We start from the raw sequence: 43,535 nt of genomic DNA on the forward strand, positions 1-43,535 counted from the left end.
CCCCCCCCCCCCCCCCCCCCCCCCTCCGGACAACAGAGGCCGAGCCTTAGATTTCGGCCCCTTCAAGCAGTTCCGTCACGAGGGCCGCGATCGGCGAGCGCTCGGAGCGGGTCAGGGTGATGTGGCCGAAGAGCGGGTGCCCCTTGAGGGTCTCGACGACGGCGGCAACGCCGTCGTGCCGGCCGACTCGGAGGTTGTCCCGCTGGGCGACGTCGTGGGTCAGGACGATCTTGGAGTTCTGGCCGATACGGCTCATGACCGTGAGGAGCACGTTCTTTTCGAGCGACTGTGCCTCGTCCACGATCACGAAGGCGTCATGGAGCGAACGTCCGCGGATGTGGGTCAGCGGCATGACTTCCAGCATGCCCCGGTCCATGACTTCTTCCACGACTTCCTGGCTGACGAGTGCACCGAGAGTGTCGAAGACCGCCTGCGCCCAGGGGTTCATCTTCTCCGCCTCGGAACCGGGAAGGTAGCCAAGTTCCTGTCCACCCACCGCATACAGGGGGCGGAAGACGATCACTTTGCGGTGCTCCCGGCGCTCCAGGACGGCCTCGAGTCCGGCGCACAGGGCCAGGGCCGACTTTCCCGTACCCGCGCGGCCTCCGATCGAGACGATTCCGACGCTGGGATCCATGAGCAGATCGATCGCAAGCCGTTGCTCCGCCGAGCGGCCGTGCAGTCCGAAGACATCGCGGTCCCCCTTGACCAGCCGCACTTGCTTGTCCGCGCCCACGCGTCCCAAGGCGGAGCCCCGGTTGGAAAGCAGCACCAGTCCCGTGTTGACGGGCAGCTCCGCCGCCGCCGGGATGAACACCGGTTCATGCCCGTACAGGGTGGTGATTTCGTCCTCGCTGGCTTCGATCTCGGCCATGCCGGTCCAGCCGGAGTCCTTGACGAGCTCATTGCGGTATTCGTCCGCGAACAGCCCCATCGCGGAGGCTTTGACGCGCATCGGAAGGTCCTTGGAGACGACCGTGACGTTGCGGCCTTCGTTGGCGAGGTTCTTGGCGACTGCCAGGATGCGGCTGTCGTTGTCCGGGCCACGGAATCCTGCCGGAAGCACTTCGGTGGACACATGGTTCATCTCAACGCGCAGCGTGCCGCCGTCGGTTCCGATCGGGATGGCTTGATTCAATCCGCCATGCTCGATGCGCAGGTCATCCAGGAGCCTGAGGGCCTTGCGGGCGAAGTAGCCCAACTCGGGATCGTGGCGTTTGCCCTCCAATTCGGTGATGACCACGATCGGGACAATGACTTCGTGCTCCGCGAAGCGCAACAGGGCGTGCGGATCGGAAAGCAAGACGGAAGTGTCAATCACATAGCTCCGGCCAGTCGGGGTCCCGGACTGTGCAGTCCGCCCGCTGTTGGCCCGCTTGGTGCGAGAGGTAGCTGAACTTTCCCCGTCTGAAACGACTACGGGCAGTTGCTCAGAAATAGCCACATCGACTCCAGCCCCGGGCGAACCCGGCTTATTCGTGAGGCGGCTCGGCCGGAAGGCCGGGCGCGGCCCCCCACGTAACTGGTGCGATGATTCGCTCCATCTACTGGCCTCCCCGATCAGCAGGCGGTTTGCCTACTGATGGGATTAACGTATTCCCGTGCGATTACATTTCCGGTTAGCCCAAACGGCGATTCGTGTAGACAACATGTGAACTTCCCGTGAACGGGAGCGCACCGGAAGTCACCGAGTCAGGAACCGAAGCGGCGTTGGCGGCCGGCGTAGTCCCGCAGGGCCCGCAGGAAATCAACCTTGCGGAACGCGGGCCAGAGTGCCTCGCAAAAGTAGAACTCGCTGTAGGCGCTTTGCCACATGAGGAAACCTGACAAACGCTGTTCACCTGACGTGCGGATCACCAGATCCGGGTCCGGCTGGCCTCGCGTGTAAAGGAAACGCGAGATGTCGTCCACTGAGAGCTCATCGGCCAGCTCGGTGATGTCGCGGCCGTGCGCGACGGCGTCGTGCAGCAGTTCCCGCACGGCGTCAACGATCTCGCGCCGTCCGCCGTACCCGACGGCCACGTTCACATGGAGCCGCTCGCGGATCGGCGTGCGGGCCGTGAGCTTGTTGAGCCTCTCGGCGAGGTAGTCCGGAAGGAGCTCCGGCGCGCCCATGGCGTGGACCGAGATATCGGCGTCGTCATCCAAGCGGTCGAGCGTGTTGGCGATGATTCCCATCAGCAGTTCGAGCTCTTCGCCGGAACGGTTCATGTTGTCCGTCGAGAGCATGTAGAGAGTGACGACTTTGACACCGAGTTCCTGGCACCAGCCGAGGAATTCGTGGATCTTGTCCGCGCCTGCCTGATGGCCTTCGCTGGTCGGAGCGTTGAACTGCCGCGCCCAGCGGCGGTTGCCATCCACCATGACGCCGATGTGCCGGGGAATCTTCTCCCGCTCGAGCGAACGGAGCAGTTTGCGCTCGTAGAAGCCGTAGAGGAAGCCGGGCCACTCCATCCGGACACTCACCTGACTTCCTATGAACAGCACGTTAAAAGCGAAACAAACGACGACGGCGGCCAGCCCGCTTGGCAGCCGGCCCCCAGCCAAACAACTATCGACACCTCCGGACCGCTGCCGTAGGCGCACCACCAAGGCTACCTTCCCAAGGCGGGCAGCCGGCACACCTGAACAGCGGAAAACGATCGCAAAGGGCGCTACTCGGCAGTAACTTATCCAGGCGCGGGTTACGCTTTAACGATGTCGGAGCTGCTCACAACCAAGCCAAGGTGGCGCGGCTGGATCCATGCTGTGGCCACGCCTTTCGCCGTCGCGGCAGGGATCGTCCTGGTGACATTGGCGCCAACGACGGATCGCAAAATCGCCTCCGCCATCTACGCCTTGACGGGTGTGCTGCTCTTCGGCGTGTCCGCGGTCTACCACCGCGGCAATTGGGAGCCGAAGACCAGGATGGTCCTCAAGCGCCTGGACCACACCAACATCATGCTGGTGATCGCGGGCAGCTACACACCCCTCGCGTGGTCGCTGCTGGAGCGTCCCAAGGCCGTCCTCCTGCTGTGGGTGATCTGGTCCGGAGCGCTGCTGGGAGTGCTTTTCCGGGTTCTCTGGACCGGCGCTCCACGCTGGCTCTACGTGCCCATCTACGTCGCGCTGGGCTGCGGGGCATTGTTCTACCTGCCGGAGTTCTTCACGGCGAACGTTCCAGCGGCGATCCTGATCTGCGTGGGCGGGGTCCTCTACATCGCGGGCGCGGTTTTCTACGGAATCAAGAGGCCCAACTTCAGTCCGTTGAACTTCGGCTTCCACGAGCTCTTCCACGCCCTCACCGTGCTGGCGTTCGCCGCGCACTTCGCCGCGATCATGATTGCCGTGGTGAGTTAATTGGCGATCCTGGGCTAGCCGGCGGCTTCCGCCATCGCGTCGAGGCGCTGCGCGAGTTCCTCGACCGATCCAAGCGGCAGGTCACACACCATCCCCCGGCATAGGTACACCAGCGGTGAGCCGTCCGCGGCAGCTGTACGGGCCTCGAGCAGCGGCACCTCAGGTTCCGCTGCCCGGGCCCCGGGCAGGGCGCCGTCGTCGGGCGCTTGTTGGCCGGCCACACGGAGCTGGACCGCAACCACCATCCCCGGGCTCGGCGAGGCCAACAGCGCGCGGTGGAGTTCCCGTTGTTTGGCGCCTGGTGGGCCGGATACTGCGGCCTCTACGGGACCAACCGCGGCTGCCTGGGCAGTCGCAAGCAGCCATCCCGCTACCCGTGGAGCCCGCCCGGCTATGGGCGGCAGGAGCGAGAGGATGTTGCTCGCCATGGCCCTGTGCTCGTGCGAACCGGAGTAGGCCGCGTAGCTCAGCAACACTCCGGCAAACGCAGCTGCCCCGCTGGGCGCCGCGTTGTCGAAGGGGTCCAGGCCCGCGTGCTGGCCCTGCGCGTTGAATACCTGGGCCGACTCCCCTACGGAGTCCGACAACCTGCCGTCCACCACGAATCGCGCGCAGGCTCCGCTGATCAGCTCCTCCGCGAACCGGTACCAGCGCTGCTGGCCAGTCACCGCGTAGAGGGCCAGGAAGCCTTCGGCGCAAAATGCGTAGTCTTCCAACAAGCCGCTGATGCCGCGCGCAACGCCGTCGTGCGAGACCCTCATCAGCACCCTCGCCCCGGGCTTTGAGGTGCCGGCGGCCGGACGCCAATGCACGCGCACCAGGTACTCGGCCACGCTTTCCGCGGCGGTCACCAGTTCAGGCCTGTCCAGGACAGCGCCGGCTTCGGCAAGCGCCGCGATGGCCAGGCCGTTCCAGCCCGCCACGACCTTGTCGTCCCGGGCCGGTTGGGGCCGCGCCGAGCGCGCGGCGCGCAAGGCGGGCCTGACTCGGTTCCACAACCGCGATTCCGCACCGGAGAGCTGGTGCCCGGGATGGAGCGGAGACCCGAGTTCCGAGACCGTCCCGGACGGCCCCACGTTCATGAGCCGGGCCACTGCGGCGCCGTCCCCGGGGCCAAGCACGGCTTCGAGGCTCGCAGGAGTCCACAGGTAGGACGCCCCTTCGTGATGCACTCCGTCCACCACGGTATCGGCGTCGAGCGAGGAAGCGAGTCCGTCCGGCGCCGCGGGATCACCCACGCCGAGCGAGCCGAGCATCCAGTCCGCCACCCGCGACGCCACACTTGCGGCCTCGCCGGCCGGCAAGACCCAGTCGCCCCGAAGCCGGACCCAGTGGACGTAGGCACGGAGGAGCTGGGCATTGTCGTAGAGCATCTTCTCGAAATGCGGCACGGCCCAATCCGCGGTCACGGAATACCGGGCGAAGCCGCCGTCGAGCTGGTCGCACAGTGCGGAACGGGCCATGGCGGCGAGCGTGCGGCCCGCCATGTCGCGGGCGGCGTCCGAGGTATCCGACGGTACGGCAGCGTGCCGGATCAGGAACTCAAGAACGGCCGACGGCGGGAACTTGGGAGCGCCGCCGAAGCCACCGCCGTCGGGGTCCTCCGAACGGGCGAGAAGACGCACGGCTTCCGATAACAGGCTTCTGTCCAGGCTTTCGGACGGCCTGTCGAGGAACACGGCTGAGGCGAGCTGGGCATCGGCCATGCCGACGGCGAGCCCTCGCGCGTTTTGCTCGACGGCGTCGCGGCGTTCCAGCCACGCCTCATGGACCGCTTCAAGCACCTGGCGGAAGGACGGTCTTCCGGGTTGTGGCTTCGGCGGGAAATAGGTGCCCGCATGGAAGGCCAAGCCGTCAGGCGTCAGGAACACGGACATCGGCCAGCCGCCCTCGCCGCTGATGGCCTGCGTGGCTGCCATGTAGATCGAGTCCACGTCGGGGCGTTCTTCGCGGTCCACCTTGATGGCCACGAAGTGGGCGTTCAGATACTCGGCGGTGTCCTGGTCTTCGAATGACTCGTGGGCCATGACGTGGCACCAGTGGCACGCGGCATAGCCGATGGAGAGAAAGACGGGAACATCGCGGGCCGCCGCGAATGCAAAGGCCTCGTCGCCGAACGGCCGCCAGTACACCGGATTGTCCGCATGCTGGCGGAGATAGGCGGACGGTTCCGAGCCGAGGGCGTTGGACGCCCCCGGCCATTCCCGGGTGATGCCCGGGTCAGCGGGCTCCGGAGCCGGCATCGCCGTCGGAGTCTTCTGCGCGCGGCTTGGCCGCAACAGCGCCGCCGGTCTCAGCGGTGCCGGTCTCAGCAGTGCCGGTCCCAGCGCCGGTCTCAGCAGTGCCGGTCCCAGTGCCGGTCACGGCGCCGCCAGTCCCGGAACCGTCCGCCTCAGCCGCGTCGGGACCCCCGACCAGGGCTTCTTCAACCTGGGCGCGGTAGCGGACCCGCCGGATCCGGCGGACCATGTCGACGATCAGGAAGGTCGTGAGCACCACGATGAAGGCAGTCAGGACGAATCCCCAGGTTCCCGGGGTCACCTGGTCTTCCGACAAGCCGGGGCGCAGCGACGGGGTCGGGGTAGGCGACGGGGTCGTGGCCAGGGCGATGAGAAAATGGTGCACGGTTCAAACCTTCTATGGGAGTTTCCAGCCGGGTGGCGACTTCTACGCTTGATAGAAATCGCCGGCGATCCTATCTTAGCCCTGCGAACAGGTCCTTTTCCGGCAGTTCGGCCGGGATCACGGAGTGGACCAGCGTGTAGTCCTCCCACGGCCAGGCCCTGCGCTGCATCTCCGGGGATACCGCGAAGAAGAAGCCGAGGGGGTCAATCTGCGTCCGATGCGCCCTGAGTGCGTCGTCACGGGCCTCAAAGTAGTCACCGCAATCCACTTGCGTGGTGGTCTGGTGCATAGGCCTCGGCGGAGTATGTCCTTCCGCGTCGGCTTCAAGCCAGGAGGCCAGGCGTTCGGCGTACGGCGATTGCAGGCCCGCCTCTTCGAGCGCGAAATGCAAGGCCCGGAAGCGGTCGGGGCTGAAGGCGCGGTCGTAGTACAGCTTGCTGGGCGCCCAGCTTTCGCCTGTCCCAGGGTAGCGTTCCGGGTCACCGGCTGCGTGGAAGGCTTCGACGGCAACCTTGTGGGCCATGATGTGGTCAGGATGCGGGTAGCCGCCGTTTTCGTCGTAGCTCACCATGACGTGCGGCTTGAAGTCGCGGACCAAGCGGACGAGCGGTGCCGAGGCCCGCTCAAGGGGCTGAAGCGCAAAGCAGCCGGCGGGCAGGGGTGGCAACGGATCGCCGTCGGGCAGTCCGGAATCCACGAAGCCCAACCAACGCTGCTTGATTCCGAGGACCGCGGCAGCTTGCTTCATTTCCAAACGGCGCGCGCCTGCCATGTCGCGCTTCGGGTGCGGGGCGGACTCCATGGCCGGGTTCTGGATGTCCCCGCGGGAACCGTCGGTGCAGGTAGCCACCATGACCTCCACGCCGGAAGCCGCATACATCGCCATGGTTGCCGCGCCCTTGCTTGACTCGTCGTCCGGGTGTGCGTGGACGGCGAGCAGCCGGAGCTGCGTGTCGGGGCTGGTGGATGTGCTCATCCGGTACGGTTCCTCTTTCCGGGTCATGCTGTTCTGGGTTTGCTGGTGGCTGTACTGATCAGATCTTTCTAACGCGTGCGACTCCGCTGTGGGCGAAGAGGCGCCGGAAGCCCACTAAACTGGGTGGGTGACTTCGGAAGACCCATCGGGCACGGCGCTGCCAGCAACTACCAGCCTAGCCAATCGCTACGGCAGCCAAAAGCGCGCCTTCGGAGGGAAAACCAAACGGAACATCGTCATCGCCGTCCTCCTCGTGGTCATCGGGCTCTTGTTTTGGGTCACTATGTCTTCCTCGCAATCGTCTGTGTCTTTCAAGGACATCGGTTACAGCGCCACTGATGCCACCCAGCTGTCGGTCGATTTCCAGGTCACAAAGAACCCGGATGCCACCGCAAAATGCGCGGTCAAGGCCATGGATTCCAAGTTCGCGGTGGTCGGCTGGAAAGTCGTTGAGATCGGCCCGAATGCCCCGAAGGCAGGGGCCGACGGTGGCCAGACAACCGCCCAAAGGGCCATCCTTCGCACGGAGTCCGAGGCCGTGTCCGCCGTCGTGGACAACTGCTGGATTGTCGACAGCAGCAAATAGCGACGGTGTGACCCGCGACTCAGTGAGCTTGGGTTTGTCCACAGGATTGACTACACTGGATCAATACCTTAACCCCGCTGAGTTGGTTGCTGAGTTCCACGAGTGGCCTGCACCGGCGGGGTCTTTGCTTGTCAGATCCATAAGGAGAAGTCCGTGTCGACCACCAACAGCGCGCCTGCAGCTTGGCTTACCCAGGACGCATTTGACCGCCTGAAGGCAGAGCTGGACCACCTTTCCGGCCCTGGCCGTGCGGAGATCGTACAGAAGATCGAAGCCGCCCGTCAGGAAGGCGACCTCAAGGAAAACGGTGGATACCATGCCGCCAAGGAAGAGCAGGGCAAGATCGAGGCCCGCATCCGCCAGCTGACCGTGCTCCTGCGCGACGCCCAGGTGGGCGAAGCTCCGGCCGATGATGGAATCGTCGAGCCCGGCATGCTCGTCGTCGCACGCATCGCCGGTGACGAAGAGACCTTCCTGCTCGGATCCCGTGAAATCGCCGGCGATTCCGATCTCAACGTCTTCAGCGAGAAGTCCCCGCTCGGCGTGGCGATCATGGGCCACAAGGAAGGCGACAAGATCAGCTACGTCGCCCCCAACGGCAAGGAAATTCCGGTGGAGATTGTTTCCGCCAAGCCGTTCGCCGGCTGATTGTTCCGCGAAACAACGACGCCGGCCCACCCCTTCCCGGGGCGGGCCGGCGTTTTGCTTTGCGTTCCCCCCAACTAGCTCGCAGTTGTTGTCGTTTTGAGGGCTCATAACGACAACAACTGCGAGTCAGTTGGGGTGGGCTACGGCGTCAGTGCACCACGATCGGGTGGAAGCCCTCGGCTCGAAGGGCTGCCAGGACCTGCTCGCTGTGTTCGTGGCCCTTGGTTTCCAGGTTGACGGTGATGGAGACGTCGCCCATGCTGATCGCGCCGCCCACCCGGGTGTGGTCCAGGCCGGTCACGTTGGCATCGTTTTCGGCGATGATGCGGGCAATGGTCGCCAAGGAACCGGGACGGTCATCCAGCATCATGCGCACGGTCATGTAGCGTCCCGCAGCCGAGAGGCCGCGCTGGATCACCTTGAGCATCAGCATGGGGTCGATGTTGCCGCCGGACAGGATGACGGCGGTGGTCCCCGGGTTCTCGATCTTGCCGTCCATGAGGGCTGCGACGCCGACAGCACCGGCCGGCTCGACCACCATCTTGGCGCGCTCGAGCAGGAAGATGAGGGCCCGGGCCAAAGAGTCTTCGCTCACCGTCACGACGTCGTCCACGAGTTCGCGGATGATGCTGAACGGCAGCTGGCCGGGGCGTCCGACGGCGATGCCGTCCGCCATGGTGGAAACCTTCTTGAGCGGCACCAAGGCGTCAGCGGCGAGCGACGGCGGGTAGGCGGCCGCGTTCTCGGCCTGCACGCCGATGATCCGGATCTCGCGTCCCAGCTCCCTGGCCCTCGCTTTGATCGCGACGGCGACTCCGGCCAGCAGGCCACCGCCACCGACGCCCATCAGGACCGTGTCGACGTTAGGGACCTGATCCAGGATTTCGAGCCCGACCGTGCCCTGGCCCGCCACGACGTCGACGTTGTCGAAGGGGTGGACGAAGACCGCGCCAGTTTCGTTCGCGTAGCGCTGCGCCTCGGCCAGGGCCTCATCCACGTTGTGTCCGTGCAGGACGACTTCGGCTCCGTGGCTGCGGGTTGCGGCAAGCTTCGGAAGCGCCACACCGAGCGGCATGTAGATGCGTGCCTTGATTCCGAGGCTTTTCGCCGCCACCGCAACGCCTTGCGCGTGGTTGCCTGCCGAAGCCGCCACCACGCCGCGCTTCTTTTCCTCGGGAGACAGGCGTGCCATCCGCACGTAGGCACCGCGGACCTTGAAGGAACCTGCCCGCTGGAGGTTCTCGCATTTGAAGAAGACCTCTCCGCCTACCATCGCTCCCAGCGCCCGCGAGGACTCGATGGGGGTCTTGGTAATAATGCCCTCGAGCAGCTCCTGCGCCTTAAGGACATCGTCCAGGGTGACGGGCAGGGTATCGAGGGTATTCACGGGTTAATCTCCTTTGTTGGTGTGCTGTGCGGCATCCTTGGCGAATGTCCGTTCCGCAGCCGCGTGCTGACCTGCGGCGCCTTCGCCGCTGTTGGACCGTGCGCCCGCGTTGGCGCCGGGACCGTGGATTTCCTTGATGGTGGGTTCCTCATCGGAGTCCGGTGGTGCAATCCCTGCGCCGGCGTACGCCGTCATCAGTCCTTCATCATGTTCCCACGTCCGCGCTGCAATATAGCGAACCGCCGTATTTGCTACGGCGAGGAGCGGGACTGCAAAGAGCGCTCCCGGGATTCCGGCCAGATAGGAACCGGCGGCGACCGACAAGATGACGGCGACCGGGTGAAGCGATACGGCCTTGCCCATGATGAGCGGCTGGAGGATATGGCTTTCAAGCTGCTGCACGAACAGGACGATGGCCAACATGACGAGCGCGTTGACGGGACCATTCGCCACCAAGGCCAGGAGCACCGCGATGGCTCCCGTCACGAGGGCACCGACCACCGGGATGAACGAGCCGATGAACACCAAGACACCGAGGGGCAGGGCGAGGGGAACCTGGATAATCGCTGCGCCGACGCCGATCCCCACCGCGTCCACGAACGCAACGAACATTTGGATGCGCACGTAGCTGACCATGGACGACCAACCGCGCCGGCCCGCGCCATAGGCCGCTGCGCGTGCGGTCCGGGGCAGGAGCCCGACGATGAACCGCCAGATCCTGGACCCCTCGAGGAGGAAAAAGATCAGGATGAAGAGGGCCAGGACCATGCCCGCGGCAAAATGCCCGGCGGTACTACCGAAGGACAGGGCACCGCTGAGGATGCTGCTGCTGTTGTTCTGCAGGGCCGAGGTGGCGCTCTGGATGTAGGTGTCGATCTGGTCCGCGGTCAGGTGCAGCGGGCCGTCAGCGAGCCAGGCCTGGACTTGCTGGATGCCCGTGAGCGCTTCCTGCCACAGCTCGCCGAATCCCACAGCGAGTTGCCGTCCCACCAACGCCAGGGCTCCCGCGATGACCACGAGGAACCCCACCACTGTGATGGCAACGGCCGCTCCTTGGGGCATCTTGAGCTTCCTGAGCCACCCCGTGACCGGGTAGAGCAAGCCTGCCAGGAGGGAGGCGACCATGAGCGGGATGATCAGGAAGCTGACCTTCCCCAACAGCCAAATAAGGGCTCCAACGACCACCAATATGAGGCCCACCCGCCATGCCCACGCGGCAGCAATCCGGACTCCGTACGGGATGTCCTGCGCAATGTGATGCTCCGACACCTGCCTGGGCGCGGCCGAAACGGGCTCACTCGATGGCGTGGCGTCCTGTGCTGGCGTCATTCACCCATAATTCCGCAGGGAGCTCCCGATAGGAAACCCATCTACAGCGCGCCCACGATTCCCCACCTCATAGTGAAGGTCTCCCCCGGTTCGAGCCACCGGAGGCCAGCGCCCGAGTTGAACGCGTTCGCCGGACCGGTCATGGGCTCAATCGCCACCGCTTTCGAGCGGCCCGGAAAAGTATCCGTGACGAAGATGTGGACGTAGGCGCAGTTTTCGTCCTGCTCCAAGGAGACGCTTCGGCCATCCGGCGCCGACAGCGTTTGGCGGGCGATGCCGCCGTCGAACCCCAAATCCGTGAACGCCACGTCGACATCCAGGCCACCCACACTCCGGCCGGCGCCAAAATCAAAATCACCGTCGACAGGCACCGAACTACGCGGGATCAGCCGCTCGTCGGCCACGAGTCGCGTACCGGCGTGGACAGTCAGGACCATCTCTTCCGGCGGAACGTCCCCTACACGCAAATACGGGTGCGCCCCGAGGACGAAGGGCGCGGGGGCCGCCGAATCATTGATGAAACTCTGGGAGACCCGAAGCGCCAGCCCGGCGTCGATCTCGTAGTGGACCTGATGCCGGGCCAGGAAGGGGTAGCCGTGCTGCGGGAAGATCACGGCTTCGAGGGTCACGGAGAATTCGTCTTCCGCCACGAGGGCGTAGGACGAGTTGCGCAGGAGCCCGTGGCTGGCGTTGTTGCGCGACACCTCCGTGATGTCCAGTTGCTGCTTTTTGCCGTCGAGGTACCAGATCCCGTCCTCGATCCGGTTGGCCCACGGGGCGAGGGTAATTCCGGTGGCACCGGGCGGAAGTTGCGCGTCGCCGTAGCTCTCGGTGAGCTGGACGCCGTCGCGGCTGAACAACCGCAAGCCCGCGGCGAGCTCGGTGACGACGGCGAGTGCGTCACCGCGGCGGATCTCGAATTGGCGTCCGCTGGCAAAGCGTCGGGATACGGTCTCTTCGCCCGGTGTCGAAGACGGCGTTGTGGGAGGCATGGCACCACCGTACTGCATCCCATGTGTTGCTTGGCTTCACCCTCAATGTTCTTTTTTGTTAGATATTTTGCCTTTTTGAGCACTCTGTGGCACCATAAATCCATGACTCGCCTTACCAGCACACGCCTCGCCGATGGCCGGGAGCTGATCTATTTCGACGACGCCGGCTCGCCGGAGCGCGATCCCGGCTCGCTGACGGATCACCGTGAGCTGCCGCAGCGCGCCGATCCGGGCGAGTTGCGCTACGACGCGCTGAGCGGCGAATGGGTCGCCGTGGCGGCACACCGCCAAAGCCGCACCCACCTGCCACCGGCAGACCAATGTCCCATCTGCCCCACCACCCCCGCGAACCCTTCCGAAATCCCGGCGCCGGACTACGACGTCGTGGTGTTCGAGAACCGCTTCCCCTCACTGGGGCCGGCGGTCGGCATGATCCCGGGCATGCCCGCTTGGGGAACCTCCGGCCCTGCATACGGCCGCTGCGAAGTTGTCTCATTCACGCCCAGCCACACCGGATCCTTTGCCGAGCTTGGCGAAACCAGGGCACGCACGGTCGTCGAAGCCTGGGCGCACAGGACTGAGGCGCTCAGCGCCCTTCCCGGAATCCAGCAGGTGTTCCCGTTCGAAAACCGGGGCGCTGACATCGGGGTAACCCTTCACCACCCGCACGGACAGATCTACGCCTACCCCTACGTCACGCCGCGGGCGGCCAGCCTTGGCGCCGCCGCCGGCCGGTACTTCGACGACTCCAAGGGCCGGGAATCGCTCACGTCCTCGATCCTCAAGGCCGAACGCCAGGACGGGAGCCGCATGGTGCTCGAAGCCGAGCACTTCAGCGCCTACGTGCCGTTCGCCGCCCGCTGGCCGCTGGAGGTGCATCTCGTCCCGCATCGGCAAGTTCCCGACCTCGCCGCTTTGAGCGGCGAAGAACGCGACGAACTAGCCCACGTCTACCTTGAATTGCTCAAGCGCATGGACGCCCTGTATCCGACTCCCACACCGTACATTTCCGCTTGGCACCAGGCACCCCTGGATCCCGCCTTGAGACCGTCCGGCCACCTGCACCTGCAACTCACCTCCCCACGCCGTGCCGCCGACAAGCTCAAGTACCTTGCCGGTTCCGAGGCCGCCATGGGAGCCTTCATCAACGACACCACGCCCGAATCGGTGGCCGAACGGCTGCGCGCCGTCGCCAGCGATTCCCAGCGCGCTATTCCGGAAGGGGCCCCAGCATGACCTCCACTCCCGACGCCCCCGCCGTGGGCGCCCTCTCCGGGCTTTTCGAGTCGACTTTCGGTTCAGCCCCCGACGGCGTGTGGCAGGCACCGGGACGCGTGAACCTGATCGGCGAGCACACCGATTACAACGAAGGTTTCGTGTTGCCTTTCGCCATCGACAAGACCGCGAAGGTTGCAGTCCGGATCCGCCATGACTCACGCGTCCGGCTGTTGTCGACCTTCGGCGGGCAAGGCCTCGTCGAAGCCGACGTCGACGCGTTGGTTCCCGAAGCGGCCAAAGGCTGGACGAAGTATCCGCTCGGCGTCGCCTGGGCCTTGCAACAGCGCGGCGTCCTTGTCCCGGGCTTCGACCTCCTCATGGATTCGGATGTCCCGCTGGGCGCGGGGCTGTCCTCCTCGCACGCCATCGAATGCGCCGTCATCTCCGCCCTCAACGAGCTAACGGGCGCGGGACTGGGCGCCGAAGACATGGTCCTCGCAACGCAGAGGGCCGAGAACGACTTCGTGGGCGCCCCTACCGGAATCATGGACCAGTCGGCGTCGCTTCGCGGGTCAAAGGGCCATGCGGTCTTCCTGGACTGCCGCGACCAGAGCGTGCAACTAGTCCCCTTCGACGCCCAGGAGGCCGGACTCGTTCTGCTGGTCATCGACACCAAGGTCTCCCATTCACATGCCGACGGCGGTTATGCCTCGCGTCGTGCTTCCTGCGAACTCGGGGCCCAGGTACTGGGGGTCCCGGCCCTGCGCGACGTAGGCATCGGCGACCTGGAGGAAGCCAGCGGCCTCCTGGACAGCACCACGTTCCGGCGGGTGCGGCACATCGTCACGGAGAACGACCGCGTGCTGCAGACCGTGGAGCGCCTCACCACGGAGGGCCCCGCCCACATCGGCAGGCTCCTCGATGCGAGCCATGCGTCCATGCGCGATGACTTCGAGATCTCCTGTCCGGAACTGGATCTCGCGGTGGAAACCTCCCGAGCCCACGGTGCCATCGGCGCCCGGATGACGGGCGGCGGCTTCGGCGGCTCGGCCATCGCCCTCACCCCGGTGGGCCACGAGCAGGAGGTGCGCGACGCCGTCGTACGCGCCTTCGCGGCGGCCGGTTTCACGACGCCGGACATCTTCACCGTGACCCCGGCCGCCGGGGCCACACGACTCGCCTGAGGTCCGTGCATCCGCCGCCTTTCGGCGGGCCGGCCCCGGCGTAAGCTGGGGGCATGACTGAGGCCGTCATCGTTTCCACCGCCAGAAGTCCTATTGGACGGGCCTTCAAAGGGTCACTCAAGGACGAACGTCCCGACGACCTCGCGGCGGCCATGGTGACTGCCGCGCTGGCGAAGATTCCGGCTTTCGATCCAGGGGCACTAGACGGCCGCGGGCTCGATGACCTCTACCTTGGCTGCGCCGAGCCCAGCGGCGAGGCCGGCTCGAACATGGCCAGGGTGGTGACCGTCCTGGCCGGCCTGGACACCGTCCCCGCGGCCACGATCAACCGCTTCTGCGCCTCGAGCCTGCAAACTCTGCGGATGGCCTTCCACGCCATCAGCTCCGGAGAAGGCCACGCCTTCGTCTCGGCGGGGGTCGAATCGGTGTCCCGCTACCAGAACTGGGTCGGGGCAGGGGAAACCGACACCAGCGTGCACAACCCCCTGTTTGAAGCCGCGCGCGCCCGTACGGCCGCCCGGGCCGCGTCCAACACCCCGTGGACGGATCCCCGCATGGGAGGACGGATGCCGGACGTCTACATCGCGATGGGACAGACCGCGGAAAACGTCGCCACGAGCCACGGAATCAGCCGGGCCGAGCAGGATCTGTGGGCGGTCCAGAGCCAGAACCGTGCCGAGGCGGCCATCTCCTCCGGTTTCTACGCCCGCGAGATCACGCCGTACACCCGCAAAGACGGGACCGTCGTCGAGCGCGACGATTCACCTCGCGCCGGCGTCACCCTTGAAGCGGTCAGCGCCTTGGAGCCGGTCTTCCGCAAGGAAGGGACCGTGACCGCCGGGAATGCCTGCCCGCTCAACGATGGCGCCGCCGCCGTGGTGGTCATGAGCGATTTCCGGGCCCGGGAGCTTGGCCTCGAGCCGCTGGCACGCATCGTCTCGACGGGAGTCAGCGCCCTTTCCCCGGAACTCATGGGCATGGGTCCCGTGGAGTCGTCGCGCCGGGCCTTGGCACTGGCGGGGCTGAGCATGGCGGACATTGACCTCGTGGAACTCAACGAAGCCTTCGCCGTCCAGGTGGTAGCGAGCGCCCGCGAACTCGGCATCGATCCGGAGAAACTTAACGTCCACGGCGGAGCCATCGCCCTTGGCCATCCCTTTGGCATGACAGGCGCCCGGATGACCACCACTTTGCTCAATGGCCTCCGGGAACGGGACTGCACCTTGGGACTGGCGACCCTGTGTGTCGGTGGCGGGCAGGGCATGGCGGTGGTCTTCGAGCGTCTGTCTTAACCGCACCGGAAAGACACGTAGTGCCCCTGAAGACGGATCTTCAGGGGCACTACGCTCAACAAATCCTGGGAGCTTAGTCGTCGCCGCGCAGGATCGCCAGCAGGCGGATGATCTCCACGTACAGCCACACGAGCGTCACGGTCAGGCCGAAAGCGGCCGTCCAGGAGTATTTCTCCGGAGCGCCCTGCCGGACACCCTGTTCGATGCTCGTGAAGTCCATGACCAGTGAGAACGCGGCCAGGCCGATAGCCAGGATGCCGATGAAAACGCCCAACGGGATGCCGAAGATGTGCACGCTGCTGCTCAGGCCGAACGGCGACTGGACTGCGCCCGTCCACACCAGGACCATATTGATCACTGCGAAGACGAGGTAGCCGAGCATGGCGATCATGAAGAAGCGAACAGCCTTGGGGGTGGCACGCACCTTGCCGCTCTTGAAGAGAGCCAAGGTCACGCCGAACACCGCAAGGGTGCCAATGACAGCTTGCAGGCCGACGCCCGGGAACATTCCGTCCAGGAGGCGGGTCAGGCCTCCGAGGAACAGACCCTCAAGTCCGGCATACGTCAGGATCAGTGCCGGGGACGGCTGCTTCTTGAAGGAGTTGACCATGCCCAACGCGAAGCCGCCCAACGCGCCGACAATCATCAGGAGATTTGCAGTTCCGGGAGCAACGAACAACGTGACCGCCGCGCCAAGCAGCAGCACCGCAAGGCACGCTGCAGTCTTGACGATGACGTCGTCGAAAGTCATACGGCCGGTCTCGGCCGGACTGGCTGCGGGCTGGTTGTACATCTCCTGCAGCTGATCGCTCGTCATGGGCGGCTGTGCCGCCCAGGCAGGCTGGCCGTACTGGGGCTGGCCGTATTGGGGCTGGCCGTATTGCGGCTGGCCGTGGGTGTAGCTGGGAACGGGCGGAGCCTGTGTGGCTCCACGGAAATTCTTTCCGTTGAAGATCGGGTTGCCGCCGAGTGCCATGGTGGATGTCCTTCTTGCTGTGGGTGCGAAGTGATAGTTCACGCTACCAATTCCCACGCTTGGTCCGCACCGAAAGTTCCACCGCCGCCGATGCCGGCACCCTCCGCGTTGCGAGGGTGCCGGCACACGGGGCTATCCGACGCCGAGGTACGCTTCCTTGACCGCCGGGTTGGCGAGCAGTTCCTTGCCGGTGCCCCTGTGCGTAATTGACCCGGTTTCCAGGACAAAAGCACGGTGTGCACGGGCCAGGGCCTGGTTGGCGTTTTGCTCCACCAGAAGCACCGTGGTGCCCTGGTTGTTGATCTCGGTGACAATCTTGAAGATCTGGCGGATGAACTGCGGAGCCAGCCCCATGGAAGGTTCATCCAGGAGCAACAGCTTGGGGTTGGACATCAGGGCCCGGCCAATCGCGAGCATCTGTTGTTCGCCACCGCTCATGGTGCCGCCAAACTGCTTGATACGTTCCTTCAACCGCGGAAACAGGTCGAAGACTCGCTCCAAATCGTCTGCAACCTTGGTCCGGTCCTTGCGGCCGTAGGAACCCATGTCAAGGTTCTCCTCCACCGTCATGCCGGGGAAAATTCCCCGGCCCTCAGGCGCCTGCGAAATGCCCTGGACGACGCGGATGTGCGCTTTCATCCTGGTGATGTCCTTGCCGGCGAACGTGATGGAGCCGGCCGACGGAGCCAGCAATCCGGAGATGGTCCTCATGGTGGTGGTCTTGCCGGCACCATTTGCCCCGATGAGCGAGACGATTTCGCCTTCCTCCACGCTGAATGACATGTCGGAAATGGCTTGGATCCGGCCATAGTGGACGGATATGTTCTTCAGCTCAAGCAAGGTCATCTTCAGGCTCCCCGAGATAGGCGGAAATAACTTTCGGGTCATCGCGGATAATCTTCGGCACCGCATCCGCGATCTTTTTCCCGAACTCCAGGACCACGATCCGGTCGGTCACCCCCATGACCAACTTCATGTCGTGCTCAATGAGCAGGACCGTGTAGCCGTCGTCACGAATGGTCCGGATCAGGGCCATGAGCTCTTCTTTTTCCGCCGGATTGAACCCTGCTGCGGGCTCGTCCAAGCACAGGACTTTGGGATCAGTCGCAAGTGCGCGCGCGATTTCCAGGCGGCGCTGGTAACCGTAAGGCAAGTGCCGTGACAAGAAGTGGGCATGATCGGCGATGCCCACGAACTCAAGCAATGCCATGCCGCGTTCAATGGCGGTTTTCTCTTCCCGGACATGGGTGGGCAGACGGAAGAGCGCTCCGCCGACACTCGTGCGGTGGCGTGCATCGAGGCCGACAACCACGTTTTCCAAAGCGGTCATCTCACCAAAAAGGCGGATGTTCTGGAAGGTCCTCGCCAGGCCACGCCTGGTGATCCGGTGCTGCGGCAGTCCGTTGAGCAATTGTCCTTCGAGCAGGACCTTTCCGGACGTCGGCTTATAGACACCCGTCATGGCATTGAAACAAGTGGTCTTACCGGCACCGTTGGGGCCGATGAGACCGAGGATTTCGCCTCTGTTGATATCAAACGTGACATTGTCCAGAGCCGTCAGGCCGCCGAATTTGATGGTGAGGTCTTGGACCTGCACCAAGGCTTCGCCCACTTTGGTGACGATGTCCCTCTCAGGGGCCACCTTCTCGGCGACTTCGAGGTCCACACCCTGTTCCTTGAGTGCCTCTACATCAATATCCGGTTCGATCGCTTCACTCATTTGTCAGCCCCCTTTCCCGGTTCCAGAACGACTTTGCCCGAAGCAGGAATGTCGCCCATGGCACCCTTGAGTTTGTTGTACGCCAGGCGGCCGTAGGCGAGGAGGCTTTGGCGTGCGGGCAGAAGGCCACCGGGGCGGAAGATCATGATGACCACCAGCGCCGCGCCAAAGATCAGATACTTGAACTCGGCAATCGCGGTGAAACGGAGTGGAATATATGCCACCAACGCACCGCCGAGAATCGCACCGACCTTGTTTCCCGTGCCGCCCATGACAACGGCAGCGACGAACAGGATGGACGTGGCGATATCGAACTTCTGGTTGTTCACAAAGCCCACTTGCCCGGCAAACAAGGCACCCGAGAGCCCGCCAACGGAAGCGCCGATGGCAAAAGCCCACACCTTGTACTTGAAGGTCGGGACGCCCATGATTTCCGCGGCATCTTCATCCTCGCGGATGGCAATCCAGGCGCGTCCCACGCGGCTGCGCTCCAGGTTTCCCGCGGCCAAAAGCACCACGATGATGATGGACAGCGTCAGCCAGTACCACGGGGTTCCGTTCGAGTTCTGGAAAATTGTTTGCCCGCTTGAATCCGTTCCCGGAGGGTGGCCAACGTTCTGGAAGCCAACCTGGCCTTTCATCGCCGGAATAATCGTGGCCAAAATGCGCACGATTTCACCGAAGCCGAGCGTGACGATAGCCAGGTAGTCGCCGCGAAGGCGAAGCGTAGGCACACCGAGGACCACTCCGAAGAACATGGCGACTGCCATCGCCAGCGGGAGCGTCCACAAGTAGGGAATGTGCACATACGGCGAATCCGGGCTGGTAAACATTGCCGCCGTGTAGGAACCCAGGGCGAAAAATGCCACATAGCCCAAGTCGAGGAGGCCCGCATAGCCGACCACCACGTTCAAGCCCACAGCCACCAGGGCATAAACAGACATTTGCGCGAGCGCGATTTGCCAATTGTTGCCTGGTTCCGTCGTGATCAACGGCGGGTTGAGGATGGGGAGCAAGTACGCAATGACCACGACGACGATGAGGATCAGCCATTGGGTTTGGCGCGGGAGCGCGTTCCATTTGTCGCTGAGTCCCGGGAACCAGCCTTTGCGGCGCCGCATTTTGGCTTCGCGGTCCGCAATTTCCTGTGCCGAAGCATCATCGGGAATAAGTGTGGGGCCGTCTGTTGTGCTCATGCCTTACTCTTTCCTAGCGAGCTACCCAAGACACCTTCGGGTCGCACAATCAATACCAACACCAGGACCACGAACGCGACCACGTCGGTCCATTGGGAACTGCCCAGGAGCACCTGGCCGTAGTTGCCGATCAAACCGATCAGCAGGCCGCCCAGCAAAGCGCCGCGCACATTGCCGATGCCTCCGAGGACAGCGGCCGCGAAGGCCTTGACGCCGAGGATGAATCCGCCGTTGTATTGCACGCCGGACGGGATTTTCATCACGTAGAACAAGGCGGCTGCGCCGGCCAGGATCCCTCCGATGATGAAGGTGGTCACGATGATCTTTTCCTTGTTGACACCCATCAAAGTTGCGGTATCCGGGTCCTGCGCAACGGCACGGATGCCCCGGCCGGTCCGGGACCGCCTGATGAACTGGTCGGTGGCGATCATGAGGATAATCGCTGCGACCACGATCACCACCTGCTGCGAATCGACGATCGTCCCGAAGACGTCGAAAATCGGGAGCGGCCTGAACATCGTCAGCGCAGCCTCCGGGCTCGGTCCGCGCCACCAGTAGATGGTGTACTGAATGGCGAAGGAAACACCGATGGCGGTAATCAAGAATGCCAGGCGGGGCGCCTTGCGCTGCCGCAAAGGTTTATAGGCCACCCGTTCCACGATCACTGCCATCAAGGCTGAGGCGATGATGGCGACAACGAGGGCGAGGACAAGATTTCCCACGATGGCCCAAAAGGCCAGCCTCGGAGCAGAGGGCCCGAAATTCAGCGCGCTGAGGGTAAAGAACACCCCGTAACAGCCCGTGATGAACACTTCGGAGTGGGCAAAGTTGATGAGGTTGAGAACGCCGTAGACGAGGGTATAGCCGAGGGCTACCAACGCGTAAATTGCCCCGAAGGTCAACCCGTCAAAGGTTGAACTCCAGAAATTTTCGGTAAAGGAGTTTACGTCGAAGGTGATCCACGTATCGTCCATTGGAACCGAGTGGAGCAGGTTGGGAATTACTTCACTGATCATGGCACTTCCTGATGTAATCAAAAGAAATGCTGGGGGTCGGCATGGATGCTAACCCCCAGCATTCATCTGGGCTCGGTGTTATTTTCCGATGACGCCGATGGGAACGATCTTGCCGTTCTCAACTTTGTAGCCGTAAACATCAGGCGTTGCCAGTTCGCCGGTTGAATCCCACTTGTAGTGCTTCGACAGGCCGTCTGCATCGTAGGACTTGACCCAGGAAAGAAGGTCCGCGCGGGACTGCTTGCCCTTGTCGATACCGGAGAGCAGGACCGTGGCTGCGTCGTAACCTTCAATGGAGTAGGTTCCGGGCTCAGCGTTGGCAAGCTTCTTGTACTCGGACTCGAAGCTCGGGATCAGCTCACCGGGGATGCACGGGCAGGTGAAGTACGAGTTCGACGACGCGTCGCCGGCCTGCTTGATGAACTGGTCATCCTTCACGCCATCCGGACCCACGAAGGAGCCGGTGAATCCCTTTCCAACCAGCTGCTGGTCGAAGGGAGCGCCTTCTGCGTAGTAGCCGGCGTAGTAGACGGTGTCTGCCTTGGCGTTCATGATCTTGGAGATCACGGCCGAGAAGTCCTTCTGGCCTGTGACAACCTTGTCGGACCCCACCATCGCGGAGCCCAGGGCCGCGGAGGTTGTGGTTCCCAAACCGATGCCGTAGTCAGAGTCGTCCTGGACGAGGTAGACCTTCTTGGCCTGCAGCTTGTCCGTGAGGAACTTCGCTGCGGCCGGACCCTGGACGGCGTCATTGCCGAGGGCCCGGAAGAAAGTGGTCCAGCCGTTCTTCGTCAGGCTCGGGTTGGTTGCGGAGGGCGTGATGTGCACCAAGCCCTTCTGCTCGAAGATGTTGCCGGTGGCCTTGGATTCTCCCGAGAAGGGCAAGCCCACCACTCCGATGATGTCCGGCTCGGACACGATCTGCGTTACCGGGCCAGTGGCCTTGTTCGGATCGCCTTCAGTATCGAATTTCTTGAACTGGACCTGGCAGCCGGGGTTCGCGGTGTTGTGCTGGTTGATGGCCAGTTGGATGCCGTTGAAGATGTTGATACCCAGCTGGGCGTTGGGTCCTGTCTCGGCACCGGCATAGGCAAGGGTGGTGGTTGACGGGCAATTTGCCTTGCCATCGCCTGCAGGCAAAACAGCTCCGGCAGGAACGTCGACTTTGGAAATCGCAGGGATATTGATCCTGCCGCCGCCACCCGAGGTTTCGGTGCCGCTAGGGGCAGTCTGATTCGCACAGCCCGCCACCAGCATGCCGAGGGTGGCTGCTGCTGCAATCGCCGAAATGACTTTCTTCCTGTACATAAATAGCCTCCGCGGTGCGTCTGATTCGTGGTCATTCGCCCGAAGTCACTTTCACTTCGAACATGTTCCATGAGAGTACTACCAAATATGTGTCCTAGAACACATATACGCAGGTCAGGATCTAATAACGGTGTGTCGCTGTCCAGTCCGGACGGCCCTTCACATGAACGCGGGGTTAAATTCCTGTCACGGCACAGCTTGGCGCAACAAGTGGGGCCGCAGGGTTCGCATTTCGCATGCGTGCCCCAGGTGGGACTCGAACCCACAACACGCGGATTTTAAGTCCGCTGCCTCTGCCAATTGGGCTACTGGGGCGCCCGGATAATGGTAACCCAGTGCACTCCCCTCTTTCGTCTCCTAGAGCCGTTCAAACGGCGCGGCATAACGGAAGGTTCCACTGACGCCGTCGGGCCATGCTTTGAGGGGCAACAGTTGGAAATGGTCTCCCCACCCGGCGTCGGGGGCCACCACGCCCAGCGTGCGCGCGGGCAGAAATCCAAAGCGCGGATAGTACTCGGGGCTGCCCAGCAGGGCGATGCCCGGTTCGCCCGCTTCGTCGGCCCGTCGAGCGGTTTCCCGCAAGAGGGCAGATCCGATGCCGCGCCGCTGCAGGTGCGGTTCGACGCTGATGGGGCCAAGCCCCAAAAGCCGGAGCTCCCCTATCCAGCCGCGGGTACTGATGACGTGGCCCACGATCTCACCGGCAATTTCGGCCACGATGCTGAACTCCGGCAGGTACTCATCGCACTCGAAGAGTTCACGCAGGAGCTTCACTTCGGCCGGGACCCCGTCGACGGGCAGCCCGGTGACCGGGCTGGTGGAAAAGGCGGCAGCCGTGAGCGCCAGCACGGACTCGCGGTCATCCTGCCGCTCCGTTCGCAGCACCACGCCTTGGCCCAGCAGCTTAAGGACTTCCATGGCGCGCCCGCGCTCGGCGGATGGAACCAACAGGTGGTCGTGATGGAACCCTGCCAGGACGTTGCAACTGATACCAGCGGCCGTGAGGGCGGAGCTGACGGCCGCTGTGAGCCCCACGGCGTCCAAGGCAGAGTGGATTTGAAGAGTGATCCACGCCGCCACGAAATCGTAGGACAGTCCCAGGCGTCCGGCTTCTTCACGGCGCAGGACCACCGTGAGGCCTTCCGCTTCGCGGACAGCGGCTTCGATATCGCCCTCAAGCGCTTTGCCGTGCGGCCACAACGCGTACACGTAGTCGCCGTCCCGAAGGACGGGGTGCATGGATCCCAGGAGGGTCGTCAGATCGCTTTCGCCAGCCATGCTGCAAGTCTAGGACCCGCCGTCGCAGGCCATGCCTGCACCGCCGTCGCGGACGGGCCGCGAGTTAAACGACGACGGCGGCCGCTCCCACGTGGGAAACGACCGCCGTCGGCGGGGCTGCTTGGGGTTCGCTACTTGGCGTCAGCCGTGACCGGAGCCTTGGCTTCGGCGGGCTCAGCGGCCGGCGCAGGTGCGGCGGCCGGCTTGGGAGCCGGGGTGGCCGCGGCCACGAAGGCTCCACGCGGGTTGTCGAGGTCCAGCAGCTGGGTGGTGTCGCGGCCCATCGTCATGCCCAGGATCCAGTTGAAGATCACGCGGACCTTGCGCTCACCGGTGGGGATGGCCAGGCCATGGTAGCCGCGGTGGGCCAGCCAGGCGAGTCCACCCTTGAGGCCGATACGGCCCAGGATGTTGATGTTGGCAACGCCCTTCCATTCGCCGAAGCCGGCAACCGCACCGAGGTTCTTGTGCTTGTAGTCGCCCATGGGCTTGTCCCAGCGGGAGGCCCACAGGTTCTTGGCGAGGCGCTTGGCCTGGCGCAGCGCGTGCTGGGCGTTCGGAACGCAGGTGCCGTCCGGCAGGCCGCTGCCCGTGAGGTCCGGGACGGCAGCGATGTCGCCGGCCGCCCAGGCGTTGTCGATGATGCCTTCGTCGCCCGCAATGCGCAGGTCCGGGAGGACACGGACACGTCCGCGCGGCTCGAGCGGGAAGTCGGTGGAACGGATCATCGGGTTGGCCTGCACGCCTGCAGTCCACACGAGGGTGTCGGCTTCGAACTCCTGGGCAGGCGTCTTGTCCGGCAGGTTGATGAGCTTGAGGCTTCCCTCTGCGTTGTCGAGGGAGGTGTTGAGCAGGACCTCGATGCCGCGGCTGCGCAGGTGTTCGACAACCCACTCTGCCTGGGCTGCGGTGACCTCGGGCATGATGCGGCCCATGGCTTCGACGAGAACGAAGCGGACCTCTTCCTGGCGGATGCGCGCGTTGTTCTTGACGGCAGCGCGGGCGAGGTCTTCCATCTCGGTGATGCACTCGATACCTGCGAAACCGCCACCCACGACCACGAAGGTCAGGGCCTTGGCGCGTTCGGCGGCGTCCGTCATGGTGGAGGCAACCTCGATGCGCTCAAGGACCTTGTTGCGCAGGGCGACCGCTTCTTCGATGGTCTTCAGGCCAATGCCTTCGTCAGCGAGGCCCTTGATGGGGAACGTCCGGGTGATGGCGCCGGCGGCAACCACGACGTCGAAGTACGGGATCTCGAAAGGCTCTCCACCGTCGGCCGGAGCAACAACGGCGGTGCGGTTCTTGTGGTCGATGCTGGTGACGCGGCCCTGGATGAGTTCCGTCTGCTTGAGGTGCTGGCGGTGCGAGACGACGGCGTGGCGTGCCTCGATGTTGCCGCCGGCCACTTCGGGGAGGAAGGGCTGGTAGGTCATGTAGGGAAGGGGATCAACGACGGTGACGATGCCGCCGGCGTTCGCGATCTTCTTCTGCAGCTTGAGTGCTACGTACAGGCCGACGTATCCGCCGCCGACAACGAGAACACGGGGACGGTCAATGAGCTCAGGGGTGGTTGCCATAAGAATAGAGTACAGCACCTTGTGAAAATCTTCACTAACTATTTCCCGACGCTACGGATCGGCGCCGGAGGCTATTTCGGGGGGGCTCGGATCCACGACCTCCACCACGCCGGTCGAGGTCTCGTCGGGCAGTTCCGGGGAGGTCCGGTAGGCGCGCCTCAATTGGACGGTGGCGCCCGCGACGATCGCCACGAAAAGCGAACCAAAGCCGATGACCACCGCGGCCGGAACCGCAGTGTCGGACTGCGATGGCGCCTTGGCCGCGGGAACTGTGGGATCCGCCAAGGTGGCCGCGGGAATGCTTGGTTTCGACGTTGACGGAGGCGTCGGGCTGCTGAGGTCGCCACGTCGATGGACCCGGATCCAGTCCGCAATGGATCCCACGGGATTGCTCGCTACCTCGGGTACATCGGCTTTCAGGGCCGCCTCGGCATTGAGGATGCCGTAGCCATAGATGGGGTCCTTGCCGGGCGCGCCTGCATCCTCGGCCGTCGACACAATCCTGTTGATGACCTGCTTGGCGCTCATATCAGGCCACTTCGAGCGGATAAGTGCCGCGACGCCGGAGACAATCGGCGCGGAGCCGGACGTGCCGGCCCAATCTTCATAGCTCCCACCGGGCAGTCCGCCCACCAGCTTCTCCGCGGGCGCCGAGACGCCGATGCTGATTCCCTGCGAAGAAGCGTCGACGCTGGCCGTACGGTTCCGGTCGAGTCCCGCCACGGTCAGTACACCCGGAATCGTGGCCGGCGCGCCCACCTGGACGTTTCCGCCGATCCGGTTGCCCGCCGCGGCCACGATCACCACGTCCTTTTGTTCGGCATAGAGGAACGCCGCATCCCAGCTTTGGGGCCAATCAGGCGAGGTGCTGCCGAGGGAAATGTTGATGACCTTGGCGCCGTTGTCCACCGCCCATCGGACAGCTTCGGGAATCTGTTCCTGGTCCGTCTTGCCCGCCGGATTCGGCGAACCGAGCCAGGCGGAAACGGAGAGGATCTGGGCCTCGGGCGCGACGCCGACGATTCCGTCCGGACCGACGCCGGAACCGGGCGAAGGGGACGGCCCCGGCGACGGAGACGCCGATGGGCTGGCCGGAGCGTGTCCACGCCCTGCCAGCAGCGTGGCGACGAGGGTCCCGTGCTCAGGTTTGGCCCCGATGCTTTTCTGTCCGTTGGGGTCGCCCGCACCGGAAGCGTCGGTTCCTCCGACCACCGCGCCGTTGAGGTCGGGGTGTTGCCCGTCCACTCCGCTGTCGATGATGGCCACTTTCACCCCGGCGCCCTTTGATACCTGCCAGGCTGCGGAAATGCCGTACTCGTTGAGCCAGTATTCCTTGTCCCGCCAAGAGTCGGCGAACGCCGAAGGGGCAGTGAGCAGGGCCCCTGCAAGGCTTCCCCCGGCCAACATGGCCGCCAGTGCGGCCGATGCTGTCCGGCGGCGCCAACCGTGTGGCAACGTCATCAGCGAATACCCACTCTTACCGAGTACTCGGCATGCTCAGAATACTCAGCGCGATGCCGTCGAGGATGTCATGTTCGCTGGAGGTAGCCGCAGTGATGGAGCCCTCTCCGAGCTCAGCCAAGCGTTGGAGGATGCGGCGCCAAACAAGGGCTCCGGCACCGATGACGTCGACGCGGCCGGGGTGCATGTAGGGTAGCCGGGCACGTTCCTCGCGGCTCATTTCCAACAAACTTGTGGCCGCGTCGCTGATGGTCTCCAGGTCCAGGCTGGCACCGTGGATGAGTGCGGGATCGTACTCGTCCAGGGCCAACGCGTGCGCGGTGATGGTGGTGACGGTACCGGCTACGCCCACGACGGCGGTGGCCCGGTCCAGCGGGACCGTGCGGGCCACGAGGTCCATGGCTGCGTCGACGTCGGCTTCCGCGGCGGCGATCTGCTCCGGCGTCGGAGGGTCGCTGCGAAGGTGCCGCTCGGTCAGCCGCACGCAGCCGATGTCGACGGATTTGGCGGCAATGACGCCGTCGGAGTCTCCGAGGACGAATTCGGTGCTTCCACCGCCAAGGTCCACCACAAGCACAGGGTCCTTGCCGCGCGAAGGCAGCACGCTGCTTGCGCCGGCGAAGGACAGCGAGGCTTCTTCGTCACCGGAGATGACCTCGGGTTCGACGCCCAGCAGCCCCCGTATCCCGTCAACAAAGACGTCCCGGTTACGGGCGTCCCGGCTGGCAGAGGTCGCCACGAAACGGATGCCCCGGGCTCCGTGATGGCGGATCAGCTCGGCGTAGTCGGCGGTCGCCGCGAAGGTGCGCTCAAGCGCCTCAGGGGCGAGTTCGCCGGTGGCGTCAACCCCTTGGCCGAGGCGCACCACGCGCATCTCGCGGACAACGTCCCGCAAGGGAGACCCGGAGTCCGTGCCGTTGGAATCCGCGATCAGGAGGCGAATCGAATTGGTCCCGCAGTCAATCGCAGCTACGCGGTTCATACGTTGAGCCCCCCTGCGGATGGTTTCCCTGATGGCTCTGTCGCGTGGGAGGACTTGGATTTGCGGACGGGGGCGGGACGGCCCACGATGTCCGGCAGGCCCTGCGGTCCGTGGCGGCTGAGGTCCTTGGACGGGGCCTCCCCCGCACTGTCCCATGCGCCGTCGCAATAGCAGCGGTCCGCGGTCCACCATTCGCTAATCGCCGTGATGGCCTCGTCGCCGAGCGGATTGACGCCGGGACCGGCGGCCAGGGAGTGGCCGACCAGCACGTGCAGGCACTTGACGCGGGTAGGCATGCCGCCGGCCGAGACCCCTGCGATTTCCGGAACGTCTCCCGTGCCGGCACGTCCGGCAATCTCGTCACGCGCCTGGAGATAGGCTTCGTGGGCGCTCCTGTAAGCCGCAGCCAAAGGCTCGTCCGCGGTGAGCCGTTCGTTCATCTCATTCATGAGCCCGCCGGCTTCCAGCCGCGACACGGCGGCGGTGATGACGGGGTGCGTCAAGTAGAACGTCGTGGGAAACGGGGTGCCATTGCTCAAGCGCGGAGCGGTTGCAGCGACCAGCGGGTTGCCGCAGACGCAGCGCGCCGGGATTTCGACGACGTCGCGCACCGGCCGTCCGAGCTGGCGGCTGAGGATTTCGAGATCGTGTGCTGATGGCTTGCGGGACTCCTGCGATGCAGGTGCCGAGTTGTCTTCCACTGGCGCTGCCATCCTTCCTGCCCTTTTTGGCCGCGCCCATCAGGGCGCGACGGCGGCGGGCACCGCGTCTAGTCTGTTGCCGAGCGCCTGATGGATTCCCACAGGCCGTCCACCCATGGCAGGTTGGACGGGCTTCCGGAAGCTCCTGAACTGGTGCTCCCACCCGGTGTGCCAGCGGGAACGTCTCCACCAAACACCCAGTAGCCAGCTTCACCCGGCATAACCATGTTAATGCGGTCCCGGGCTTGTTGTTTCACGTAGTTGGGGTCCTGCCACCGCGTGATCTGCTTCTGGAGGCTGGCCTGCTCGGCCTGTTTACTGGCAATGTCGGCTTCCAGGCCGGAGATTTCGGCCTTTTTCTCCAACCAGATCTTCACTGTGGGAGCGAGCATGATAGTGATCGCTATCATCACCACAGCGAGGGCAAGCATACGGCCGGAGAACGCCTTCGCGGGCACAGGGCGCGCGCCGTGGTCCTTGTCGGAGTGCGAGGATCCGGCACCGGACGCCTTGCTGGATGCCTTGCCGACAACCGGGGTGTTTCCCGAACGTCCCGGTTTCGCAACACCACCAACCTTGGACCCGGAAGGGGCTTTGCTTTGGGTGCCGCCTTCGGCTTTGGCATTGGACGGCGTCCTGGACCCTGCATGAACCGGTGCCTCTTGCTGGGCGGCGGATGCCTTGCGGGACTCGCCGAAGTCGGCACGGATGACATGGCCGCCGTCGGGGTTCTTTTGGGGCGAGCGGCCGAGGGCATCTGCCCGGGGGACCTTGGGGCGGCGGGTGGCCATGACACTCCTGTAATGCCTGGTGCTTGCCTGGCGGGTTGCTGCGCGTTGCGTTCCTCACGGAGCCTGCGGTTTGCCGAAGTGCTCGCACATTTCGTTAAACAGAACCGGTGGCTATGGTCTTTCCACCATAGCCACCGGTCAGCTGTTTCAGCGGATACTAGCCCTTGAAACGCGGGAAAGCGCTGCGGCCGGCGTAGCGGGCGGCGTCGTCGAGTTCTTCTTCGATGCGCAGCAGCTGGTTGTACTTGGCGACGCGCTCGGAGCGGGCCGGGGCACCGGTCTTGATCTGGCCCGCGTTGGTGGCAACGGCGATGTCAGCAATGGTGGTGTCCTCGGTTTCGCCGGAGCGGTGCGAGGTGATGGTGGTGTAACCGGAGCGCTGGGCCAGGGAAACGGCGTCCAGGGTTTCCGTCAGGGAACCGATCTGGTTGACCTTGACGAGCAGGGAGTTGGCCGTGGCGGAGTCGATGCCCTGCTGCAGGCGGATCGGGTTCGTGACGAAGAGGTCGTCGCCAACCAGCTGGACCTTGTCACCGATGGTGTCGGTAAGGGTCTTCCAGCCTTCCCAGTCATTTTCGTCCAGCGGGTCCTCGATCGAGACCAGCGGGTAATCGGCAACGAGTTCGGCATAGTAGGCGCTCATCTCGGTGGCTGAGAGTGCCTTGCCTTCGAACTGGTAGGCGCCGTCCTTGTAGAACTCGGAGGAGGCGACGTCCAGCGCGAGGGCGATGTCCTTGCCCGGGGTGTAGCCGGCGTTCTTGATGGCTTCCTGGATCAGGTCCAGTGCGGCACGGTTGGACGGCAGGTTCGGAGCGAAGCCGCCTTCGTCGCCGAGGCCGGTGGAGAGGCCCTTGGCCTGCAGGACCGACTTGAGGTTGTGGTAGACCTCAACGCCCCAGCGCAGGCCTTCGGAGAAGGTCTCGGCGCCGATCGGGGCGATCATGAATTCCTGGATGTCGACGTCCGAGTCGGCGTGGGAGCCACCGTTGAGGATGTTCATCAGCGGGACGGGCAGGACGTGGGCGTTCGGGCCGCCCAGGTACTTGTACAGGGGCAGGTCCGCGGAGGCGGCGGCCGCGTTTGCCACGGCGAGGGAAACGCCGAGGATGGCGTTCGCGCCGAGCTTGCCCTTGTTCGGGGTGCCGTCGAGGTCGATCATGGCCTGGTCGATGCTGCGCTGGTCCGTGGCGTCGAAGCCGATCAGGGCCGGGGCGATTTCGTCGATGACCGCGTCAACGGCCTTCTGGACGCCCTTGCCGAGGTAACGGCCCTTGTCGCCGTCGCGCAGTTCGACGGCTTCGTGCTCGCCGGTGGAAGCACCGGAGGGAACTGCCGCGCGGCCGATCTGGCCATCGGAAAGCAGAACTTCAACTTCTACTGTCGGGTTTCCGCGGGAATCAAGGATCTCGCGGGCGTGGATGGCATCGATAAGCGCCATGGACTGCTCCTTATGGTGAAGCGATTTACTGGGAATCTTGAGGGAAATTCTCGACGTCCTCGTCGCCACTAGCCTAGTCGAGACCGGCCAAGGTTACGGAACAGCGTCGGAACCCTCACGTTTTGTGGCTTCGCCGTCGCGGCCCTGGTATCGGCGGACGGCACCGCGCAGGGCCCGTTCGGCGTCGAAGCCCTTCTCCCGCGAGCCCGCGACGACGGCGAGCAGCAAGTCTCCAAGCGCAGCTTCGGAGTCGGGAACCTCCACCGCCGCGACTGGACGGCCGCCGCGTTCAGGACTGCCCGAGCGCTCTGAGCGGGCTGCGCGGTCAAGCGACTTTTGCGCCAAGGCGAGGGCGGGAAGGTGCGGTGGAATGCCTTCGAAGGGATCCGAACGCCCGGGCTTCTCGGCCTTCTTCACGGCGTCCCACTTTTCGACGATCTCCTCCACGGTGGCCGGGAAGGATTCCTGCAAGGACCCGTCCGGTTTGAACACGTGGGGATTGCGCCGCACCATCTTGTCCGTGATGGCGCGCGCGACGTCGTCGAAGGTGAATTGTCCTTGCTCCTCGGCGAGCCGGGCGTGCAGCACCACTTGGAGCAGCACGTCGCCCAGCTCGCCGCGGAGTTCGTCGGATGTATCGGAACCGGACGCGCCGGCCTCGATCGAATCGACAACCTCATACGCTTCCTCGATCAGGTACTCGACCAAGGACTCGTGGGTCAGCGCCCCCATCCAAGGACAGTGCTCGCGCAAAGAGGCAATCGTCCCCAGCAACTCCACGACAGGACTTTCAGGAGAACTGGCGCCCGAAGGAGTTTGTTCAGCCAAGGTTGGCGTAGGCGTCGTTGATGTACTCCACCAACGCTTCTTTTTCGTCCAACGGCAGGAACGACGACTCGGCGGCGTTGAGGGTCAGTTCGAGGAGGTCATCGAGATCGTAGTCGAAGGTCTCCACGAGAAGCTCGAACTCGTCCGTGAGCGTCACACCGCTCATAAGGCGGTTGTCCGTGTTGATCGTGACGTTGAAGCCCAACTGGTAGAGCATGTCCAGCGGGTGGTTCTCGATGCCTTCGCCGAAGTTCGCGATCGCGCCGGTCTGCAGGTTGGAGGAAGGGCAGATTTCCAGCGCGATTCCACGGTCACGGACCCAGCCTGCCACTTCACCCAAGGTGACCATGCCGACGGTGTCCTCGGCGTCGTCGTCGGCTTCTTCGCCCTCGGCGTCTTCGAACTCAACGGTGATGTCCTCCGCGATGCGCACGCCGTGACCCAATCTCAGGGCGCGGCCGTCCACAAGGGCGGACTGGATGCTTTCCAGGCCCGCGGCTTCGCCGGCGTGGACCGTGGCCGGGAAGTTGTGCTCGGCCAGGTAGGTGAACGCGTCCTTGAAGCGGGAAGGCAGGAAACCGTCTTCGGCTCCGGCGATGTCAAAGCCGACAGCTCCGTTGTAGCGGTGGCGCACTGCGAGCTCGGCAATCTCCTGGCCGCGGTCCGCGTGGCGCATCGCCGTGATGAGCTGGCCCACCTGGATCTGGCGGCCTGACTCCTCAACGGCGTCGACGCCGGCGTCGAGCCCTTCCTGGACAGCGTCCACAACCTCGTCCAGGGTGAGGCCCTTCTGCAGGTGCTGCTCAGGTGCCCAACGGATCTCGCCGTACACGACGCCGTCGTCAGCCAGGTCTTCGACGAATTCCTTGGCGACGCGCGCCAGGCCTTCCTTGGTCTGCATGACGGCAATCGTGTGGTCAAAGGTTTCGAGGTAGCGGACCAAAGAACCGGAGTCTGCGGACTCACGGAACCACTGGCCCAGCGCTACGGGATCCGTGGAAGGCAGGGTGTGGCCGACGGCCTCCGCCAGCTCGATGATGGTGGCCGGGCGCAGTCCCCCGTCCAGATGGTCGTGAAGGGAAACTTTCGGCAGGCTCTTCAGGTCGAAGTCAAGGGCAGGGGCGGCATCAACAATAGGCTCAGTCACGTCTCAACTCTAGGGGGACGGAAGAAGCTTAGCCAGCAGGGTTTGAGCGGTCGACGCCGGCCGTCGCGTTAACCGCGGTTCCCGCGTCTGCTGCGGCTGCTTCCGCGGAGGCCGCTTCCTTCTTCTCGCCGTCTTTCTTTTCGAGATGCTTGTGCCACCAACGCAGGCTGTGGTCCACGATGACGCCGAGTACCACGGCGAATGCCACCGCAATCCCCACGCCGAGGAGCGGGTTGTTGTGCACCCAGTGGCCGGCCAGCGATCCAATGCCGATCGAATAGCCTACCCAGGTGAAGCAGGCGAAGGCGTCCAGGAAGAAGAAAGTCTTGTGGCGGAAGCCGGTCTGTCCGGCGACGTAGTTCACCGCCACCCGGCCCCAGGGGATATACCGGGCGGTGAAGATCAGCACGGCGCCGCGCTTGTCCAACTCGTAGTGCGCCCACGCGAACATCTTCTGGACCTTCGGCTTGCGCATCCATTTCCAGCGGTCCAGGCCGATCTTGCGGCCCAGCATATAGGCCATGTTGTCGCCGGCCATGGCCCCGACAAGCGCGGTGGCGCCAAGGAACCACAGGTTGGGCTCACCCCGGTGCATCGCAAGGGCCGAGAGCCCGACGATCGCGGTCTCACTGGGAAGGATCGTGGCAAAGCCGTCGATGAAAAAGAAAACCAGGAGCACCGGGTAGATCCACGGTTGCCCGGCGGCATGCTCGAGCATGTGGTTCATGAAGTCCACGCAGGCATTGCTCCTCAAGGAAAGTCACACGGTCGCGTGACATAGATCGCTATCCAGTGTCCCACGGCCCGGGCGTCGTTCGCTACGCCCCGGCCGGGTGGAACACAATTTAAGGCTAGCTCGAAAGTCGAAATGGAAGCATCCCCCCATGGAGGGATCTTCCGGTGCCAGGCACGTCATACCAAGGGAGGAGATGGCTCCCCCTGCCGTGCCTGCTACACGACCGATTCCTCTTCGGGCTCCCCGGTTTCTTCGTCCTCTACGGTGGCGGGCGTGGCCCCGCGGACTTTACTGATGATCCGGTCCACGATGATTCCCAGGATGACGGCAGCGACGATCGCGATGACCGCCCCGAGCAGGTGGTTGTGCTCGAACCATTGGCCGAAGAACACACCGATGGCCACCGAATAACTGGCCCACAGGACGGCGGACATAGCCGTGAGCGCCACAAACATGCCGTGCGGGAAGTGGGTTGCTCCGGCTGTGAGGTTGACGGCCACCCGGCCGATGGGGATGAACCGGGCCACCATGATCAGTGATGCGGCCCGCCGTCGTAGTTCCCTCCCGGCCCAGCGGAAGGCACCCTGCATCCTTTGCGAACGCATCCACCGCCATCGGCGTACACCTACTTTGCGCCCAATCAAGTAGGCGATGTTGTCACCTGTGAAGGCCCCAAGGGCTCCCACCAGGATCAGCAGCCACGTGTTGGGCATCCCTGCGGTCACGGAGACTGCCGCGAGTCCCACCACCATCGACTCGCTGGGAATGGGCGGGAAGAAACCGTCGATCACGCAGCAGGCAAAAACCAGGAGCAAGACCCAAGGCTGCCCGGCCGCGGCGAGGATGAAGTCGTTGATGGCTTGCACGGTCTTCCTAACGAATGGCCGCAGGGAATGTCTCCCGGGCATTCCAGAATGCCCGGGAGATCAGCCTAGGAGATCCGGTCGATGATGAGCCGTTGCGCCGGCCGTGAGCCTTCCGGCGCGATGAGCACAGCCCCGTCCAAGGCTTCCTTGGCCCTGTCGAACTTTTCCGGGGTGTCGGTGAGGAGGGTCATGAGTGGCTCCCCCGCCCGGACTAAGGCGCCCGGTTTGGCGTGCATCCGCACCCCTGCGCCGGCCTGGACGATGTCTTCCTTCCGGGCGCGTCCAGCGCCGAGGCGCCACGCAGCCACGCCCACCGCCAAGGCGTCGAGCTCCACCAGGACGCCGTCGGCCGGAGCCGGGATGACCTCGGATTCCCTGGCCACGGGCAGGGCCGCGCGCGGATCGCCGCCCTGGGCTTCGATCATGCGGTTCCAGACATCCATCGCGCGGCCATCCCTGAGGGCGGCCGCGGGATCGGCGTCGTGCACTCCGGCGCAGGCGAGCATCTCTTCGGCGAGCCTGACGGTCAGCTCGACGACGTCTTCCGGACCGCCGCCCGCAAGCACCTCCACCGATTCCTCCACCTCGATGGCATTGCCCGCAGTCAGGCCCAGCGGGGTCCCCATGTTGGTCAGGAGGGCCACCGTATTGACGCCCGCATCCTTGCCCAGGGCCACCATGGTTTCGGCAAGCTCCCGGGCACGGGCTTCGTCCTTCATGAATGCCCCGGAACCCACCTTCACGTCGAGCACCAGGGAGCCGGTGCCTTCGGCGATCTTCTTGCTCATGATGGACGAGGCAATCAGGGGAATGGCTTCCACGGTGCCCGTGACGTCGCGCAGGGCATAGAGCTTCTTGTCCGCCGGAGCCAAACCCGTGCCGGCGGCGCAAATGACCGCACCCACGTCCTGCAGCTGTGCCAGGATTTCCTCGTTGCTCAGGTTCGCCCGCCATCCGGGGATCGCCTCGAGCTTGTCGAGCGTGCCGCCCGTGTGGCCCAGTCCCCTCCCGGACAGCTGAGGAACCGCCACCCCGAAGACCGCCACGAGCGGCGCAAGCGGAAGGGTGATTTTGTCCCCGACACCCCCGGTGGAGTGTTTGTCGGTGGTGGCTTTCACGCCGCCGTCGGGACGCCGAAGGCTCGAGAAGTCCATCCGCTCCCCCGAGGCGATCATCGCCTCGGTCCAGCGCGAGATCTCGGCACGGTCCATCCCGTTGAGCAGGATCGCCATGTTCAGTGCCGCCATTTGCTCGTCGGCAATGACGCCGCGGGTATAGGCATCGATGGTCCAGTCGATCTGCTCCGGGCTCAGGGTTCCCTTGTCCCGCTTGATGCTGATGATCTGTACGGCGTCGAACGCTTCAGTCTGTGTCACCGGTTCTCCTCCAGGTTGTCGGGACCGAAGGCATCTGGCAGCACTTGGTCCATGGTCTTGATGCCCTGCGTTGTCATGAGTTGCATGCCGGGTGCCCGGAATTCATACAGCAATTGCCTGCAACGGCCACACGGCATGAGGACATTGCCTTTCCCGTCGACGCAATAGAACGCCCGCAATCTGCCGCCGCCACCCATATGGAGGTCCCCCACCAAGGCGCACTCGGCGCACAGGGTGAGCCCATAGCTTGCGTTCTCGACGTTGCATCCGCTGACGATCCGCCCGTCCTCGGTGAGGGCTGCGGCCCCCACCGGGAACTTCGAATATGGAGCGTAGGCCTTCCCCATGGCGGCGATCGCGGCGGCCTCGAGGGCCGCCCAGTCCACGTCGGTGTCCGTGAACGCCACGGTCAGCCCTTGACGTACGGTATGCCACTTGCCGCCGGGGGCCGGGACCTGCCCACCAATCCAGCGACGGCAAAGACCGTCAAGGCGTACGGCAACATGGCCATGAACTGGCTCGGCACAGGCGATCCGATGATGGTGATGACGCTCTGCAGATTGTCCGCGAAGCCGAACAGCAACGCCGCCAGGAAGGCGCCGATCGGGTTCCAGCGCCCGAAGATCAATGCCGCCAACGCGATATACCCACGGCCACCGGACATGTCCTTGCTGAACGCATCCACGGATACGAGCGTGAAGAAGGAGCCGCCAATGCCCGCGATCGCACCGCCCATGAGCACGTTCCAGAATCGGGTCCGGTTGACGTTGATGCCCACGGTGTCGGCCGCCTGCGGATGCTCGCCGACGGCCCGCACGCGCAGCCCCCACTTCGTGTGGAAGAGGCCGAGGTAAACGACGATCACTGCGATGTACATCAAATAGCCCACGAGAGACTGGTGGAACAGGATGGGGCCGATGATGGGGATATCGGACAGGAAGGGAATGTCCACCGGAGGCAAGCGCCCCGGCTTGTTGAGTCCATCCGGGTCCGCCGTCAGCAGCGTCGAAAAGAGGAAGCTCGTCAGTCCGCTGATGAGGACGTTGAGCACGACGCCGACGATGATCTGGTTGACGAGGTACTTGATGCTGACCACGGCCAGGACCAAGGAGACAAGCGTTCCGGCGACGGCCGCCGCGACCAGCCCGGCGTAGACGTTGTGCGTCACCGTGGCAACGACGGCTGCGGAGAATGCTCCCAGCAGGAGCTGGCCCTCAATGGCAATGTTGACCACGCCGACGCGTTCGCACAGGACGCCGGAAAGGGATCCGAAGACCAGCGGCACGGCCAAGGTGACGGATCCTGCGATCAGTCCGGCGAGGGAGATCGACGGCTCATCGCCATTTCCGCCAGCCACGATCCAGACCATAAACCCGATGAGGAACACGGCGGCAAAGGTGCCGCCCACCCAGCGGGGTACGGCCCTCTTCGCCTGGGTGAGGTACACCGTGTAGCCCGCTAGGCCCAGGAGAATCACGGCGGCGATCCAGCCGATGGCCGCGGAAGGGAGCGTGACCTTTGAAACCTTTGCCACGCCGAGCGCGGCGAGGCCGAGGACCACGACGGCGGCGACGGTGGAGGCGGGCAGCCAACCGGGTACCGTGCCGGAAACTGACGCGCGGCCTGAACCCGACGCGCGGCCTGAACGACGGCGGACGAACCACAGATATCCGAGTCCAGCCGAAAGCAGAAGGGCCAGGACGAACGTGACCAAAGCGGCGACACTTGAGGCCGCTTCATTGGCCGCCTCGGCAATGCCGAAGCCTGCCGATTTCGAATTGGACATGAAACCGAACAGCACGGTTCCCAGGATTGCGAGGAGGGACAATCCGATGCCGGCCTTCCAGCTCACCAGCTCCGTGGCGCCCGTCTTTCCCGGGCTCGCCGGGGCGTTGCCGGCGGGTGTGCCACCGCCGGGCTGAGTTGTTGTGGTGCTCATGCTGTTGCAGCTCCGCTCTCGATTTTTCCGGAGGGGATGGTTCCGGAGCCGGGGCCGCCGGTGGCCTTCTTCTTTTTGCGCGGGTTCAGTCCGAAGATCGCGCGCACGAGCGGCGGTGCCGCAATGAACAGGACGATCAAGGACTGGATGACCAGGACGATGTCGATGGGGGTCTGGGTTTCGGCCTGCATCGCGACGCCTCCTGCGCGGAACGCGCCGAACAGGAGCCCGGCGAAGAAGGTTCCCCACGGCGTCGAACGTCCGAGCAATGCGACCGTAATGGCATCGAAGCCAATGGAAGCCGCGACGCCCCCCGAGAGGTATTTCTCCGTCCCGGATACCTGCGCAATGCCGGCCAGGCCTGCAAGCGCACCCGCAATCGCCATCACCAGGATCACGGCGCGGGGAACGTTGATTCCAGCGGTGCGTGCCGCGCTCTGGTTGGCGCCCACGGCCCGGAATTCAAAGCCGAGCGTGGAGCGCTTCAGGAGCCACCAGACGAATACCGTTGCCAGCACTGCCAAGAGGAATCCGGCATGGAGCCTGAACTGGGGTCCGAGCAACTCCGGAAACAGTGCCGATTGGTCAAGGAAGGGCGAGATCGGGTTGGTGGAGCCCTTGCGCTGGAAAGCGGGAGTAGTCAGCAGGAACAGGAGCAGGAAGTTGGCGATGTAGTTCAGCATGATGGTCACGATGACCTCATGGGCACCGGTCCGGGCCTTGAGGAGGCCGACGACGCCGCCCCACACCGCGCCGCCGATGAAACCGGCAACGATGACAAGAAGCAGGTGAACCAGGAAAGGCAAGTGCCAGGTGAATCCCACGTAGGCGCCGAACAGGGCACCGAAGATGATCTGGCCTTGCGCACCGATATTGAACAGCCCGGCACGGAAGGCCAGGGCCACGCCGAGTCCCGCCAGGATCAGGGGCGTGGACACCGTCAGGGTCTCAGTGATCGGGTACAGCTGGGCTGCGGCGTCGGCCCCGGCCCAGTTGAATATGGCGCCCTGGACCAACGCCACGTAGGGCCTGAAGACCTCGGTAAGCATGTCCGCCGGCTGCGCGAAGAAGTAACCTGCTGTCTCGGCGACTTTGGGGTTGGTCACGGCCATCAGGATTCCGCCGAGCACAATCGCGAGGAGCACGGACAACACCGAGACCATGGCGTTTCCGGTCACGATCTGCCGGAAGACCGAACCACCGGCGGCGTGCGGGATCTGTCCGCCCTGGCTGGCAGCCGGGATGACTGACGGGGCCATTGCGCCGTCGGCCGTGTCCAGCGCGACATCCAGGACGACCTCGTCGTCCAGAGTCTCCGGGCGCTCAGGCTCGGCCTCGTTTTCCTGTCGAGGGGTATTGGACTCAGACATGGGTTCCTCCCTCGAGGGTCTTGTGGGCAGTCAGTTCTGCCTCATGTTCCGGAACGCCGGCCATCATCAAGCCCAGCACATCGCGGGACGTACCGGCCGGAACAATCCCGACCAGCTTTCCCCGGTAGAGGACGGCGATCCTGTCAGCGAGTTCGAGCACTTCATCGAGCTCGGTGGACACGATCATCACGGGAGTTCCGTTGTCCCGTTCGGCAATGACCCGCTTGTGCACGAATTCGATGGAGCCGACGTCGAGCCCTCGGGTGGGCTGCGATGCGATGAAGAGCCTCAACGGCCTGGAAAGCTCCCGGGCCAGGACCACCTTTTGCTGGTTGCCTCCGGAGAGCGTGCCCACGGCGACATCGATCGACGGCGTCCGCACATCGAACTCCTCGACCTTCTTCTCCGCGTGCGAAGCAATCAAGGCCGGTTTCATGCCGATGCCTTGGGCGAAAGGCGCCTTGTCGTAAAGGTCCAGGATCATGTTCTCGGAAATGGAGAACGTTCCCACCAGGCCGTCGATCTTGCGGTCCTCAGGGACGAACCCGACGCCGGCGGACAAGACCTGCTTGACGCTCTTGCCGAGAAGCTCGACGCCGTCGAGGACGATGGACCCCGTGACGTGCTGCTGGACGCCGAGGATGGCTTCCGTGAGCTCCGTCTGGCCGTTGCCCTGGACACCGGCGATGGCGAGCACTTCACCCTTGGCGATGTCGAAGCTCAGCCCGTCCACGACGTGCTGGCCATTGTGGTCCACAACCGTAAGGTCCCGGACCTTGAAAGTCGCTTCACCCGGTTGGGCGGGTTTCTTTTCCAGGGTCAGGCTGACCGCGCGGCCAACCATCGCCGAGGCGAGTTCCGTCGGGGACGCCGAAGGATCGGCCGAGCCCACCACTTTCCCCCGCCGGATCACCGTGATGATGTCCGAAATTTCCTTGACCTCACGCAATTTGTGCGAAATGAAGACAATTGACTTTCCGGCTGCTTTGAGCTGGCGGATGATGTCCAGGAGCTCATCGGTTTCCTGCGGAGTGAGAACCGCGGTCGGTTCATCGAGAATCAGGACTTCGGCGTCGCGCACGAGTGCCTTGATGATCTCGACCCGCTGCTGGACGCCCACGGGCAGGTCTTCCACGAGGGCATCGGGGTCGACATGGAACCCGTATTGCTTGGAAATCTCGGAGATTCTCCGGCGGGTTTCATCCAAGTTCAGGAAACCGGCTGCCTTGGTGGCTTCGTTTCCCAACGCGACGTTTTCGGCGACGGTGAATACCGGAATCAGCATGAAGTGCTGGTGGACCATTCCGATCCCGGCCGCCATGGCATCGCCGGGACCCTTGAAAACGACCGGCTTGCCGTCGACCAGGATTTCGCCGTCGCTGGGGTCGTAGAGTCCGTAAAGGACATTCATCAGGGTGGATTTACCGGCACCGTTTTCGCCCAGGAGGCAATGGACTTGGCCGGGTTCAACCACCAGATCGATGTGGTCATTGGCTACAAGGGACCCGAAGCGTTTCGTGATCCCTTTCAGTTCGAGTTTCAAAACTCCAACCCATCTATAAAGGATGGCTCCTCGTCATCACCGTGCTCCCAGCATAGTGCTCGGCAAAGGAGTGTCGAAGAGCAAATTGAAGGCAACGCAGAACGCGCTGCCCTTCTGCCAAAACTCGGCTGAAGGGCAGCGCGATGCGGTTTAGCCCGGATTTTTACTTGGGGCTGGACTTCGATTCGACCTTGACTGCGCCGGAGATGATGTCCTTCTTCAACTGGTCAAGATCGCTCTTCATGTCTGCCGGAACAGCGGAGTCGAGATCGTGGAACGGGGCAAGCGCCACGCCCCCGTTGTCGAGGGTGCCGACATACGGGCTGGGGTCGAACTTGCCTTCCTTGTCGGCCTTGATGACCGTCTCCACGGCCGTCGCCATGGTTTTCTGGACCGACGTCAGGATGACCGACTTGTAGGCGGGTGCGGTCAGGTAGCCGTCCGAGTCGACCCAGATCAGCTTTGCGTCCGTGCCCTTTGCCTTGGCGTCAAGGATCGCGCTTCCGGCGCCCGCTCCAACAGGTCCAGCGACGGGAAGGACCACGTCCGCCCCCTGGTCAAGGAATCCCTGGGTGAGGACCTTGCCCTTGTCGACCTGCTTGAAGTCGCCGACGAACGTTCCGTCCTGCTTGTCCTTGTCCCAGCCAAGCAGCTGGACGGACTTGCCCTTCTTCTGGTTGTAGTACTTCACGCCGTCAGAGAAGCCATCCATGAAGATGCTCACGGTGGGGATGTTGAGGCCACCGAAGGTCGCAACCTTGCCCGTTTTGGACGTGCCGGCGGCGAGGTACCCGGCCAGGAACGCGGCCTGGGCAGTGTTATAGACAATCGGCTTGACGTTCTTCGGGAAGGTGGGGTCCGAGTAGTCGATGATGGCGAAGTGGCTGTTGGGGTTCGCCGTCGCGATGTTCTTCGTGGCGTCGCCAAGCAGGAAGCCGACCGTAACCGTCAGCTTGCAGCCTTGTTGGACCATGGAACGAAGGTTGGGGTCGTAGTCCGTGTCGGCCTTGGACTGGACGTGCTTCTCCTGGATGCTCAGGTCCTTGGCTGCTGCCTGAAGGCCCTCGAAGCCTGACTGGTTGAACGACTTGTCATCGAAGCCGCCGGAGTCGGACACCATGCATGCGGTGTAGTCCGACTTGGTGGCGCTGCCCGAGCTCGAAGCAGACGGTGCGCTACCGCAGCCTGCCAGCAAAAGTGCAGCGGCGCCCGCAGTTGCGACGCCCGCAAATGAACCGCGCTTTAGTGTGGCACGCAGTGATTGCTTCAATTTTCCTCCAGGAAGAAAGTGATTGATGCTACGACAGTTGGTCAATGAGTGTCCGTTTCGAAAACTCGAGTCTGAAATTCTGTTTTCACTGATGCTTCGCAGCACTGCGCCTGGGGCGCACTGATGGCACAACTTTAGTGGGATTGAACACACCCGGGTAACACAAAAGCCCAACAACCCGAAGATTGTTGAGCTTTTGTTACCAAGCAGTAGCGGAACTCCCAGCGAACGGTCCTAGGATGCCCGTTCCCAAGTGCGCGAACTGGCAGCAGATGACTTTGCCCGCGTTTTGCGGGCATCTGCCGCCAGTTCGCGCCGGGAATCCCTCAGTGCAGCCGGACCAGCATCTTGCCGGTATTGGCCCCATCCAGGAGGTCGATGAAGGCCTTCGGCGCGTTTTCCAGTCCGTCAACGATCGTCTCGTCGTAGCGGACCGTTCCATCGGCCAGCCATCCGGCCATCTTCCCGGCGAACTCCGCGGCGTGCTGGCGCTGGCCGCCCACGAGGAAGCCACGCAGGGTCAATTGCTTTCCGATGGCCAAGGCCAGGTTCCGCGGGCCCGGCGTGGGCTCTGTGGAGTTGTACTGCGAAATGGCACCGCACATTGCCACCCGGCCACCCACAGTGAGGACCGCGAGGGCAGCCTCGAGGTGTTCGCCGCCCACGTTGTCGAAGTAGACGTCAATGCCGCGCTCCCCCGCTGCTTCACGCAGTTGCTTCGCCACCGGACCGTCGTGGTAGTCGAACGCCGCGTCGAAGCCGAGTTCCAGCAAACGCGCCACCTTCTCCGGGGAACCGGCGCTGCCGATCACCTTGGAGGCCCCCATGGCCTTGGCGACCTGCCCGACAATCGAACCAACCGCGCCGGCGGCACCGGAAACGAAGACCACGTCCCCGGCTTTGAACTCGGCCACTTTGAGCAGCCCGGCATACGCCGTCAGGCCCGTCATGCCCAGCGCCCCGAGGAACGCCGAGGTCGGCGCCAGTCCGGCCGGGACCGGCGTCGCGCTTGCCGCATCCACCACCGAATATTCGCGCCAGCCGAGCTGGTGCACGACGACGTCACCCACCTTGAGCGCCTCTGAACGGGACGCGATCACCTCGCCCACCGCACCGCCGTCGAGCGCTGCGTCGAGCCGGAAAGGCGCCGAATACGACTTTGTGTCATTCATGCGGCCGCGCATGTAGGGATCGACCGACATGAACTCGTTGCGGACCAGGATCTGGCCGTCCTGCAGCTCCGGTAGATCGGTCTCTGCCAGCCGGAAGTTCTCCTGGACGGGGCGTCCCTGCGGGCGGGACGCCAGCTGGATTTCGCGGGTGCTCGTGGGAACGGCGGCGCTCATGCGGCCACCTCCACAAGCTTGATGTCGACGGCGATGTTCCCGCGGGTCGCGTTGGAGTAGGGGCAGATCTGGTGGGCCTTGGCCACGAGCCGCTCGGCGGTTTCGCGGTCCAGGGCAGGCAGGGCGATCTCAAGCTCCGCGGCGAGGCCATATCCCTCGCTGCCCTCCAAGGCACCGAAATGGATCTTGGCAGCCACGGCGGAATCAGTCAGATCCACCCGGGCCTTGCGTCCCACCAGCCTGAGTGCCGAGTGGAAGCATGCCGCGTATCCGGCGGCGAAGAGCTGCTCGGGATTAGTGCCCTTGCCGTTTCCGCCCAGTTCCACCGGGCTGGCGAGGGTGACGTCCAACTTGCCGTCATTGGTGCGTGCGTTGCCTTCGCGGCCTTCACCGGAGGCAAGTGCCTCTGCTACGTACAAAGTCTTCACTGTGGTTCCTTTTCCTTCGATGGGATGGAGGTGCTGGGGTGGACGATCAGATGGCTGAATGGAGGGCGGCGGTAAGCCGGCCCAGGGTGTCGTGAAGCTGCGCGAGCTCGGCTGCGCTCAAGCCGGCGGCGTCGGCGAGCCGCTGCGGAACAGCCCCCGCCCGGGCACTCAGCGCCCGCCCGGCGTCGCTCAGGTGGATCTCGACGCGACGCTCGTCCTCTACTGAACGCCGGCGCTCCACGAGGCCCATGGCTTCAAGCCTCTTGAGCAGCGGAGACAGGGTGCCCGAGTCGAGTCCCAGCTCGGTACCCAGTTCCCGGACGCTTCGAGGCTCGTTCTCCCAGAGCACCAGCATCACGAGGTACTGCGGATACGTCAGTCCAAGCTCGTCCAGCACCGGCCGGTAGACCGCCGTGGCCGCCTTCGAAGCGGAATACAGCGCGAAACAGACCTGGCGGTCGAGGCGGGGGGCTTCACTCATGGGAATAACGATAGCTCACAATTAAATTGTGCACAACTTAATCGCTTCGGGCGACGCCCGCTCACAAACAAGCCGTCCCCCGGCAACGCCCGCTCACAAACAAGCCCAAATCGAGTAGGAGGGCCGGGTCTCCCGGCCCTCCTCTCACACCACCGTACGTGCGGGCCTCGCATACGGCGGTTCGC

The 43,535-nt window shown here is 64.2% G+C and carries 40 protein-coding genes and 1 tRNA gene; 6 read left to right on the forward strand and 35 right to left on the reverse strand.

All coding sequences use genetic code 11. The features are described 5' to 3' along the window. Nucleotides 1–46 precede the first annotated feature (46 nt). Nucleotides 47–1,321 (reverse strand): RNA 5'-3' helicase PhoH2, encoded by a 1,275-nt coding sequence (gene phoH2, locus AC3WJM_RS11685; RefSeq protein ID WP_370872299.1) that lies wholly within the window; start codon nt 1,319–1,321, stop codon nt 47–49. Between the two features lie 371 nt (nt 1,322–1,692). Then, nucleotides 1,693–2,454, reverse strand: coding sequence for an isoprenyl transferase (locus AC3WJM_RS11690; RefSeq protein ID WP_059387964.1), 762 nt, complete (start codon nt 2,452–2,454; stop codon nt 1,693–1,695). A 243-nt stretch (nt 2,455–2,697) separates the two neighbouring features. Here AC3WJM_RS11690 and trhA point away from each other — a divergent pair, with 243 nt between their 5' ends. Continuing rightward, nucleotides 2,698–3,339 carry a PAQR family membrane homeostasis protein TrhA gene (gene trhA, locus AC3WJM_RS11695; RefSeq protein ID WP_492271937.1) on the forward strand — a complete coding sequence of 214 codons (642 nt, stop codon included), beginning with the start codon at nt 2,698–2,700 and terminating at the stop codon, nt 3,337–3,339. 14 nt (nt 3,340–3,353) lie between these two features. Here trhA and AC3WJM_RS11700 read toward each other — a convergent pair whose 3' ends face one another. From AC3WJM_RS11700 to mca, 3 genes are all read right to left on the reverse strand, one after another. Further along, nucleotides 3,354–5,582, reverse strand: coding sequence for a thioredoxin domain-containing protein (locus AC3WJM_RS11700; protein WP_492271938.1), 2,229 nt, complete (start codon nt 5,580–5,582; stop codon nt 3,354–3,356). After that, a complete protein-coding gene (locus tag AC3WJM_RS11705; protein WP_492271939.1) occupies nt 5,560–5,964 on the reverse strand; it encodes a hypothetical protein in 405 nt (134 codons plus the stop codon). The genes AC3WJM_RS11700 and AC3WJM_RS11705 overlap by 23 nt, the downstream gene beginning before the upstream one ends. A 70-nt stretch (nt 5,965–6,034) precedes the next feature. Next, complete coding sequence (mca, locus tag AC3WJM_RS11710) at nt 6,035–6,940, reverse strand: mycothiol conjugate amidase Mca (protein ID WP_441437669.1); 906 nt, start codon at nt 6,938–6,940, stop codon at nt 6,035–6,037. A 127-nt stretch (nt 6,941–7,067) separates the two neighbouring features. Here mca and AC3WJM_RS11715 point away from each other — a divergent pair, with 127 nt between their 5' ends. Next, entirely contained in the window at nt 7,068–7,526 is a 459-nt protein-coding gene (locus tag AC3WJM_RS11715) for a DUF4307 domain-containing protein (RefSeq protein ID WP_306961158.1), read from the forward strand. Between the two features lie 153 nt (nt 7,527–7,679). Continuing rightward, the gene (greA, locus tag AC3WJM_RS11720; protein ID WP_184736437.1) at nt 7,680–8,174 is read left to right on the forward strand and encodes a transcription elongation factor GreA; all 495 of its coding nucleotides are present in this window, start codon (nt 7,680–7,682) and stop codon (nt 8,172–8,174) included. Between the two features lie 148 nt (nt 8,175–8,322). Here greA and ilvA read toward each other — a convergent pair whose 3' ends face one another. Genes ilvA through AC3WJM_RS11735 form a run of 3 tightly spaced genes read right to left on the reverse strand, consistent with a single transcriptional unit; the run spans nt 8,323 to nt 11,882 of the window. Next, nucleotides 8,323–9,561: a threonine ammonia-lyase gene (gene ilvA, locus AC3WJM_RS11725; protein WP_284990405.1), complete on the reverse strand. Its 1,239-nt coding sequence runs from the start codon at nt 9,559–9,561 to the stop codon at nt 8,323–8,325. A gap of 3 nt (nt 9,562–9,564) precedes the next feature. Further along, nucleotides 9,565–10,890: an AI-2E family transporter gene (locus tag AC3WJM_RS11730; RefSeq protein ID WP_492271940.1), complete on the reverse strand. Its 1,326-nt coding sequence runs from the start codon at nt 10,888–10,890 to the stop codon at nt 9,565–9,567. Between the two features lie 41 nt (nt 10,891–10,931). Then, complete coding sequence (locus AC3WJM_RS11735) at nt 10,932–11,882, reverse strand: aldose 1-epimerase family protein (protein WP_492259519.1); 951 nt, start codon at nt 11,880–11,882, stop codon at nt 10,932–10,934. Nucleotides 11,883–11,984: 102 nt separating this feature from the next. Here AC3WJM_RS11735 and galT point away from each other — a divergent pair, with 102 nt between their 5' ends. Genes galT through AC3WJM_RS11750 form a run of 3 tightly spaced genes read left to right on the forward strand, consistent with a single transcriptional unit; the run spans nt 11,985 to nt 15,576 of the window. Then, on the forward strand, nt 11,985–13,118 hold the full coding sequence (gene galT, locus AC3WJM_RS11740; RefSeq protein WP_284990401.1) for a galactose-1-phosphate uridylyltransferase: 1,134 nt from the start codon (nt 11,985–11,987) through the stop codon (nt 13,116–13,118). Next, a complete protein-coding gene (gene galK / locus AC3WJM_RS11745; protein ID WP_306961150.1) occupies nt 13,115–14,284 on the forward strand; it encodes a galactokinase in 1,170 nt (389 codons plus the stop codon). Before galT ends, galK begins: the two co-directional genes overlap by 4 nt. Nucleotides 14,285–14,337: 53 nt before the next feature. After that, the gene (locus tag AC3WJM_RS11750) at nt 14,338–15,576 is read left to right on the forward strand and encodes an acetyl-CoA C-acetyltransferase (protein ID WP_284990399.1); all 1,239 of its coding nucleotides are present in this window, start codon (nt 14,338–14,340) and stop codon (nt 15,574–15,576) included. A gap of 73 nt (nt 15,577–15,649) precedes the next feature. Here the strand turns inward: AC3WJM_RS11750 and AC3WJM_RS11755 are convergent, their stop codons facing one another. The 27 genes from AC3WJM_RS11755 to AC3WJM_RS11885 all read right to left on the reverse strand — a co-directional run bounded on the left by AC3WJM_RS11755 (nt 15,650) and on the right by AC3WJM_RS11885 (nt 43,350). Then, nucleotides 15,650–16,552, reverse strand: a complete 903-nt coding sequence (locus AC3WJM_RS11755; protein ID WP_492271941.1) for a Bax inhibitor-1/YccA family protein — start codon at nt 16,550–16,552, stop codon at nt 15,650–15,652. 132 nt (nt 16,553–16,684) lie between these two features. Then, nucleotides 16,685–17,398: an ABC transporter ATP-binding protein gene (locus AC3WJM_RS11760; RefSeq protein ID WP_284990397.1), complete on the reverse strand. Its 714-nt coding sequence runs from the start codon at nt 17,396–17,398 to the stop codon at nt 16,685–16,687. Beyond that, nucleotides 17,385–18,272: an ABC transporter ATP-binding protein gene (locus AC3WJM_RS11765; RefSeq protein ID WP_059387972.1), complete on the reverse strand. Its 888-nt coding sequence runs from the start codon at nt 18,270–18,272 to the stop codon at nt 17,385–17,387. The genes AC3WJM_RS11760 and AC3WJM_RS11765 overlap by 14 nt, the downstream gene beginning before the upstream one ends. Then, nucleotides 18,269–19,468: a branched-chain amino acid ABC transporter permease gene (locus tag AC3WJM_RS11770; protein WP_084784379.1), complete on the reverse strand. Its 1,200-nt coding sequence runs from the start codon at nt 19,466–19,468 to the stop codon at nt 18,269–18,271. Before AC3WJM_RS11770 ends, AC3WJM_RS11765 begins: the two co-directional genes overlap by 4 nt. Continuing rightward, nucleotides 19,465–20,484, reverse strand: a complete 1,020-nt coding sequence (locus tag AC3WJM_RS11775) for a branched-chain amino acid ABC transporter permease (RefSeq protein WP_059387973.1) — start codon at nt 20,482–20,484, stop codon at nt 19,465–19,467. The genes AC3WJM_RS11770 and AC3WJM_RS11775 overlap by 4 nt, the downstream gene beginning before the upstream one ends. A gap of 78 nt (nt 20,485–20,562) precedes the next feature. Beyond that, nucleotides 20,563–21,792: a branched-chain amino acid ABC transporter substrate-binding protein gene (locus AC3WJM_RS11780; RefSeq protein WP_059387974.1), complete on the reverse strand. Its 1,230-nt coding sequence runs from the start codon at nt 21,790–21,792 to the stop codon at nt 20,563–20,565. Between the two features lie 241 nt (nt 21,793–22,033). After that, nucleotides 22,034–22,107: transfer RNA gene (locus AC3WJM_RS11785), tRNA-Leu, on the reverse strand. 42 nt (nt 22,108–22,149) lie between these two features. After that, a complete protein-coding gene (locus AC3WJM_RS11790) occupies nt 22,150–23,070 on the reverse strand; it encodes an N-acetyltransferase (protein ID WP_492271942.1) in 921 nt (306 codons plus the stop codon). 131 nt (nt 23,071–23,201) lie between these two features. Then, complete coding sequence (locus AC3WJM_RS11795) at nt 23,202–24,647, reverse strand: NAD(P)/FAD-dependent oxidoreductase (RefSeq protein WP_284990394.1); 1,446 nt, start codon at nt 24,645–24,647, stop codon at nt 23,202–23,204. Between the two features lie 51 nt (nt 24,648–24,698). Then, on the reverse strand, nt 24,699–26,108 hold the full coding sequence (locus AC3WJM_RS11800; protein ID WP_492271943.1) for a S8 family serine peptidase: 1,410 nt from the start codon (nt 26,106–26,108) through the stop codon (nt 24,699–24,701). A 16-nt stretch (nt 26,109–26,124) separates the two neighbouring features. Beyond that, complete coding sequence (locus AC3WJM_RS11805) at nt 26,125–27,090, reverse strand: Ppx/GppA phosphatase family protein (protein ID WP_492271944.1); 966 nt, start codon at nt 27,088–27,090, stop codon at nt 26,125–26,127. Then, nucleotides 27,087–27,791 (reverse strand): DUF501 domain-containing protein, encoded by a 705-nt coding sequence (locus AC3WJM_RS11810; protein ID WP_492271945.1) that lies wholly within the window; start codon nt 27,789–27,791, stop codon nt 27,087–27,089. The genes AC3WJM_RS11805 and AC3WJM_RS11810 overlap by 4 nt, the downstream gene beginning before the upstream one ends. Nucleotides 27,792–27,859: 68 nt before the next feature. After that, on the reverse strand, nt 27,860–28,582 hold the full coding sequence (locus AC3WJM_RS11815; RefSeq protein WP_307052670.1) for an FtsB family cell division protein: 723 nt from the start codon (nt 28,580–28,582) through the stop codon (nt 27,860–27,862). Between the two features lie 157 nt (nt 28,583–28,739). Continuing rightward, nucleotides 28,740–30,020: a phosphopyruvate hydratase gene (eno, locus tag AC3WJM_RS11820; RefSeq protein ID WP_306961132.1), complete on the reverse strand. Its 1,281-nt coding sequence runs from the start codon at nt 30,018–30,020 to the stop codon at nt 28,740–28,742. A 93-nt stretch (nt 30,021–30,113) separates the two neighbouring features. Next, a complete protein-coding gene (locus AC3WJM_RS11825; RefSeq protein ID WP_307052671.1) occupies nt 30,114–30,752 on the reverse strand; it encodes a MazG nucleotide pyrophosphohydrolase domain-containing protein in 639 nt (212 codons plus the stop codon). Between the two features lie 88 nt (nt 30,753–30,840). After that, entirely contained in the window at nt 30,841–31,995 is a 1,155-nt protein-coding gene (locus AC3WJM_RS11830; RefSeq protein WP_059387977.1) for an adenosine deaminase, read from the reverse strand. 28 nt (nt 31,996–32,023) lie between these two features. Beyond that, nucleotides 32,024–32,713, reverse strand: coding sequence for a DedA family protein (locus tag AC3WJM_RS11835; protein ID WP_492271951.1), 690 nt, complete (start codon nt 32,711–32,713; stop codon nt 32,024–32,026). Between the two features lie 233 nt (nt 32,714–32,946). Continuing rightward, nucleotides 32,947–33,597 carry a DedA family protein gene (locus AC3WJM_RS11840; RefSeq protein ID WP_059387978.1) on the reverse strand — a complete coding sequence of 217 codons (651 nt, stop codon included), beginning with the start codon at nt 33,595–33,597 and terminating at the stop codon, nt 32,947–32,949. Nucleotides 33,598–33,662: 65 nt separating this feature from the next. Continuing rightward, nucleotides 33,663–34,973: a thymidine phosphorylase gene (locus AC3WJM_RS11845; RefSeq protein WP_306961126.1), complete on the reverse strand. Its 1,311-nt coding sequence runs from the start codon at nt 34,971–34,973 to the stop codon at nt 33,663–33,665. After that, complete coding sequence (locus AC3WJM_RS11850) at nt 34,970–35,380, reverse strand: cytidine deaminase (RefSeq protein ID WP_492271946.1); 411 nt, start codon at nt 35,378–35,380, stop codon at nt 34,970–34,972. The genes AC3WJM_RS11845 and AC3WJM_RS11850 overlap by 4 nt, the downstream gene beginning before the upstream one ends. Before the next feature lie 2 nt (nt 35,381–35,382). Continuing rightward, on the reverse strand, nt 35,383–36,912 hold the full coding sequence (locus tag AC3WJM_RS11855; RefSeq protein WP_441437666.1) for an ABC transporter permease: 1,530 nt from the start codon (nt 36,910–36,912) through the stop codon (nt 35,383–35,385). Then, a complete protein-coding gene (locus AC3WJM_RS11860; RefSeq protein ID WP_492271947.1) occupies nt 36,909–38,282 on the reverse strand; it encodes an ABC transporter permease in 1,374 nt (457 codons plus the stop codon). Before AC3WJM_RS11860 ends, AC3WJM_RS11855 begins: the two co-directional genes overlap by 4 nt. Continuing rightward, the gene (locus AC3WJM_RS11865) at nt 38,275–39,825 is read right to left on the reverse strand and encodes an ABC transporter ATP-binding protein (protein WP_284990383.1); all 1,551 of its coding nucleotides are present in this window, start codon (nt 39,823–39,825) and stop codon (nt 38,275–38,277) included. Before AC3WJM_RS11865 ends, AC3WJM_RS11860 begins: the two co-directional genes overlap by 8 nt. A 163-nt stretch (nt 39,826–39,988) precedes the next feature. After that, nucleotides 39,989–41,095, reverse strand: a complete 1,107-nt coding sequence (locus tag AC3WJM_RS11870) for a BMP family lipoprotein (RefSeq protein ID WP_172465512.1) — start codon at nt 41,093–41,095, stop codon at nt 39,989–39,991. Between the two features lie 326 nt (nt 41,096–41,421). Further along, the gene (locus AC3WJM_RS11875) at nt 41,422–42,441 is read right to left on the reverse strand and encodes an NADP-dependent oxidoreductase (protein ID WP_284992003.1); all 1,020 of its coding nucleotides are present in this window, start codon (nt 42,439–42,441) and stop codon (nt 41,422–41,424) included. Further along, a complete protein-coding gene (locus tag AC3WJM_RS11880) occupies nt 42,438–42,869 on the reverse strand; it encodes an organic hydroperoxide resistance protein (RefSeq protein ID WP_492271948.1) in 432 nt (143 codons plus the stop codon). Before AC3WJM_RS11880 ends, AC3WJM_RS11875 begins: the two co-directional genes overlap by 4 nt. 46 nt (nt 42,870–42,915) lie before the next feature. Then, the gene (locus tag AC3WJM_RS11885) at nt 42,916–43,350 is read right to left on the reverse strand and encodes a MarR family winged helix-turn-helix transcriptional regulator (protein ID WP_284992005.1); all 435 of its coding nucleotides are present in this window, start codon (nt 43,348–43,350) and stop codon (nt 42,916–42,918) included. Nucleotides 43,351–43,535 lie beyond the last annotated feature (185 nt).

The sequence above is a fragment of the Arthrobacter sp. FW306-1B-G06A genome, from assembly GCF_058781765.1.

Coding starts and splice junctions, on each gene's coding strand:
- AC3WJM_RS11690 (WP_059387964.1), bottom strand. CDS start 2,454: ATGGAGTGGCCCGGCTTCCTCTACGGCTTCTACGAGCGCAAACTGCTC.
- trhA (WP_492271937.1), top strand. CDS start 2,698: ATGTCGGAGCTGCTCACAACCAAGCCAAGGTGGCGCGGCTGGATCCAT.
- AC3WJM_RS11700 (WP_492271938.1), bottom strand. CDS start 5,582: ATGCCGGCTCCGGAGCCCGCTGACCCGGGCATCACCCGGGAATGGCCG.
- mca (WP_441437669.1), bottom strand. CDS start 6,940: ATGAGCACATCCACCAGCCCCGACACGCAGCTCCGGCTGCTCGCCGTC.
- AC3WJM_RS11730 (WP_492271940.1), bottom strand. CDS start 10,890: ATGACGCCAGCACAGGACGCCACGCCATCGAGTGAGCCCGTTTCGGCC.
- AC3WJM_RS11735 (WP_492259519.1), bottom strand. CDS start 11,882: ATGCCTCCCACAACGCCGTCTTCGACACCGGGCGAAGAGACCGTATCC.
- galT (WP_284990401.1), top strand. CDS start 11,985: ATGACTCGCCTTACCAGCACACGCCTCGCCGATGGCCGGGAGCTGATC.
- galK (WP_306961150.1), top strand. CDS start 13,115: ATGACCTCCACTCCCGACGCCCCCGCCGTGGGCGCCCTCTCCGGGCTT.
- AC3WJM_RS11750 (WP_284990399.1), top strand. CDS start 14,338: ATGACTGAGGCCGTCATCGTTTCCACCGCCAGAAGTCCTATTGGACGG.
- AC3WJM_RS11755 (WP_492271941.1), bottom strand. CDS start 16,552: ATGGCACTCGGCGGCAACCCGATCTTCAACGGAAAGAATTTCCGTGGA.
- AC3WJM_RS11760 (WP_284990397.1), bottom strand. CDS start 17,398: ATGACCTTGCTTGAGCTGAAGAACATATCCGTCCACTATGGCCGGATC.
- AC3WJM_RS11765 (WP_059387972.1), bottom strand. CDS start 18,272: ATGAGTGAAGCGATCGAACCGGATATTGATGTAGAGGCACTCAAGGAA.
- AC3WJM_RS11770 (WP_084784379.1), bottom strand. CDS start 19,468: ATGAGCACAACAGACGGCCCCACACTTATTCCCGATGATGCTTCGGCA.
- AC3WJM_RS11775 (WP_059387973.1), bottom strand. CDS start 20,484: ATGATCAGTGAAGTAATTCCCAACCTGCTCCACTCGGTTCCAATGGAC.
- AC3WJM_RS11780 (WP_059387974.1), bottom strand. CDS start 21,792: ATGTACAGGAAGAAAGTCATTTCGGCGATTGCAGCAGCAGCCACCCTC.
- AC3WJM_RS11790 (WP_492271942.1), bottom strand. CDS start 23,070: ATGGCTGGCGAAAGCGATCTGACGACCCTCCTGGGATCCATGCACCCC.
- AC3WJM_RS11795 (WP_284990394.1), bottom strand. CDS start 24,647: ATGGCAACCACCCCTGAGCTCATTGACCGTCCCCGTGTTCTCGTTGTC.
- AC3WJM_RS11800 (WP_492271943.1), bottom strand. CDS start 26,108: ATGACGTTGCCACACGGTTGGCGCCGCCGGACAGCATCGGCCGCACTG.
- AC3WJM_RS11805 (WP_492271944.1), bottom strand. CDS start 27,090: ATGAACCGCGTAGCTGCGATTGACTGCGGGACCAATTCGATTCGCCTC.
- AC3WJM_RS11815 (WP_307052670.1), bottom strand. CDS start 28,582: ATGGCCACCCGCCGCCCCAAGGTCCCCCGGGCAGATGCCCTCGGCCGC.
- eno (WP_306961132.1), bottom strand. CDS start 30,020: ATGGCGCTTATCGATGCCATCCACGCCCGCGAGATCCTTGATTCCCGC.
- AC3WJM_RS11825 (WP_307052671.1), bottom strand. CDS start 30,752: ATGGGGGCGCTGACCCACGAGTCCTTGGTCGAGTACCTGATCGAGGAA.
- AC3WJM_RS11835 (WP_492271951.1), bottom strand. CDS start 32,713: ATGCTCGAGCATGCCGCCGGGCAACCGTGGATCTACCCGGTGCTCCTG.
- AC3WJM_RS11855 (WP_441437666.1), bottom strand. CDS start 36,912: ATGAGCACCACAACAACTCAGCCCGGCGGTGGCACACCCGCCGGCAAC.
- AC3WJM_RS11860 (WP_492271947.1), bottom strand. CDS start 38,282: ATGTCTGAGTCCAATACCCCTCGACAGGAAAACGAGGCCGAGCCTGAG.
- AC3WJM_RS11875 (WP_284992003.1), bottom strand. CDS start 42,441: ATGAGCGCCGCCGTTCCCACGAGCACCCGCGAAATCCAGCTGGCGTCC.
- AC3WJM_RS11885 (WP_284992005.1), bottom strand. CDS start 43,350: ATGAGTGAAGCCCCCCGCCTCGACCGCCAGGTCTGTTTCGCGCTGTAT.